Origin of the sequence: Actinomyces oris, from assembly GCF_006546825.1 — a bacterium.
Lineage (GTDB): Bacteria > Actinomycetota > Actinomycetes > Actinomycetales > Actinomycetaceae > Actinomyces > Actinomyces oris.
In genome coordinates, this window is record NZ_VICC01000001.1 from 581733 (window position 1) to 638840 (window position 57108).

Here is a 57108-nt window from a genome sequence, read left to right on the forward strand (position 1 = left end):
TGTCCCACTCGGGCTTGTGCCCCGCCCAGGCGCCGGGCAGCGTGGCCGCCTTGGCCAGGAGTTCGTCGCGCCGGGCAGCCACGGTGGCCTCCTCGACGCGCGTGGAGGACCCGTCGGGGCGAGGGCTGCGGCGGAGCGGTGCTGTCATCGACGTCGAGCCTACGTCCTCCCCATGGCTGGGGACATGGCGCGCGGCCGGGTGCAAAATCGTCCGGCCGGGGACATCCTGCGCGGCGGGGTGCGGAAACTTCCGGCCGGGGACATCCTGCGTGTGCGGGGACGGGATTGCTGTCCCCGACGGCGTCGAATGCCCCCGGCTGGAAGGAAAAGTCCCCGGCCGCGTGGAGCGTCTCCGGCTGTAGGGAATAGTCGCCCGACGGCGAGGACTGGCGGCGGGAGGGGCGCCGGTGACGCGTACTGGGCGGGTCAGTCCGACACGACCTCCAGGAGCTCGCCGACCGAGCACCCCAGGGCCTCGCAGATGGCGGAGAGTGTGGAGTAGCGAATGGCCTTGGCGCGGTCGTTCTTGAGCACGGAGAGGTTGACGGTGGTGACCCCGACCTTCTCGGAGAGCTCCACGAGCGTCATCCCGCGGGCGGCCAGCAGCTCATCGAGGTGGCAGACGACGTGACTCACACGAGCCCCTCGGTCTCCTCGCGCAGCACGCTGTTCTCCGCGGCCAGGGAGCGAGAGCGCTGGTAGACCCGGTGCAAAGCGAGCAGCAGATGCATGGCGAGGATGAGGATGATGATGCTCTTGAGGGTCGGAATGTCGTTGCCGGTGGGGATGAACCCGGTCAGCTCTCCGTCTGCTCGGGCGCCGGTGAGGTACTCGTCCGAGATCGCCATGCCTGAGATGTGCAGAGCCAAGGCGCTCAGCTGCTGTCCCAGGAGCAGCCAGAACAGGTGACCGCCCCGAGTGAAGAGGTGGTCGACGAATCCTGTTCGGTTCGGGCGGATCGCGGCGATGAACCGGACGAAGGCCACGGCGCAGGCCGCGATGAGGAGGAGGTGGATGACGATAACCAGGCCGACGAGGAACCGCGCGCCGCCGGACATCCCATGCAGAATCCCGTGGCTCACCGAGTAGCCACCGAGCATCTCCATCGTCGCGTGCTTGAAGGACAACTGATGGTCCAAGGTGGGGTCGCTGTCGGTGAACTCCAGCAGCAGTCCGCGGCCGTCGATGAGGCCCCACAGGTTAGAGCCGAGCATGTAGAAGGGGGACAGGCACAGCAGGAACACCAGGAATGAGGTGAAGGCCAGGCTGCCGGTGCCGACGCCGGCGTCGGCACCGGCACCGGGGGTGACTCCGGCGTCATCCGCTGGGGACTGGTCGGCGGTCATCCCGCCGTCGAGGTCGGCGTCGGGGGCGGTGTCCGAGTCGGCTTCAGTGCTGGTCGTCATGATGACACTCCATATCGATTATCGATGCATCGATAGTCGATATGGTGCGCTTGAGGTTCGCCCGTGTCAAGCATTCATCCGGGGTGGGGTTCTGTCATTCAGCCATTGCCGACGGCGTCAGGTGGAGGTTGTGCGTACCGCCGGGGACGTAGTGTGCGGTGGGGGACATTGCACGCGATGGGAGACGTTGCGCGCGGTCGGGTGCGGAAACTTCCGGCCGGGGACATCCTGCGTGTGCGGGGACGGGATTGCTGTCCCCGACGGCGTCGAATGCCCCCGGCCGCACGAGAAAGTCCCCGGACGGAGTGACACGCGCGGTGCTCAGTGGATCGTCTCGAGGATGGTTGTCTTCAGCTCGTCGATGGACTGACCGCTGGAACCGGCGTTGACGGAGATGATGGCGTACTTCCCCTTCTCTTTGGTGGGGGTTGCGATGAGGGCGCCGTTGATCGTCTGGCCCCCGATGTTCGCGGTGTAGTTGAGCACGGCCGCCTCGCCATTGGCGGTCTGCTCGGTGGAGTAGCCGGTTGAGGTCGCTCCGGGGATCGAGGTGAGGGCAGGGCTCAGCTCGGCCTCGGTCAAGGGCTTGCTGGCGGGAATGGTGGTCTTGGAGACGTTGGCGTTGCCGAGGTAAGGAGTGAAGCCGTCGTCGGGGGCCTTGTAGTAGATGTCGGATGTCTCGTCCAGGGGGGTGGCCTGCCAGCCCTCGGGCACCGCGAAGGTGATGCCGACGGTGGGGGCGGTGACCTCCTGATACCCCGCGGGTGTCGCCTTGGGCAGGTCGCTCTGCGTGGCGCTGGCGCTGGCGGAGGCCTTGTCGTCGCCCTTGTTGGTCTTGTCCGCCTCGGCATCCTTCTTGCTGTCCTTGGTGTCACTGTCCTTGTCGTCGCCCTTGTCCGATTCTGCCGAGCTGTCGGAGGCGGCCGACTTGGAGGAGTCGGAGCCCTCAGTGCTCTGAGAGCAGGCGGTCAGAACGGGGGCGGCTGTCAGGGCGAGGCCGGCCAGCAGGGTCGCAGCGGTGCGTACGGGTTTCATGATGCTCCAGTGTGTGAGTGCGAGTGTGCTCCCTAGGGCATCACGTTCTGGTGGGAACGCACGATGGGGATGCTTCCCCATCGTGGACTGAAGGAGGGCTCGCGGTCACTGCGCCGTGACAGGCTCGCTGTCGCCTCTGCCCGCTAGTGGGCCGTCGTGAGGATGGTGGACACGATGGTGTCGACCTCCTCGGCGCTGCCGGCCGTCACAGCGATGCGCACGTAGGTGCCCGACGACGTCGGAACGGCGATGACCGCGCCGGCCGTCTGGGTGCCCTGAACCTGCGCGGTGGAGGTGTCGACGGCGGCCTGCCCGTAGGTGGACGGCTTGGTGGAGTAGCCCGTCGGCGTGCCTCCCTGTCGGGTGATGATCTCATCCAGGCTCGCCTGGGACGGGGGTGTGGAGGAGGTCTCGGCCTCCTTGGCGACCGCGACGCTGTTGAAGGACAGGCCACCGCTCTGCGAGAACCGGCCGTAGAAGGCGTCGGTGCTGTTCAGGCGCTGGGTGAGAGTGGACGGATCCACCCCCTGGGCCCGGGCGAGCAGCGCCTTCTGCGCCTCGGGAAGAGCATTGAGGTCCTCCCAGTCCTCGGGAATCGCGAAGGTGAGGCCGGATGTCGGTGCGGTGACCGCCTGGTGGCCCGCCGGGATGGAGGGGGTCGTGCTGCCGGAGGCGCTCGCGCCGCCCCCGCTCGACGACGTCGCCGCGGCCGCGGGGCCCGATCCGGTCGCTGTCGCTGCGGCCGAGCCCGCCGACGAGGGGCTGGTCTGCGAGCAGCCCGCCAGAATGAGGATGGTGGCCAGGGCCAGGGTGGCGCGCGTGGTTCTCATGATGTCTCCGGGGTGAGGACGGGGTCGTGATGTGACGATAGCGGCGTCGTGGAACAACGGTGTTTCAAGTGGTTGGTTGGCATGTTGCAGGTCGGCGCGATGACCGGCGGAATGTCTCCGGCAGAACCCCAAGGAGTTGCCCACGTCACTGCCGGTCTCAGAAGTTGAGTGGAATAGACTCAACTCTGCGAAGGTTGTGGTGACCAGAAGACGCAACACGTCACTACCTCTGAAGGAGATCCGCATGGACACCAACTACACCACCAAGTCGCAGGAGGCGATCTCCGGGGCCATGCAGGCCGCCGCCGCGGCCGGCAACCCCCAGATCGAGCCCGCGCACCTGCTCGTTGAGCTCCTCTCCCAGCCCGACGGCGTCGCCGCCGGACTCCTGGCCGCGGTCTGCCCCGACGCGGCGGCCCGCCAGGCTGTCGGCGCCTCCGCGCGCCGCATCCTCACCCAGCTGCCCGCCTCCTCGGGCTCCTCCATGACCCAGCCTCAGCCCTCGCGCTCCCTGCTGGCCGCCCTCGAGGCCGCCTCGACGGTCGCCAAGGAGCTGTCTGACGAGTACATCTCCACCGAGCACCTGCTCATCGGCCTGGCCAAGGGCGACGCCTCCGGCTCCGCCCCCACCGTGGCCCGCATCCTGGCCGACGCCGGCGCCACCCCGGAGACCCTCATCGAGGCCCTGCCCCAGGTCCGCGGTTCGTCCCGCGTCACTTCCGCCAATCCCGAGGGCACTTACAAGACCCTCGAGAAGTACGGCACCGACCTCACCGAGGCCGCTCGGGAGGGCCGCCTCGACCCGGTCATCGGCCGCGACGCCGAGATCCGTCGCGTCGTGCAGGTCCTGTCCCGGCGCACCAAGAACAACCCCGTCCTCATCGGTGAGCCCGGCGTGGGCAAGACCGCCGTCGTCGAGGGCCTGGCCCAGCGCATCGTCGCCGGCGACGTCCCCGAGTCCCTGCGCGGCAAGCGCCTCATCTCCCTGGACCTGTCCGGGATGGTGGCCGGCGCCAAGTACCGCGGTGAGTTCGAGGAGCGCCTCAAGGCCGTCCTCAAGGAGATCAAGGACTCCGACGGCGAGGTCATCACCTTCATCGACGAGCTGCACACCGTCGTCGGCGCCGGCGGCGGCTCCGAGGGCGCCATGGACGCCGGCAACATGCTCAAGCCCATGCTGGCCCGCGGCGAGCTGCGCATGGTGGGCGCCACCACCCTGGACGAGTACCGCGAGAACATCGAGAAGGACCCCGCCCTGGAGCGCCGCTTCCAGCAGGTCTTCGTCGGTGAGCCCAGCGTCGAGGACACCGTGGCCATCCTGCGCGGCATCGCCCCCAAGTACGAGGCCCACCACCAGGTGACCATCTCCGACGGCGCCCTCGTGGCGGCCGCGACCCTCTCCGACCGCTACATCACCGGTCGCCAGCTGCCCGATAAGGCCATCGACCTGGTCGATGAGGCCGCCTCCCGGCTGCGCATGGAGCTCGACTCCAGCCCCGTCGAGATCGACGAGCTGCGCCGTCGCGTGGACCGCATGCGCATGGAGGAGGCCTACCTGGACGAGTCCATCGAGGACGTCTCCAAGGCCGACCCGGCTGACGTCGACCGCCTCGAGCGCCTGCGCGCCGAGCTGGCCGACGCCTCCGAGGAGCTGGCCTCGCTCAATGCCCGCTGGGAGGCCGAGAAGGCCGGCCACAACAAGGTCGGTGAGCTCCGCGCCGCCCTGGACGAGATGCGCACCCGCGCCGACCTGGCCGAGCGCGAGGGCAACTTCGAGGAGGCCGGCCGCCTGCGCTACGGCGACATGCCCGCCCTGGAGCGCCAGATCCGCGAGGCCGAGGCCGCCGACGACGCCGCCGAGCAGACCGCCGGCGAGCCGATGATCGCCGAGAAGGTCGGCGCCCCCGAGATCGCCGAGGTCGTGGGCTCCTGGACCGGCATCCCCGTGGGCAAGCTCCTCCAGGGGGAGACCGAGAAGCTCCTGACCATGGAGGACGTCATCGGTGAGCGCCTCATCGGGCAGAAGGCCGCCGTGGCCGCCGTGGCCGACGCGGTGCGCCGCTCGCGGGCCGGCATCTCCGACCCCGACCGCCCCACCGGCTCCTTCCTCTTCCTGGGCCCCACGGGCGTGGGCAAGACCGAGCTGGCCAAGGCCCTGGCCGAGTTCCTCTTCGACGACGAGCGCGCCATCGTGCGCATCGACATGTCCGAGTACTCCGAGAAGCACTCCGTGGCGCGCCTCGTGGGCGCCCCTCCCGGGTACGTCGGCTACGAGGAGGGCGGCCAGCTCACCGAGGCCGTGCGGCGTCGGCCCTACTCCGTGGTCCTGCTCGACGAGGTCGAGAAGGCCCACCCCGAGGTCTTCGACATCCTCCTGCAGGTGCTCGACGACGGCCGCCTCACTGACGGCCAGGGGCGCACGGTCGACTTCCGCAACGTCATCCTCGTGCTCACCTCGAACCTGGGCAGCCAGTTCCTCACCGACCCGCTCACCAGTCCCGAGGAGAAGCGCAACGAGGTCATGAGCGTGGTTCAGGCCTCCTTCAAGCCGGAGTTCCTCAACCGCCTCGACGACATCATCATCTTCGAGGCCCTCTCCAAGGAGGAGCTGGGTGAGATCGTCGAGATCCAGCTGGCGCGCATCGCCAAGCGCCTGACGGATCGGCGCCTGAGCCTGGAGGTCACCGACGCCGCCCGCAGCTGGCTGGCCGACGAGGGCTACGACCCCGCCTACGGGGCCCGGCCGCTGCGCCGCCTCGTCCAGCGCGAGATCGGCGACCGTCTGGCCCGCATGCTGCTGGCCGGGGAGGTCCTCGACGGGCAGAAGGTCGTCGTCGACAAGGTTGACGGCTCCGAGGGGCTCACGCTGCGGGCCGAGGGCGAGGCGCACCTGCCGTCGGCCTCCTCGGCGGCGTCGCCTGCCTGAGCCCGGAACCCGACCGAGCCGACCGCCTGAAGCGCAGGCTGTGACAAGCCAGTGACAGGCCAGTGATGAGGGGGCGGGCCCACCTGAGTGGTGGGTCCGCCCCCTTCGTGCTGCCGGTTCACGCTGCCGGCTCATGCTGCCGGCGGCGTCGCGCGCCTCAGCCGGGCTGGTTGTCCTGGGTGGGCCAGGCGTTGTACACGCAGCCGCCGGCCAGGTCGTGGCTCTGCTGAGCCATGAGCGGGGCCTTGAGACCGGCCCCGGCGCAGAACTCGTGCTCGTGGCCGAGGAAGTGGCCCACCTCGTGGTTGGTGACGTAGGTGCGGTAGGAGTCGACGTCGGGGTAGGTCACGGCGCCCCAGTTCCACCGGTCGGAGTTGATGACCACGTTGTTCCCGTTGCGGCAGCTCCACATGCCGCCGGTGTCCAGCGGTGAGCACAGGGCGTCGGCGCTGGGCGGCGTGGCGATGTTGAAGGTGAAGTCCGCGCTCGCGGGGTCGGCCACCGGCTGGAAGGAGGTGTTCTGCGCGGTGGGCCAGCCGCGCTCGTCATTGAGGATGCGCTCCACGATGGGGGCCGCGGCTGCGGCGTCGACATGCGTGCCGCCCTCGACCCGTAGCACGTAGCGGTAGACGGTGGCGGCTGCGGGCCGGGAGACGGGTACGGCCGGTGCGGTGGTCCAGCTGCCGTTGCCGACGGCGCCGGAGTGCGCGAAGCCCTCGGAGTCCAGCTGCGGGGACGGCAGCGCCGAGGCCGACGGCGTCGGTGAGGCGGAGGGGGTGGCCGAGGCCGACGGCGAGGCCGTGCGGGTGGCGGACGCCCGAGCGGAGGACTGGGCCGTGGCCTTGGCCGGGGTTGAGGGCTGGCGTGCGGAGGAGCCCAGCGGCAGGGCGAAACCGGGGTGGAGCCCCCAGACCCGCAGTCCGACGACGATCAGGGCCAGCGCCACGACGAAGGCCGTGCCGTACAGAAGCCGGCTGCGGGCGCGACGCCGACGTCGCTCCCGGCGGGCGATGGTGAGGGCTCGCCGGCTGGCGGGATCGGGTGCGTCCGACGAAGGGCGCTGCGAGGAAGGGCGGCCCTCAGGGCTGCGTCGATGACCGGCGGATGTTCGACGGCGTCCAGATGCCGACGACGAGGCGCGGCCGGGGCGGGAGGGGCGCCGCGGCGGCTGCGGGGTCGAGGGACGCATACGACCATCGTAGGGGCGCACGCCCGACCAACCCGCCGGGAGGCGCCCCTGCGCGCCCAAGGTCACACGCGGCGTCGGGGCAGGCTCAGACGATCTCGTAGCCGATGTCGGGGGCGAGCGCCTTCAGCAGGGCGTAGAGCGTGGCGTCAGCCAGCGGGGCGGTGTCCCGGGGCAGAGCCGGCAGGCTGTTGCGCGCGGGGGAGAACAGCACTGTCATCTCGCCCCCGGTCATCGTCGAGCGGGCGCGCAGACCATCGACGTCGGGCAGCTGAATCCGGATGGCGCGCGCCCAGGCCCGGCACGTCGAGCGCGGGGCGCTGTCGAGGCTGACCGAGGCACCGTTGCGCAGCGCCCAGGTGCTGGTGAGATCGAGCAGGCGCAGCGGACGAGTCGCCTCCCAGACCTGCAGAAGAGGCATATCGCTGCGCGTGTCGATGACGCGGGTATCGGCGAAGACCTCCGCGACGCACGTGAGCAGGTCACTGGCGGTGTACAGGACCCCGTGCTCCGGATGCTCCCCCGTCGGCAGCGGGTGTGGATCCCAGCGGCATCGCGGGTGCGGTCCCCAGGTCCGCAGCTCGCCCCACGGCAGGGGGTGAGGGCTGAGCGCGAAGGCGACGCGGGAGAGCTCGGCGTGCTCCACCGTCACGATGTCCTCCGGGCGGGTGTCGAGCGTCGACGGTGGCTGTGGGGGATTCTTCGGTCGGGGACTCACCGGTGGTCCGCATCCGAGAGCTGCTGGACGACCGCCGCCGGGTCCCCGCCGGCGATCAGCCACTGCGCGGGTGTCGCCCCGTCGAGCAGCTCGGGGTCCGACGTCGTCATCCGCGCCTCGATGGTGGCCGGCGTCAGTCCCTCGCGCAGGGCGGGCACCACCGTTGCCAGGCCCGGGATCGGGCGGCCCTCATGGAACTGCCACGTGGGGAATCTCAGCGACCGCCCCTCTCGGTAGGCGTAGAGGGTGCGCCCGGCCGCGCGGGTGATCGTCGTCGTTGTCCGGCTGAGCAGGGTGGCGACTTGGCGGGTGCTCAGCGAGCGCGCCAGCGTGCAGGCCGCCTGGACGGCCTCATGCTGGGCGGTGAGCTGCTCGGCGTACGTGCGATCGGACAGGATGCGCTCCACTGTGCGGGCTGTGGACCTGCTGCGGCCGCGAGGGGTGGTTCGGGCCAGGAAGTCGGTCATGCCGGCGGACACCGGGCCGACGCCGCCCTGCGACGTGCGGGCAGTGGCCTCGCGCATCGCGTCCGCGAGCTCCTCGTCGCTGAGGTCGAGCTGGTCGAGCAGGCCGGCAAGAACAGTCATGGAGTGAGTGTAATGCATTGAGTGTGCATGTGCATGCGTACACGATGCGTCTCGGTGGCCCCTGGCGGAGGTGGTGGCCGGCTGCCAGGGAGGTTCGCGGAATGTATTTGAACCGGAAACAAGAATCTCACAAGTGTTATGCAACTGTGACCATCGGGGTGCTGCACTGCGAACCTGGATGAAATCACAAAAGAGCCTGGGTGACGACGGGAGGTCGTGGTGGCCAGCAATCCCAGCAGCCCCAACAGACCGCGCGGTCGGGGAACTCTGTGCTGGTAGGAGCCGGTTAATTGTGTGAAAACCGAGACCAAGTCGTCACTCACGTCACGGGGAGGGCACGTGGAGGTCACACTTGAGCGGATTATTCCGATGAGGGCCTTTCTGCCTTGCAATTCCCTTACTGGAAGGTGCCATGATGCCGCCATGAACACTGTCAGTACCCCGACTTCGCCCCAAGCTGCCCCGGCTAGGCGGCGCGGACCCGGGCGCCCCCGAGCGGGCAGCGAGGACAAGCGAGCACGCATCCTCAATGAAGCCGTGGTTCTCTTCGGAGAGCACGGGTATGCCGGCACCTCCCTGGCCGACATCGCCAACGCGGCAGACATTTCCAAGGCCGGACTCCTGCACCACTTCTCCTCCAAGGACGAGCTCTTCTGCAAGGTGCTGGAGCGCCGTGACCGCGAGGACGCCCTGAGCATTCTCGTGGAGTCCCCGGCCGCCGAGGGCGACACCGCTGAGGCACCCGTCGACACCATCGGCAACCTGGACACCCTCGACGTCGCGGGTGCCTCCGACCTGGACGGCAACCCCTGGGCCCTGCTGGAGCGCTACATCGAGCTGCTCGAGCGCAACGTCGCCCACCGGGACCTCACGGCGATCTACACCGCGACGGCGGTCTCGGTCCTCGATGCCGAGCACCCGGCGCACCGGTGGATGGCCAACCACCTCAACAGCGCCGTCGAGCGCTTCGAGTCCAGCTTCGAGGCCGGCAAGACCGCCGGGCTCGTGGACCCGAAGATGCCCTCGCGCCTCGTGGCGCGCAGCCTGGTCGCCCTCATCGATGGCCTCCAGCTGCAGTGGCTGTGCTCGACGACGCCCGGGACGGCCGCTGCGGAGTCCCTGTCCACCGACCTGGTGGCGGAGATTCGCCTCTACGCCGACTGCCTGCGCAGCCAGTGGGAGGTCCAGGAGACCCCGGAGACCCCTCAGCGCCCCAAGGCCGCCTGACGGTCAGAGGCGCCGCGTCGCCCTGGGCTCGGCGCCTCCACGAATCCTCATCAGAATCCCTATCCATCCCATCCGGCTCGGGAACCTCGTGTTCCCGAGCCGGTCCTGTCCTCGGGCGCCGGTCGTGAGCGGGTGGCCCGCCTGATTCCGGACCGATTCAGCGGTCCGCCCACAGCAGCAGGTGCGGGGTGATCGAGGCCAGGTCCGGGACGACGACGAGGCCGGGGTCGGCCGGGAAGTGCTTGGTCGTCCCGATCTGCACGACGTGGATCCCGTTGCCCCGGGCCGAGGCCGCCCCCGTGGGGGAGTCCTCGACGACGACGCAGTCCTGAGGGCGCAGGTCGAGGCGCTCGACCGCCGTGGCGTAGGGCAGCGGATCGGGCTTGGCCCCGACGCCGTCGTCACCGGTGACCAGGACGGCGAAGACGTCGCCGAGCGCGGAGGCCACCTTCTCGACGATCCGGCGCGGAGAGGCCGAGACGATTCCCTGGGCCAGCCCCACCTCCGACAGTGCCGAGGTGATTCGCAGCGCTCCGGGCAGCAGGGGAGGGGCGGCGCTCACGGAGGCCTCGACGTCGTGCGCGATCGCCTCGAAGACCTCCTGCGTGGCCGGATCGTCCCAGGAGCGGGTGGCGCCGGTGGCGGCAATGAGCTCGCGGGCCTGACGGATCGAGGCTCCCGTCATCTGGGCGACGAGCTCGGGGTGCGGGTCGCCGCCCAGGGCCTGGCAGTGGTGGATGAATGCCTCGTCCCAGAAGGGCTGGGAGTCCATGAGGGTGCCGTCCATGTCCCACAGGACAGCGCGCACCGTGAAGTTGGGAGTGGGGGAGGTCGTCATGAGAAATAGCCTAACCGGAGGGTGGTGCGGCGCACAGGGGCCGGGCGCGCTGCCTCATGACCCGCCTGCCGGCGCTCGGGGTTATGCGCTGCGCCGTCGTCCTGGCAGACTGCCGTCAGGACGCCAGGTGGTGCACGTGCCGGAACCCAACGGGGTGTGCAGGTGGCGGCGCAGTCGGAGGGGCCGGGAGGAGAGCGGGTGGGCGACACCTACAGGACCACGATGGCGGACGTGGCCAAGGCGGCCGGCGTCTCGCGCACCACGGTGTCCTTCGTGCTCAACAACCGCGACGGGGCTCGTATCCCACCGCAGACCCGCGAGCGCGTCCAGCAGGTGGCTGCCGAGCTCGGCTACCGCCCGCACGGCGGGGCACGGGCCCTGGCCTCGCGCCGGTCCTCCCTCATCGGCCTGGTCTCTGAGATCGTCACCAGTCCCTTTGCCGCCGCCACGATCCGCGGGATCCAGGACAGCGTCCGGGCCGCCGGCTACACCCTGTTCATCGTGCCGACCTCGACGGAGGCCACCGTGGATGGCGAGGCCTTCGAGACGCTGCTGAAGTCCCGGGTCGAGGGGATCATCTACGCCACCGGCTGGAACTGTCGGGTTCGCATGCCGGCGCAGGCCCGCGAGATCCCCACCGTCCTGGTCCACTGCATCGACCCGGTCTCGGGCCTCCCCTGCGTGCGCCCTGACGAGGAGCAGATGGGGCGCCTGGCCGCGCAGGCGCTGTTAGAGGGCCACCACCGCGACATCGGCGTCATCGAGCTCGACCCCAACGACGGTGAGGCCGCTCCGGGGCGGCGCGTCGGCTGCCGGACCTACTTGGAGCAGGCCGGCATTCCTTGGAGCACCGTTCACGTGGCCGTCGGCCATGGCACCACTCGGGACGGGTACGCCGCCGCCTCCCGCCTCCTGACGGACCACCCCTGGCTGACCGGGCTGGTGTGCGGCAACGACCGCATGGCGATGGGGGCCTATGCCGCGATCCGTGAACAGGGGCTGAGGGTGCGTGAGGACGTGGCCGTCATCGGGATCGACGACCAGGAGCTCATCGCTGACCAGGTCCATCCGGCTCTGACGACGGTTGCGCTGCCCTTCGAGGAGATGGGGCAGGTGGCCGTCTCCCACTTGCTGGCCCTCATGGAGGGCGAGGAGGTGCCCGCTGAGACGCTCCTGCCGGGCACGATCATCCGTCGCTCCTCGGCCTGACGGTGCGTCTCACCGCCTCTGCGGCCGCGTACTGCCCGATGCAGCCGATCCAGTACCGCCTGACGTGGCCGGCCGGGTCCGCGGCCGGGGACATTGTGCGCGTACGGGTGCGGAACCTTCCCGGCGGGGACATGCTGCGCCGTCGGGGACAGGATTCCGGTCCCCGACGGCGTCGAACGTCCCCGACGGCGTCGAACGTCCCCGACCGCACCGAAATGTCCCCGACGGCGTTGAATGTCCCCGACCGCAGGGGAAGGTCCCCGGCCGTGAGGGAGGCCTTGCCGCTCAGGAGTGCCGACGGCGCAGGCGCAGCGTGTAGGCGCCGGTCGCGGCGGCGGCCGCACCCAGGGCGCCCAGGGTCAGGGAGGTGCCGGTGCGGGCCAGCGGGAACCGGGCGGAGGCACTCTTGCCTGCCGCAGCGGTGGTGGGGCTCGCCGACGCCGCAGCCGCCTTCGCCTGGCCACGGGCCGGCCCCTGGACGGCGGGCTTGCCGGCCCCGGGGGAGTCGGGGCCCTCGGCCGGGGCGCCGGCGTCCTGGACGGAACCCAGGTGCCACAGGCTCAGGGAACCCAGATGCGCCGTGCCGCCCTCGGCGTAGAGCGAGACCCCCGTGGCGTCCTGTTCGGGGTAGACGGTCTGGGTGATGACCGGAGTGCCGTCGGCCGCGAAGACCTCCACGGAGTGGGCGTCAACAATGATGCGCAGGTGGACCTGTCCCTTACTGTCCGGTGACAACGGCGCGGTGGACCGGGCCGGGAACTTCGGGGAGAAGTCGGTGACCCCGGAGTGGGTGCGGTCCACGACGAGCTGCTTGGCCTGGGAGTCGTAGCCGATGAGCGTGTACTGCTCGCCGTTGTCGAGCACCTTGATACCGGCGAAGGAGGAGGCGCCAGGGCTCAGGTCCACGCTGATGTCCAGGGAGGTGCCCTGAGCGGCCTGGCCGAGAGAGGTCTCGCCCGCAGGGATGTCGGTGTCCTTCCGGGTGAGCTCCTGGCCGGTGCGCAGGGACTCCAGGGCGGTGACGGGCTGAGCGGTCAGGCGCAGCTTGCCGTTCACCCGGGTCAGTCCCATCTCGCGCACCGTGGACATGGCGGTGCGCCAGGTGGTGGTGGGCAGGTCGCGCACGTAGGCCCAGTTGCTCATCCAGCCCACCTGGTAGCGCTTGCCGTTGGGGACGTTGTCCCAGGTGAAGGCCGCGTAGTAGTCCTTGCCGTAGTCCAGGCGCGGGACGACGTCGGCCCCGGAGAAGGCCTTCGTGTCCGACTGGAGGATCTGGTCGACCATGAGGTGGCCCCAGTCCTCGGCGTTGCCGTTGTGGTCCTCGATGACGAGCCGGGCCTTGCGGCCCTTGTAGGCCGCCACGTCCATGCTCGTCCACTCCAGGGTCCCGGAGTTGTTGCCGGTGGCGGAGGCGACGACCTTGCCGTCCACGACGAGGTTGACGGAGGTGTTGTCCGCGATGGGGGAGGCCTTCTTGTCCGAGGCGCGCACCTCGTCCAGGAGGATGTGTCCCCAGGGACCGGTGGCCGTGTCAGTGACGACGATCTGGGCGGACTTACCCTTGAGGTCGCTGACGTCCCAGCTCTGCCAGTTGAGCTCCTCCAGGTTGCGGCCGGTGGCCGAGCGCACCACCTTGCCGTCGACGACCAGCTCGACGACGCTCACCCCGGAGCCCCCGTCGGCGCCGCCCTCGGGGCGCGGGTTGTTGCCGCCGCCCATGAGGAGGTTGAGGTAGGGGGAATCGATGGTGAAGGTCGGCGAGGTCGCGGTGCCGGTGGTGGCGTCCGAGCCTTGCCCGGTGGCGGCGTCGAGATAGGTGTTGAGCAGCCCGGCGCTGGAGTGGTTGACCAGCGGCTGCTGGCCTGGGGTAGCGCCTTGAGGGGGCGTGGCCCCGAAGGCGTTGCCCTCCACGGTCCAGCCCTCCCAGGAGCCGTCGAAGCCGGCCAGGAGCCTGCCGCCGCCGTTGTCGCCGGTGGCCTGCGGGTTGTAGGGGTGCTTGCCGCCGGCGGTGCGCAGGTTGATGTAGGACGAGGAGACCGTGAACTCATCCGAGGTCAGCGTGCCGGTGTCGGCATCGCCACTGCCGAAGGAGTCCACGTAGGCCTTGCCCTGGTGGCCGGGCAGGTCCCCGGTGGCCGGGCCCGAGCCGAAGGCGGCGCCGTCGGCCTTCCAACCGGCGTAGCCGTTCTCGAAGTCGGCCAGGGTCGTGCCCTCATCGCCGGTGTAGTGGGGAATCTCGTCGGGGGTGAAGGTGGTGCCGTCCCAGCTGCCCACGAAGTACTGGGCGGAGTCGGCCACCGTGACCACCAGGACCCACTTGACCTCCTTGGAGCTGCCGTCGACCGGCAGCGGGAAGAAGTCCGGGCACTCCCACACGGCCGAGGTGATGCCCTCCCCGCCGAAGCTGGACTGCTCGGTCCAGTGGATGAGGTCGGGGGAGGAGTAGAAGGAGACGCGGTGCTCGGTGGCGTGGGAGACCACCATGGTCCAGCGCCCGGAGGTCTGGTCCCAGAAGACCTTCGGGTCGCGGAACTCGTTGGAGCCGATGTCCAGGACCGGGTCCCCGTTGTTGTACAGGTTCCAGGTGCGGCCCTTGTCCGTGGAGTAGGCCAGGGACTGGGACTGGTTGCCGCCGACGTCGGCCCGCGTCCACACCGCGACCATGGCCGGGTTGTCCGGGCTGCCCAGGCCGGAGGTGTTCTTGGTGTCGATGACCGCCGATCCGGAGAACACCCCGTACTGCGAGGTGTACGGGATTGCCACACCCAACTCCTGCCAGTGGACCAGGTCCTTGGAGACGGCGTGGCCCCAGGACATGTTGCCCCAGTCCGAGCCCTCGGGGTTGTACTGGTAGAACATGTGGTACTCGCCGTCGTAGTAGACGAGCCCGTTGGGGTCGTTCATCCAGTTCTTCTGGGGGGTGTAGTGGGTCTGCGGGCGCCACCGCTCACCGGGTTGGTCGGCCTTCGGCGCCGCCGGTGCGGCTGGTGCGTTCGGCGCGGTGGAGGCCGGTCGGGCCTGGCCGGAGGCGGCTGCGGGCATGGAGGTCAGCGTAGAGGCGGCTGCCAGCAGGCAGAAGGCGGTCAGGGCGCTCAGTGCTCGGGCGGTCCGACTCATGTGTTGTCCTCCGGGAAGCGGGCTCGGCGTGAACGAGGGCGGGCGCCGTTGCGGGTCGGAGCGGTGCTCAGGGGCTGTCGCCCCGTTTCCTACGCCGATCCGATAACGCGCGTTAGCGCCGGTATTAAACTACGCGGGCCCTCGACGTCGGGCAAGCACCCGGGGGTCATTCCCGATCAACATCGGGGACTTCTCAGGGTGCTCCCCGATAGTCGGTGGCGGGCCTCATCGTCCAGACTGTTGCCATGACGCAGCAGCAGTACCCCGGTCAGTTCAGCCAGTCCGCCCGCTCCGAGGGCGGGGGCTCCGCCTCCGGTCGGACGGGCGAGTTCTTCCGTTTCCGTGACTCCCTGCCCCGCCGTTCCCGTGAGCACCGCATTCTCGGTGGTGTCTGCGGGGGTCTGGCCGAGGCCTGGAACATGCCGGTGACCGCGGTGCGCGTCGGGGTGATCCTGGCCAGCTTCCTTCCCGGCCCCATGTTCCTGGTCTACGTCGGAGCCTGGTGCCTCATGCTCGACGAGCCCGCCCCCGCCCAGTACTGACTGTTCTCAGCCTGCCCGGGCGGGTCCGAGCCGACTGGCCCGGGCCGTGACAGTCCTCCGGAGACCTTTAGCGCTTCGGTAACACGACCCGTACCAGACTCACGACTACCGACATCGGCCGAGGACGTCGACGTCTTCGGCCTCGTAGAAAGAAAGGTGATGGCTGTCTCTTCGCTCTCCTCAATGCTTCTCTCCTGCCGTCTGTCCATCACTCGTTTTCTCCTGATGCATGCCCGTCCCTGCTGCCATCGGTTCCAGGCGGCGCCTCGGGTCCACGCGTGAGCGATGGGCTGCGCCCGCCTCGCACCCCCGGTTCCACGGGTGACGCGGCGGGCGCAGTGCGTGGCGGCGCCCATCGGCCGGAGCCTGGAGCAGGCAGCGTTCCCGGCCGTGACACGGGGGCGGCGGCTTCGCGGGAAGGCGCCGTCGATGGGAGGATCGAGCCGTGACAGACACCGTGAATGACGCCGCAACCGACGCCGTGACTGCTCCAGCGACTGACATCGAGTTCCTCTCCGCCTACGACCAGGGCTTCGCCCGTGTCGCCGCCGTCACCCTGCCGGTGGTGCCCGTCGACCCGGCCGCCAACGCCTCCGCCATCATCGAGCAGGCCCGTACCCTGGCCGAGGACGGCGTCTGCCTGGCCGCCTTCCCCGAGCTGTGCCTGACCGGCTACGCCATCGACGACCTCCTGCTGTCCGATGTCCTGCTGTCCGACGTGCTCGCCGCCATCGAGACCCTGCGCGCCGCCAGCGCCGACCTCCTGACCGCCCTCGTCGTCGGCGCCCCCCTGCGCCTGGGCGACCGCCTCTACAACTGCGCCCTGGTCATCCAGGGCGGGCGGGTGCGCGGCGTCGCCCCCAAGTCCTACCTCCCCACCTACCGGGAGTTCTACGAGAAGCGGCACTTCGCCCCCGGCGACGCCCTGCCCGCCGGGGTGGAGAGCATCGAGCTGCCCGGCGTGCACGGCGGTTCCGACGGCGCTGAGAGGACCGAGAGCGCCGACGGCTCTGGTTGTCCTGAAACGGCCGCCCGGGTCCCCTTCGGGGCGAACCTCCTGTTTGAGGTCGAGGACGTCCCCGGCCTGACCTTCCACGTCGAGGTCTGCGAGGACATGTGGGTGCCCGTCCCGCCGTCGTCACTGGCGGCGCTGGCCGGGGCGACGGTCCTGGTCAACCTCTCCGGCTCGCCCATCACGGTGGGGCGGGCCGAGGACCGTGAGCTGCTGGCCCGCTCCTCCTCGGCCCGGGGGCTGGCCGCCTACGTCTATGCCGCCGCCGGGCAGGGCGAGTCCTCCACGGACCTGGCCTGGGACGGCCAGACCCTCGTCTACGAGAACGGCGAGCTGCTCGGCTCCACCGAGCGCTTCCCCGACGGTCCGCGCGCCACCGTCGTCGACGTCGACATCGAGGGCCTGCGTGCCGAGCGCCTGCGCCAGGGGACCTTCGCCGACAACGCCCGCACCTTGAGCTCCCCGGTCGCCGGCTCCCCGACAGAGGCCACCACCTTCACCGATCCTGCGGCCTTCCGGCGCATCCGGATCGGCGCCGCCGACCTGGCCGCCCCGCGCACGGACATCGGCCTGCGCCGCCGCGTGGACCGCTTCCCCTTCGTGCCCGACGACCCGGCCCGACTCGCCCAGGACTGCTACGAGGCCTACAACATCCAGGTGGCCGCCCTCGTCCAGCGCCTGGGGGCCATCGGCAACCCCAAGATCGTCATCGGCGTCAGCGGCGGCCTGGACTCCACCCACGCCCTCATCGTGGCCGCCCGCGCCATGGACCGCCTGGGTCGGCCCCGCTCCGACATCCACGCCATCACCATGCCCGGCTTCGCCACGAGCGCCGGCACGCGCCGCAACGCCGAGGACCTCGCCGTCGGCCTGGGCTGCACCTTCGAGGAGCTCGACATCCGGGCCACCGCCACCCAGATGCTCACCGAGATGGGTCACCCCTACGGCGAGTACGCCCGCACCGGGGTCCTGCCCGAGGGCGTCAGCGAGCGGGACCTCTACGACGTCACCTTCGAGAACGTCCAGGCGGGCCTGCGCACCGACTTCCTCTTCCGCATCGCCAACCACCGCGGCGGCATCGTCCTGGGCACCGGGGACCTTTCCGAGCTCGCCCTGGGGTGGTGCACCTTCGGGGTGGGCGACCAGATGGCCCACTACGGGGTCAACGCCGGCATCCCCAAGACCCTCATCCAGCACCTCATCCGCTGGGTGGTCGCCGAGGAGCTGTTTGACGACGCCGTCGGGCGCACGCTGCTGTCCATCCTGGACACCGAGATCAGCCCCGAGCTGGTCCCGGCCGGGGCCGGCGGCGCCATCCAGTCCACCCAGGCCAAGATCGGCCCCTACGCCCTGCAGGACTTCACCCTGTGGCACGTGCTGCGCCGCGGCTCGCGCCCCAGCCGCATCGCCTTCCTGGCGCACAAGGCGTGGGCGGACGCGGATGCCGGGGACTGGCCCGAGGGGCTGCCGCCGGCCGAGAGGGTCGCCTACGACCTGCCCGAGATCCGGCGTTGGCTCGAGCTGTTCCACCGGCGCTTCTTCACCAACCAGTTCAAGCGCTCCACCCTGCCCAACGGGCCCAAGGTGGTGGCCGGCGGCTCGCTGTCGCCCCGTGGGGACTGGCGCATGCCCTCCGACGCCGCAGCGACCGCCTGGCTGGCCGAGCTCGAGCGCAACGTGCCGCGGGCGTGAGACCCCCGTGAAGAACCGGGACTATTGTCCTATGATGTGAGGCACAACACAATGTGGTTCCTGAGGCTTGCTTTGTTCGGGATTGATTTGAGCAAAACGCATATTTACAGCGAAAAGTTCCGGTGATGTGCTGGTAACGCGCGTTATCAGCGTTGGTTTTGTGCGCTTCTGTGTGAAAGTGGTGGGCAACTCAGTGGTGTCGATCACCCTGATCCTTTTTATCGTCGCCCTGTCACACACGTTGCTGTTGCCCAGGCCATACACACCTTCGGCGGCAGCCCGGATGGGAAAGGTCCCCGCCCATGGTCTGCCTGGTCGTAGCCGCGCACGGACACCTGGCTGAAGGTCTTGTCGCCTCCTCAGCGATGATCGTCGGTCCCAGTGACGACGTCGTCGCCGTCACCTTCGAGCCCTCCGAGGGCCCTGATGACCTGCTGGCGAAGTACGCCGCCGCGGTCGAGGCCTCCTCCAGCCAGGAGTACCTCATCCTCGTCGACCTCTTCGGCGGCAGCCCCTACAACGCCGCCGCCCGGTTCGCGGCGGGGCGTGACGATGCCGACGTCGTCACCGGTGTCAACCTGCCCATGGTCATCGAGGTCCTGTCCCGACGTCTGACCGGCGCCGGTCTCGCCGAGCTTGTGGAGGCCGCCCGCACCTCCGCCGTCGACGGCGTCAAGGTCCTCTCTGAAGTCTTCACCCCTGCCCCCACCACCACTTCCGACGATGAAGGAGACGAGCTCTGATGGACGTCAAGCTCCTGCGTATTGATTCCCGCCTGGTTCACGGACAGGTCGCCAACAACTGGGCCGGATCCCTGGGCGCCGAGGCCATCCTCGCCGTCTCCGACGGCGCCGCCAACGACGAGCTGCGCAAGACCCTCATGCTGCAGACCGGCGGCGGCAAGGTGAAGGTCCACGTGCTGGGAGTGGAGAAGGCCGCGCGCGTCTACAAGAACCCCAAGTACGAGACCCTCAAGGCCGTCATCGTCGTCGAGACCCCGGCCGACATCGTGCGCCTGCTCGACCTGGGCGTGGAGGCCAAGGAGGTCAACGTCGGCGGCATGACCTTCAAGCAGGGCACCAGCCAGGTCTCCCAGGCCGTCTACGCCAGCCCTGCCGACGTCGAGGCCTTCAAGGAGATCGACTCGCGCGGCATCAAGCAGTACATCCAGCAGGTGCCCTCCACCGCGAGCTCCGACCTCATGGGGGCCCTCAAGGAGAAGGGCCTGCTCTAAGGGCGCGGCCTTCGTCCCCACACCTCCCTCGCACACCTCCATCCCGTCACCCCTCGGTGGCGGGCTCAGCAGGAGTGTGCTGTCAACCCTCACATGAGAGAGACATACCGTGCATGACATCAATCTGATCCAGATCATTCTGGTCACGCTCGTGGCGTTCGTCGCGGGTATGGCCAGCGTCCTGGACGAGCGGCAGTTCCACCGCCCGCTCGTCGCCTGCACCCTGACCGGTATCGCCCTGGGCAACCCCGCCGTCGGCATCATGGTCGGTGGCTCCCTGGAGCTGCTCGCCCTGGGCTGGATGAACGTCGGTGCCGCCATGGCCCCCGACTCCGCCCTGGCGTCCACCGTCTCCACCATCATCGCCGTGGCCTCGGTCGGTGACGCCTCCTCCACCAAGAGCGCCATCGCGGCCGCCATCGGTGTGGCCGTCCCGCTGGCCGTCGCCGGCCAGGCCCTGACGATCTTCGTGCGAACGATCGCCATCTTCTTCGCCCATCAGGCCGACCGCTTCGCCGAGCAGGCCAACTACCGGGGCATCGCCATCATGCACTTCACGGCCCTGGGCCTGCAGGGACTGCGCGTCGCCATCCCGACCGCAGTGGTTGCCGCACTGGCCTCGGGTGACACGGTCAAGCACGCCCTCGACGCCATTCCGAAGGTCATCACCGAGGGCCTGGGCATCGCCGGAGGCTTCATCGTCGTCGTCGGTTACGCCATGGTCATCAACATGATGAAGGCGCGCAAGCTCATGCCCTTCTTCTTCCTGGGCTTCATCTTCGCCACCTTCGCCACCACCGTGGGCGGCTCGGCCTCGGTCAGTGACCACAGCAAGGGCATCGACAAGTGGGTCATCGACCTCGCTCCCAACGGCGCCACCCTCGTGGCGCTGGGCATTCTGGGGGCCTGCCTGGCCGTCATCTACGTCCAGCTCAACCCCGAGTTCCACGACTCCGTGCGTCTGCCCGCCGCCGCCTCCCCCGCAGCCAGCGGCGGCTCCAGCAGCGACCTGGATGACGACCTCGACGACGAGCTCGACTGAGCTGGAAGAAGGAAGACTCTCATGACTACTGAAACCGCTCCGGCCACCTCGGAGAAGATGCTCACCACTCGTGACCTGCGCCGGATGTACTGGCGCTCCACCTTCCTGCTCGGCTCCTTCAACTTCGAGCGCATGCAGGCCATGGGCTTCTGCTACACGCTCATGCCCGCCATCCGGAAGTTCTACCGCGACGACAAGAGCGCCCAGGCCGCCGCTCTCAAGCGGCACCTGGAGTTCTACAACACCCATCCCTGGGTCTCCTCGGTCGTCTTCGGCGTCACCGCCGCCATGGAGGAGCAGAAGGCCAAGGGCGAGGAGATCTCCGAGGAGACCATCACCTCGGTCAAGGTCGGCCTCATGGGGCCGCTGGCCGGCGTCGGCGACCCCATCTTCTGGGGGACCGCTCGCCCCGTCCTGGCGGCGCTGGGCGCCTCCCTGGCCCTCAACGGCTCGATCGTGGGCCCGCTGCTGTTCTTCGTCGGCATCAACCTCCTGCGCGTGCTCACCCGCTGGTACGGCCTGAAGTTCGGCTACGAGCGCGGGACCGAGATGGTCACCGAGGTCGGCGGTGGGCAGCTCAAGAAGATCACCCAGATGGCCGCCATCATGGGTCTGTTCGTCATGGGCGCCCTGGTCTCCAAGTGGACCACCATCAAGTTCCCGACCGTGGTCTCCAAGGTCGCCGACCCCGACACCCAGATCGTCAAGGTGACGACCGTCCAGAGCATCCTCGACCAGCTGCTGCCCGGCCTGGCGGCGCTGGGCCTGACCTTCCTGTGCATGTGGCTGCTCAATAAGAAGGTCAACGCCCTGTGGATCATCCTGGGCATGTTCGCCTTCGGCATCCTGGGGCGCTGGACCGGCTTCCTGGGAGTCTGACGACGGCATCCGCATCCCGTCTCTGAGCGGGGAGGGGGCGTAGGACTTGCTTCTAGCCCCCTCCCCGTTCCGTGTGTTCGGTAGAATGCGCGGGGCCGGCGCCAGTTCTCCCGGCGCGCCATCAGTGCTCCACCGGGGCCGTCCGACGCCTCCTCCCGGCTCTCCTCCTCCCGCCCCGCTCCGACGTCGTCCCCGTCCTCCGCCCCCTCAAGCAAGGAACCCGCGTGACCCGACTTCTCGTCACTGACCTGGACGCCACTATCGTCTTCGACCGCTCCGTCTCCCCGGCCGACCGCGAGGCCATGGCCCGCTGGCGGGCCGCCGGCAACCTCCTAGCCGTGGACACCGGCAAGTCCTCCTTCGCCACCCGCGACGTCCTTGAGCCCCTGGGCGTCGTCTTCGACTACGGCATCGTCTTCACCGGGGCGGTCCTCGTCGACAGCAGCTACCAGGTGCTCTCCGCCCGCTACCTGCCCGATGGCGTCGCCCGAGACGTGGCGACCCGCACCGTCGACCTGCCGGGGGTGACCACCTACGCCACCACCATCGAGACCGACTACATCCTGGCTGACAACAACGACGAGATCTCCTCCATCCTCGCGGTCTTCGAGCACCTGAGCCTGGAGGAGATGGACGCCCACCGCTTCATCGGCGTGCCCCTGCGCGTCACCGACGACGCCCTGCGCGAGCGCCTCCAGCACGACCTCACCGGGCGCTGGGAGGGCGTCCTGGACTGCCACCGCAACCAGGAGTTCCTCGACCTCGTGCCCGCCGGCGCCACCAAGGGCGCGGGCCTGCGCGCCCTCCTGGACGGGCCCCTGGTGGGGCAGGACATCGAGGTCTGGACCATCGGCGACTCCTGGAACGACCTGGACATGCACGCCGTCGCCGACCACGCCGTTGCCCTGCCCTGGTCCCCGCCGGAGGTGACGGCCGCGTGCGAGACCACCGTGGGCTCCATGGCCGAGCTCATCACCACGATCCTGGAAGGCGACCGGCATGAGTGAGAACAGCAAGACCGATGGTGCGCGGACCCTGGGCACCCGGGTGCGCGACTGGTTCAACGGCGGGGATCCCGACGGGCGCGCCAAGCTGCGCGCCTGGGCCACTGGGGAGGACGGCCGCTGGCGCGGCTACACCCACTCCATGGGCAAGTACGTCACCTGGCTCATGGTCATCGCCTGCATCCTCTACCCCTTCACGCGGGGCATCGGCTCGATCCTGGCCCTGCTCGTGGCGATCTTCCTCATGGGCGGGCGCGCCATGATCGAGCGGCAGGTGCGCCGCGACGTCTCCGACCTGGAGGAGGCCAAGCGCCAGTGGGGGCTCACCCGCAACCCCGAGTACCTGCGGTTCATGACCCTGCGCGCCGAGGGGCTGCTCGAGGACAACAAGATCCTCACCCCCGACTCGCGCAGCCTCCTGCAGGGCTACGCCCAGTGGGCCCACGAGCGCCTGGAGCGCGAGGACAAGAAACAGGCCAAGAAGGCCCGCAAGGCCGAGAAGAAGGCCCGCCGGGAGGGAACGGGGCACGAGTCCGACGAGTCCGCTGACGCTGCGGCGAAGAATGAGGAGAATAAGGCTGCTGACGGCTCCTAGCGATCCTGGGCGGTTCGCGGGTCGCCTGCAGGCCGCTCTGAGGCGGCTGGAGACCGGCAGGACCGGAACGGAAAGGACTCCCATGCCACGCAGGCTCATCTCCACCGACCTGGACGGCACCATCGTCTTCAACGGGACGATCTCGCTGCGTGACCGCGAGGCCATGGCCCGGTGGCGGGCGGCCGGCAACCTCCTGGTCATCAACACCGGCCGCTCGGTCTCGGCGTTGGAGCACGTCGTGGTGCCCATGGGCCTGGAGTTCGACAACGCCATCCTCTACACGGGGGCCGCCATCGTGGATGAGGACATCCGGGTGCAGTGCTCCACGGCGCTGCCGGCCGGCGTCGTCGAGGACATCCTCGACTTCGTCGAAGGGGCGCCGGGCGTCACCGTCTTCACCACCGGGCTGGACGAGGACCTGCTCATCTACGACACGATCGGCTCCGGCTCCGAGCTGCTGACCCTGTTCCGGCCGGCCACCCGGCGCGAGCTCGACGGGCGCGAGGTCATCGGGGTGCCGATGCGCTTCACCGACCCGGAGATGGCCGCACGCACCGAGACCTACCTGCACCGGCGCTGGGAGGGGCAGGCGGTGGGCTTCCGCAACCAGGACTTCATCGACGTCGTGCCCGCCTCGGCCTCCAAGGGGGAGGGCCTCAGGCGGCTGGTGGCGAGCCTGGCCGAGCCGCCCGCCGGCGAGACGGACGGCAGGACCGGGGAGGGTGCGTCCGGGACGGGAATGGCCGGGGAGGCGACGGCCGGCGGCTCGGCGGGGCTCGACGTCGGTCCGTGGACGGCGGAGCCGGTAGAGACCTGGTCCATCGGGGACTCCTGGAACGACATCTCCATGCACGCCGCCGCCGACCACTCCTACGCCCTGCCCTGGTCGCCGCCGGAGGTGGTGGCCCAGTGCGACGGCACGGTCTCCAGCCTGGCTGACCTCATCGACTCCCTCATGGGGCGACCGGCTTTCTAGTCCCCGCACACTTCGACAGAAACTTCAGAATCGACGCGGCTCCGGGTCTTTTTTGAAGATTCGGTCGAAGTGTTGCGGCGTTGCGGCGTTGATGCGCCGGTGGGCTGGGGTGTCGCGGCGCGCGGCGGGAGCGGGCGGCGCGGGCTATGCTCGCCGGCATGCGTTTGCTCGCCACGGATCTCGACGGCACCCTCGTCTTCCACCACGCCGTCAGGCAGGCCGACGCCGAGGCTCTCGTGCGCTGGCGGGCCGCCGGCAACCTCCTCGTGCTGGCCACGGGGCGCTCGGTGCGGCTGGTGCAGCACGCCGTCGAGGTGGCCCGGGCCTCGACATCCATCGGCCTGGACTACGACTACGCCGTGTGCGCCACGGGCACGACCGTCATCGACGCCGCCGGTCGGGTCCATCGCACCCGGAGGCTTGAGGCTGACCAGGTGCGGGCGGTCGTGCAGGCGATCGGCGACGTCGTCCAGGCCCCCGTCTCCGTGTTCGCCTCAACCCTCGAGCGCGACTACGTGCTGGACGACCCGATCGGCCTGTCCACCGACCAGCGCACGCCCCCGGACCGCTTCACCGCGGCGCCCCTGTCGCAGGTTGCGGGCCTGGGAGTGACCTCCATGCCGCTGCACATCCCCGACGTTCGGACCGCCGCGGCGCTGGCCAGCGGCCTGGAGGAGACAGTGGACGGCATCAGCTGCACCCGCTCGACCGGCTTCGTGGACGTCACGGCCGCAGGCGAGTCCAAGGGGATGGGCCTGGGCCGGCTCGCCGAGCTGCTGGACGACCAGGGCATGGAGGTCAGTGAGGTGGCCGCCGTGGGCGACTCCTGGAATGACATCTCGATGTTCGAGCAGGCCGACGTCTCCTGCGCGATGGCCGGTGCCCCGGGCGAGGTCGTTGAGGCCGCCGGCGGGCGCACCACCCCGAGCGTGGCCGCCTTCATCGACGCCCTGCTGGCCTGAGGGCACGTGGAGGCCGGGCCCGCGTGCCGTCGGCGCCTCTCGCCCGGCTGCTGAGCACCGACTGGCTCAGCGCGCCCACACACTTCGACAGAATCTTCAAAATAGACGCGGCTCCGGGTCGTTTTTGAAGATTCTGTCGAAGTGATCGTGGCGGTGGTAGGAAGGGGCCCGCGGGGGCGTGCCTCTCAGGCCTGGGCGTAGCGGTAGACGTTGGTCTCCCGCAGCTCGAAGCCGGCGCGGCGGTAGAGGCGGTTGGCGGCCTCGCGCGTGGGGCGGGAGGTGAGGTCCACGGTGCGCGCGCCCAGCTTCCCGGCGTGCTCGACGGCGGCCTCCACGAGGGCCTGCCCGGCGCCCTCACCGCGGGCTTCACCGTCGACGACGACGTCCTCCACCCAGGCGCGCAGGCCCGTGGGGATCGTGAAGGTCGCCAGGGTGAGCATGCCCAGGATCGGTGCGCTCTGGCCGGCTTCGGCCTCAGGCCGGAAGACGAAGAGGAAGACCCCCTCCTGAGCGATGAGGGCCTCGCACTGCTCGGCGCTCAGCGCCGGGGCGCTGCGGGAGAGCTGCGGGATGAGGCGCTCCATGGCCTCGACGATCTCCGGGCTGGAGGTGGTGACGAGCTCAACGGTCATGAGGAGTTCTCCTGCTGGTTGAAAAGAGGCGGCGGGCCGAGACGGGCTGGTCCCGCGACGGCTTCCTGTCAGCCCTGGAGCCTACCGCCTGGGAGCGCTCCGAGCGCCGAGATGCCCCACCGACCGGAAGAATCTGGTGGAGAGTCTTGGTCGGTGAGGTGGAGCGCCGCGACCGATAGGGTGCCTCGGCCCGTGGGGTGGCTCGGCCGGGGGAGCCTGACCGATAGGGCACCTCGGCTGTTGGAATGGTTGGGCTGGGGCTCCTGGGCTCGTGGGGTGGCTCGGCCGACGGGCCACCTTGGTTTGCGGAGCCACGTCCGAGGCCACCCCGGCCGGCCGCCGGCGGGCCCGGTCAGGCCGAGCCGCTGATCTCCTTGACGGTGGGATCCATGATGGCGGCCTCGAGCAGGGCGGTGCCGCTGGTCAGGTCCCGCAGTCGCAGCACGTAGGGGTGGTCCACCGTGAACTCGACTGGCTTGGTCTGCTCCGCTGGCGCCGCCATCGCCGCTGCCTGGCCCTCGCTCAGAGCGGCTGCGACGGTGCCCTCCTCATCCAGGATGAGGCGTATCTGCTGGACCACCTGGGTCAGTGCCAGCTCGGGCGCGATCTTGTCCAGGCCCTCGGGCTTGAGCCCCTGCTCCTTGAGGAAGTCGAGGAGCTCCTTGGGCTCGGAGGTGAGGTCCAGCTTGGGCAGGGCCAGCTCCACCTCTCGGGGGCGCACCTTGTCCAGAGCCGTGGATGCCTCCGCCCATGTCCCGGCAGCCATGGCACTCGGCAGGGTTCCGGCGTCGGGCAGGACAACGTCGAGAGCGAGGTCGGCGTCCCTCCCGTCCTGCCCGCCGGCGTAGGCCAGGCGCACTGCCGCCCAGCCCTTCCCTGTGGTGTGGGGGATGGAGCGCGTGTCGTGCATGAGGTCGGCCTTGACGGTCTTGCCCCCGGCGAGCGTGAAGTTTTTCTGCGAGGTGCTCCCGGCCTCGAAGGGGGATTCCCACTGGGCCGCGAAGAGCAGCGCGTTCTGCACCACCAGGCGGGTGTCCTGGGTGACATCGATGCCGCTTTCCGGGATGAGGCCGGCCGTGTTGCGCGAGGCCCAGGCATCGAGGTTCTCCTTCATGGAGCTCACACCGACCTGCTCGATCTCAGTGGAGAACCAGCGCAGCACCGCATCGAGGTAGGTCTGCTTGACCTTGAACTTCTTGTCGTCGGAGATGAGGACGTGGTTGGCCAGGTGAACGAGCGGCTTGTCGGGGGCCTTGTCCGGGTCGAAGCCCTTGAGATCACTGTCGTAGCGGTTCAGGGAGTTCTGGATGGCCGACCAGGCCCGGTCGCGGTCCTCACCCGAGAGCCCCAGGAGCGCGTCATAGCCCTGGGCCGCGGCGTCCGTGGCGCCGTCGGCCAGGATCGCCAGGACGAAGGCGAGACTGAGAGGGGAGGCCATCGCCGTCGCGGCCGAGTCCTCCTTGAGGTAGTGGGTCAGGAGCTTGCTCCCGAGCTGGTCGCAGGCGGTGGCGGCCTTGGTCACCTGGGAGGCGACGTCGGAGAGGCTGACCTTCTCGTGGGTGACCTTGGAGGTCAGCTGCGTGCCTGAGGCCAGGGAGCAGCCGCCCAGCAGCGCCACTGCTGCGGGAACCAGGGTGCCCAGTGCCAGCACCTGACGGCGGGCCAAGCCGCAGTGGTCGGAGGCGGACAGGCTCATCAGAGGATCACTCGGGGTCATGGCGTCAGGTTAGGGAGCCCGCCCGGCCCTGTCAGCGCCTTGGTGAACTCCCACCATGGGGAATCATCCCCGGGCCGGTGGCGGGTGGGCCGCAGCAGCTTGCGTCCGCGACCACTCGATCGGCAGAAAACGGCCCCATTGCGCCGTGACCACGGTGACGCGCTCTCCTGCTGGGAACGGCCGCCTCGAAGGCCGGTCAAGAGTAGGCTTCCGACCAAGGTCCCACAACGCCCCGCAGGCCTCGCGGCTCCGACGCCGCGCGCCTGCGCCGCCCCAGGAAGGTCACTAGGAAGGTCACTCATGGTCGAGTCCGCCGCTCACGTCGAGCACGTCTTCGCCGCCGACGAGCTCTTCTTCTCCACCACGGACTCCCACGGGCGCATCCGCCGTGCCAACTCCACCTTCATGCGCCTGTCCGGCTACCCGCGCGGCGCCCTGGTGGGGCGGGCTCACAACGTGGTGCGGCACGCGGACATGCCCGCCGGCCTGTTCCGCTCCATCTGGGACGCCATCGAGGAGGGCCGGGCCGCCAGCGCCTACATCACCAACCGCTCCTCCGACGACGGCCACTACCGCGTCTTCGCTACCATCGTGCCCTCCGGCTCCGGCTACCTGTCCGTGCGCACCCTGCCGATGCTCACCGACCTGCGTGACGACATCGAGGCTGCCTACGCCCGGGTCCGCGACGTCGAGGAGGCCTCCGCCGCGGCCGGCTCCACCCGCCGGGAGGTGGCCGCCGCCGGGCAGGCCGCCCTCCAGGCCGAGCTGCAGGCCCTGGGTTACGCCGACGCCATCGACTTCACCCGCAGGGTCCTGGTCGCAGAGGTCGGCGAGCTGCTGGCCCACGGCGTCGGTATCCCCGACAGCCCGCAGACCGAGGGCCCCGTGGCCCGCATCCTGGGGGCCATGGGCCGGATCGAGGCGGAGACCGCCGGGCTGGTCGGCATCCTCCAGGAGGGGCAGCGGCTCGCCGACCTCCTGGGCGAGAGGGCCGGCGAGATCGAGGCCCTCTCGACCCGCCTGGGCACCCTGCGCGAGGCCATGCGCGCCGTCGGCACCGACGTCGAGGTCCTGGGCCACGGAGAGCAGGCCGACGACGTCGCCGCGCGCTGCCAGCAGGTCGACGCCCTGGTCCTGGAGTGCTCCGAGCAGCTCCACCCGCTGAGCAGCCAGATCGAGGCGCTGCGCGGCGACCTGGACTCGGTGAGCTTCCGCATTGCCCTGGCCCGCCTGCACAACCTGGCCGCCGGGCTCTTCGCCCTGCAGATCCTCCAGGGCCAGGACGAGGTTGACGCCAACGACGCCGTCGGCAGCCTCACCGAGCTGTGCTCGGCGCTGAGCGACGGCGCCGACAACCTGACCCAGCGCGTCGGCCTGCTCGACGCGCGCCGCGAGCTGGTGGGTGGTGAGCTGGATGTCGTGGCCGAGGACCTCGGCGTCATCCAGGGCCCGATCCTGGAGGTTCTCGATGCGGCCGCGGCCGCCGGCGCGGGGCAGGCCGACTCCGTGACCACCGCCCGCACCCTGGCCGAGCAGGGCTTCGGCGAGGCCCGGGACCTGGCCGACCTGGCCGTGCGCCTGCGCGACCTCGAGGTCCCCTTCGAGGCTGAGGCCATCAACAGCGCCCTGGCCGACGTGCGCGCCGCCCTGGCCGAGCTCGGCTAGCCGCAGGCTCAGTCCCGTACCAGCTCCACGAGCACCTCGGCGTGCTCGGTGTGCGGGAACATGTCGAACAGGCGGGAGCGCACCACCCGCATCGAGGGCAGGTGTGCCAGGTCCGCCGCCAGCGTGCGCGGGTTGCAGGAGGAGTAGAGCACCCGCTCCACGCCGGAGGCCTCGATCCGAGTGGCCAGCTGCTCCCCGATCCCGCGCCGGGGCGGGTTGACCACGAGCAGGTCCGGGCGCTGCGCCCCGCCGGCGCGCTCCCCGGCGGCCGGGTCCAGGACGCGGGCGTCACCGGCCTCGAAGCGCACCAGGGCCGGGTCCAGGCCCATGAGGTCGGCCGCCGCGCGCGCCCCGTCAATGGCCGACGCCGAGACCTCCACGCCCAGCACCTGCCGGCCGGGAGCCTCCAGGGCCAGGGCGAAGCCGCCGACGCCGCAGAACAGGTCCCACACCCGGGCCGGCTCGGCCTCCTCGGCCCAGTCGCGGGCGGTGGCGTAGAGCGCCTCGGCCACGGCCGTGTTGGTCTGGAAGAAGGAACGGGTGGGTAGGTAGAGGGGCAGCTCGACGCTCTCGGCGCGCCGGCCTGCCTGGCCGCCGCCATCCGGTGACGGCAGGCTCAGGCGCATGAGGAGGCGGTCCTCCTCGGTCAGGACGATCTCCTCGGGTCCCTCGATGACGGCCTGGTGGACGCTCTGGATGTTGACGGCGGCCACCGCCAGCTGGGGCAGGCGCCGGTGCAGATCCGGCACGGCGGCGCGCAGCCGCTCCAGGTAGCGGCGGGAGCGCAGGACGAAGCGCACCATGAGGTCGTCGTCGGGCGAGGCGGTCACGAGGACGTACTTGAGCTCGCCGCGGCGCGTGGGCACGTCGTAGGGGCGAAGGCCCAGCTCGGTGATGAGGTCGGCCAGCACTGGCAGGGCCGCCTCGATGGCAGGCACGTGCAGCGGGCAGGCGCGCAGGTCGACGCCGCATCCGGCGCCGTCGAGGATCCCCAGCGTGGGGTGGGCGGCGGTCCCGGCCACCGCCATCTTCGCCTTGTTGCGGAAGCCGGTGGGGGCGCTTGCCGCTGGTGCCTGCCACAGCTCGGCCGGGACGTGCTCGGCCAGAAGGGCGGCGACATGGGATTGCTTGGCGGCCAGCTGGTCGGGAATGGGCAGGGCCAGGTTGGGGCAGGAGCGGCAGGTGCCGGCGTCGTGGAGGGCGCAGGACGCCGCTGGTGCTGCGGTCACCGACATGTCCCCTCCCGGTGGTGCGCTCGTGGCCGGGCCGTGGGGTGGGGCCGTGACAGGAGTGGCCGGGCCCCGGACGGCTGCGGGCAATGAATGGAGCCGCTTGTCGGACTCGAACCGACGACCTGCTGTTTACAAGACAGCTGCTCTACCAACTGAGCTAAAGCGGCGCGCGGCCGGCCAGGCGGCCGCAGGTGCGTGGGACAGTCTGTCACAGACCGCCCCACGGCGGGAAACCGTGGGAGGCGGTGCTGCGCCCGTCGCCACCCGGGCCGGCGCGACGGGCCCCGGTCAGCCCTGCTGAGTCGGCTGCGGGCTGGGCTGCTGAGAGGCCTGCTGGCTGGGCTGCGCCGTCGGGGTGGCAGCGGCGACGAGCTCGGTCAGAGAGGTCGGAGTCTGAAGCTTGTTCAGGTCGACCTTCTCGCCCTTGAAGAAGACGGTGGGGGTTCCCTCCAGCTCCCGGGCCTTGAAGGCCTCATCGCCGAGCTTGACCCACTTGCCGTACTTGTCGGAGTCGACGGCCGCCTTGAACTTGCCGGAGACGTCCTTGGGGACGTTCACCTTGGTGGCGGCAGCGACCAGGCCCTCCACCGTCATGTTGCTCTGGTTCTTGGTCTGAATGACCTGGGAGAAGATCTCGAAGGCGGCGTTGTGGAAGCTCAGGGACTGGGCCGGGGCCTCATCAAGCACCACACCCATCGCGTTCATGACGACGCTGGTCCACTCCTGCTCGAGGAGCTTGCAGGGGTGGAGGGCCAGGGTGATCTTCTTCTCGCTCAGGAGCTGGTTGATCTCCTGGGTGTGGAGGCCCTCGAACTGGGCGCAGTGAGAGCAGGAGTAGTCGAAGTAGATGTCCAGGACGGGGGCCGAGGCGGCGACGGTGTCGAGGGCGGGGCCCTCACCGTAGGTCCAGGAGGCATCGGAGAGGACCTGCTTGGGGATACCACTCTGGTTCGCCTTCGCGGTGGCCAGGCCCTCGCTCGGTGCGGGGAACTTCGACGACGCCTTGTTGTCCTTGGTGCCGTTCTTGGCCTCGACGCCGCGGTAGACGAGGTAGCCGAGTCCGCCGGTCACTCCCAGGCCCGCGACCCCGATGAAGCTGCGGCGGGCGATCATGTTGCGGCGCTCGCGGCGGGCTGAGGCCTCGCGCAGCTCCTTGGCCTTGAGGCGCGCGGCCTCACGGCGCTGGGCCTTGGTCTGGCGGGGCTGGTTACTGGACACGCGGTGCTCCTTGTGGTGCGGTGACGAGCGGACGACCAGGAAGACGAATAGTCAACGAGTGATGGTTGTCGTGACGACATTCTGCCCGAGGATCCTGGAGGAAACCACGCCTGGTGTCTGCCGGTGGCGGATTGTGACGCATCGGTCGTCGTTGGCGCGAAGCGTGCAGTCGGGGTCGGGCAGAATCGGGGGAATCAGACCGAGCGGTCCAGGAGTGACCGGGTGAAGGGGATTGTGACCATGATGGATGGGCCTATGGGTGGCCAGATGGAGGAGCAGATGGTCCTGCTCCAGAACATGTCGACTGAGTGGGGCAACTGGATGCAGTCCGTGGGTGCCCAGGAGGTCGTGGTGGAGGTCGAGGGGGTGGGGACGCGCGCCGCCGTGACGAGTCGCGTGCTCAGGCCCCGCGGCATTCTGCGCCGCGCCCAGTGGGCCGAGAACGAGATGCCCGTTGAGCTGGTCCGTGAGGCCGTGCGCCTGCGGGCGCTCATGGCCCACCCCCGTGGTGGAACCTGGACCTGGGCGGCGCTGTCCATGAAGAGCAGCGAGGGCTACAAGCTCATTTCCGACTTCGACTACGACCGCGAGCCGGTCCTCGACCCGCCCTACACGGCGGAGGACTGCGCCAAGGAGCTGGAGGTCTTCCCCCGTGACCCCGGCGCGATCCCCGACTGGATGAAGATCGGGGTCTGAAGGCAGAAGAACTGGCTCGGAGGGATGCAGCAGGGGCAAAAGGTTCGTGGCTGCATCAAGACGTGCCGCAGTAAGAGTGCGGGAGAGTGAGTTGACGTCAAGTACTCAGAGGGATCGGGGAAACCCTGTCGTCGCGAAGTGCGAGGCATTGTTGCGTGACTGGCTGACTGAGGGCAATGGCGATGATGATGCTGATTCGGGTGGGGTCGGCCGCTCTGATTTGGAGTGCGTGGGGAGAATTGCGTGAGTGAGACGCGGGATCCAGAGGTCGTAGCGTCCTCGGGTGGTTACTACACGGTGCAGGAGTCGGCGCCGGAGGTCGACCCGGCAAGGCGGTCTGTGGCGGGCTACGGTGCCTTCCCTGCGCCTGGGGATCCGGGTGCGCCGGCCCCTGGGGTGGTGCCTGAGCCGATGATGGCTCCGGTACCTGTGAAGGTGCCTGCTCCGTCGGGTGCTGAGGCGTGGAGTGCGGGGCTGTTCGGGCTGCTGGCGCCTCTGCCAATCCTCGACGTGCTGTTCGCCATGGTGGCGATGATCGTGGTCGGCCTGTGGAACAAGAAGGACCTGCGTGAACCGGCCCGGACGAATCGCCGCCTGGCGGCGAGCTGGGGACTGACGCTGCTGCTGGTGGAGCTGGCTCTGGTAGCGATCCAGATCGCCGTATTCACCATCGCGGGTCGCTACCTGGATTCGGTGCCTTTCATCCCGTGGGGCACCCCGATCATCATGGCGCTGGCCATGGTCGGGGTCCACGTGCTGGTGTGCACCGTCCAAATGATCCGGGCCTACCGCGGCAAGACCCTCCGCTTCGGAGGCTTCCCCTTCTTCCGCTGACCATGCCCGCGCGGGGCAGCATTGAGCCCAGCGCGCCGCGGGCCCCGGAGGTGGAAGTCGCCGGGCAACCATGGCGCCCGCCGCCGAGGCGGCATCTCAGGTCCCGTAAGGGCTCATCCTCGGAATCGGCATCAGCCCAGCAAAGGACAGAATCAATATCACGGCCCCAATACCCAACATGGCCATGACCAGGTTCCTTCGGGCATTGTCACTGGGGGCGACGGAATTGAGGATATGCGCGCCACCGCGTCGCGTCGCCGCACCCCATGGCGCCAGCCACAGGATGAGAAGGTCCAGGGCGACCCCCAAGAGGAAGATGGTGTAGAAACGAACAGGTAGCGGGATCGATCCAAAAGTCTCGGATTTTTCCTGACCCAGATCCGATGAGAAAATAGCCATGAGGAAGAGGAACGCAGTCCCCGAGGCCAGAAGAAAAGCGAAGCCAACAGAGATTGCCGAACGCACCAGGTACCACGGGGTCATGGCCCACATGCGGGAGTCGTCCGACGGCGAGGTGCCGCCCCTCTGAAGCCGGTTCCAACGCCGAGCGTCCTGGGCCCGGCCCACAGCGCCGGCCACCACCGTCAGAATCGCCGCGATGATCGCCATCCAAACCGGTCTGAAGATCCCGGCCGCGGACAGCATGAACCACAGGGCCAGCATCGCTATCGGGTGACGCACCGGCTCCTGCGCCCACTGGGGCAGCTCCCCGGGACGTCTGGGAGCGTTGCCGCGGCTGATCTGCGCTCCCCGGGCGCCGGCTGCCATCGGTCCCGCCATCGCTCCCACCGAAGGTGCAGCTGTCGGACCGGCGACGGCCTGGGAGTAACCGGGCTGATACGCCGTCGGATGCTGACCCGAATAGGGGAACATCGGCACCTGCCCCGACGGCGCCGGCCGCGGGTACGCCCCCGAGGTGGCCGCAGGTGCAGGAGCACCCACGCCGTACTGCATCGACTGCGCCCCCCGTAAGGGCATCGCCGAACTGTTCTGGTACCACTGGCGAGGCGGGATGGCCGGTGGGGGCTGAGTGGAAGCGCCGGACGCGGCCGACGGCGCCGAGTACCCGTACCCTCCCTCCGCGCCGGAGGGCGCGGAGACGGGGCTGCCGTAAGCGGCCGGGGAGGCCGAGGTCGCGCTGCGAGCATCCCGAGGCGACCCCGGGGTCGAGCCGTAACCAGGGGTGAATGTACTGGTGCTCCGCTCCAGCTCGCTGAACTCCGGCTCCTCGTCCTCGGGTCCCAGGAGCCGGTCGACCGCCTCCTGTCCGGTCCCGCCCTCGGCGATCTCATCGAGCACCTCCAGCAGGCCGTCCGGGGTCAGGCGGTTCTCCGCCTCAGGGGCGAGCGCCGCCGTGAAGGCCCGCGCCAGCGCCGGGCACTCCTCCTCCAGGTTCCCCAGCTCCGGGGTGCCCGCGTAGACGCGCCGGAAGACCACCTGCCAGGCGCCCGAACCGAAGGGCGCCAGCCCGGTGACGGTGAACAGAAGCACGCCCGCACAGGCGTACCAGTCGACGTCGGCGTTCGGCTCACCGCCGTCGAGCATCTCCGGAGGGATGAACCCCGGCGTACCCGTGACCTGGCCGGTCTGCGTGAGACGGACGTCGTCGGCCACCTGGGCGATGCCGAAGTCGATGAGAACCGGCCCCTGCGCACCGAGCATGACGTTGGAGGGCTTGAGGTCGCGGTGGATGACGCCGGCGGCGTGCACCGCGCGCAGTGAGTCGACCAGGCCGTGGGCCAGGTCGGCCAGGTCGCGGGCGTCAGTGGTCAGGTCGTAGACGCCCTCGTGCTCCACCTCGTGCTGCAGGGTGGGGCCCTCGATGAGCTCGGTGATGACGAAGGTGATGCCCTGGGAGCCGTCCCCGGTCTCGATGTCCAGGATGCGCGCCACGCGCGTGTCCCTCACCCGGGCCAGGACGCTGGCCTCCCGGTCCAGGCGGCGCCGAGCGGTGGGGTCCGCGGCGATCTGCGGGTGGAGGATCTTCATGGCCACGTGGCGCCCACCCTCATCGGTGGCCTCCCACACCACGCCCATGCCGCCGGCGCCCAGGCGACGCAGAAGCCGGTATCCCCCCACTGAGGTGCCGGCGCGCAGTTTGCTCAGGGTGACCGGCTCGCCCGGGTGCGCGTCGAAGTTCTGCGTCATGCCCCCCACAGTACCGGCCCGGATTCGCTCGTGGGCGCCCCGAACCTGTGGGGCTCTTCGCCCGACTGTGGGCCATGTCGCGGGAGTAAAGCCAGTGGTGGAGCCGGATTGCCGGTATCGGGTCGGGCGGATTCCGACGGCGGGGATGGGGAGGTCTCCACCGTCCGCCATCGCCGTCGAGGACCGCGCTGACTGATTGCTGAGAATCTCTGGTCAAAGCGGGAAACCTGTGTCAAGATGAGCCCGTCCGCGGTCGAACGGCTGATCGCGGCACGTGTCAATGCGGACACGCATCGGCACCTTTCACGACGGATCGTCCGGCACGTACCTGCCGGTGAAGGGATAGCACCACTCATGGCAACTGTGACTTTCGAGAACGCCACACGTATCTACCCGGGCAATGACCGCCCCAGCGTTGACTCTCTCAACCTCGAGATCGCCGATGGCGAGTTCCTCGTACTCGTTGGCCCCTCCGGCTGCGGTAAGTCCACCTCCCTGCGCATGCTCGCGGGCCTGGAGGACGTCAACGCCGGTCGCATCCTCATCGGTGACCGCGACGTCACCGACGTTCAGCCCAAGGACCGTGACATCGCCATGGTCTTCCAGAACTACGCGCTCTACCCGCACATGACCGTGCACGACAACATGGGCTTCGCCCTGAAGATCGCCGGCACCCCCAAGGCCGAGATCGACAAGCGCGTGCGCGAGGCCGCCAAGATCCTCGGCCTGACCGAGTACCTGGACCGCAAGCCCAAGGCCCTCTCCGGTGGTCAGCGTCAGCGTGTGGCCATGGGTCGCGCCATCGTGCGTAAGCCCAAGGTCTTCCTCATGGACGAGCCGCTGTCCAACCTGGACGCCAAGCTCCGTGTGCAGACCCGCACCCAGATCGCCTCGCTCCAGCGTTCGCTGGGCGTCACCACGGTCTACGTCACCCACGACCAGACCGAGGCTCTCACCATGGGTGACCGCATCGCGGTCCTCAAGGACGGCGTGCTCCAGCAGGTCGGCACCCCGCGCGAGATGTACGACCACCCCGCCAACGATTTCGTCGCAGGCTTCATCGGCTCGCCGGCTATGAACCTGGGACAGTTCACGGTCAAGGGGGACGTCGCCACCGTCGGCGCCGCCAAGATCCAGCTGTCCAAGGCGACCCTGGACGCCATCACCCCCGAGGACGGCGGCAAGGTGACCATCGGGTTCCGGCCCGAGTCGCTCGACGTCGTCTCCGCCCAGGACGAGCACTCCATCCCGGTGCGCCTGTCCTTCGTGGAGGAGCTGGGCTCCGACGCCTACATCTACGGTGAGCTCGTCGGCGCCGAGGAATCCGAGGCCAAGCTCGGTTCCGGTGAGGACTCCAGCCAGATCATCGTGCGCGTGCCTCCGCGCACCGCCCCCGAGCCGGGTGAGACCGTCTACGTGCGGATCCGCCCCGGTCAGGAGCACATCTTCTCCGCCTCCACCGGCAAGCGCCTGCCCGCCTGAGGATGCTGAGCACGACGGCGCCGTTCCCCTGTCCCGGGGCGGCGCCGTCGTCGCACTCACCGAGGGGACCGGTGGCGGAAGGCCAACCGGCGGGGGAGGTTCAGCGGCCGGCACGGGAAGAAGTGTGGTCGGCGGCTCATGTCTCGAAAAGCAAATTGGGTTCCTGCCTGAAAGAATGACGTCATGTCCCAGTCCATGAAGATCACGGCGGCGACCATTGACCCGGCGCTGCTCGACCTCCCCTGGGAGACGGCGCTGGAGGAGTGGCCCACCGAGGTCCTCGCTGCGCTGCCCCGTGGTCTGTCCCGCCACATCGTGCGCTTCGTCAACCTCTCCGAGCGCGTCATCGCGGTCAAGGAGATCGGCGAGTCCGTGGCCCACCGCGAGTACGAGCTCCTGCGCGACCTGGTGCGACTGGGGGCGCCCTGCGTGCATCCGACGGCGGTCATCACCGGCCGCCGCAGCGTCACCGGTGAGGAGCTCAACTCGGTGCTCATCACCGAGCACCTGTCCTACTCCCTGCCCTACCGGGCGCTGTTCAGCCAGTACATGCGGCCCGAGACCGCCACCCGACTCATTGACGCGCTCGCCGTGCTCCTGGTGCGCCTGCACCTGCTGGGCTTCTACTGGGGGGACGTGTCCCTGTCCAACACGCTCTTCCGTCGCGACGCCGGGGCCTTCGCCGCCTACCTGGTGGACGCCGAGACCGGGGAGCTCCACCCCGAGGGCCTCACGGACGGCAAGCGCCTCTACGACATCGACGTGGCCCGCACCAACATTATCGGCGAGCTCATGGACCTCCAGGCCGGCGCCCTGCTGGAGCCGAGCGTGGACACCATTGAGGTGGGGGACCGGATCGTCAGCCGCTACACCGAGCTGTGGGACGTGCTTACTGCCAAGGAGTCCTTCTCCATGGATGAGCGCTGGCGTCTGCGCCGCCGGGTCGAGAAGCTCAACGAGATGGGCTACGACGTCGCCGAGCTCACCATGAACACCGACTCCGACGGCAACCACATCACCATTCAACCCAAGGTCGTCGACGCCGGCCACTACCACCGCCAGGTGATGCGACTGACCGGCCTGGACGTCCAGGAGCGTCAGGGCCAGCGCATGCTCAACGACCTGGAGGCCTACCGGGCCATCACCGGCCGCAGCGAGGACCCCATCGAGCTGGTGGCCCACTCGTGGCTGGCGGAGGTCTTCGAGCCCACCATTCACTCCGTCCCCGTCGAGATGCGCCGCAAGCTGGAGCCCGCGGAGATCTTCCACGAGATTCTCGAGCACCGCTGGTACATGTCCGAGGCCCAGGACCGCTACGTCACCACCCAGGAGGCGGTGGAGGACTATGTGGCCACGGTGCTGCCCCAGCACCGTGACGAGCGGGCCTACCTGGGGGTCGGTGACACCCAGGAGATGGAGGCGATCGTCGTCGACGACGACACCGATGAGGCGATGCCCGAGGACGACGCCGAGTTCGCCGCCCGCGACGAGCAGACCCTGGCCGACTACGCCGCCAACCCCTATGGCTTCACCGCCGGCATGAAGTTCAAGGGGGAGTAGGGCGCGCCCAGCAGGCCGGCTGGTGCGTCGTCGTTCGCGCCCGGTAACGCCTGGCCGGTTGATAGTCTGGCCTCGATCAGCTGAGGTGATGAGAAGGGCCGTGACGGGGATATGAGCCAGGACGTGCCCGCATTTCAGGCCCTGCCTGGGGCGACGCCGGACAACAGTGCCTTCATCGACCTGTACTTCGACCCGTCCGTCAAGGGATACCCCAGAAGGTCGAGGGTGTCGCTCGTCATCAATGGTTACCAGCTGTGGCTGGGCTTCGGTCAGTCCGTCGCGTTGGCGGTTCCGGCCGGGCCGGTGTCGATTGTTGTGCAGCAGATCAACCAGCTCCTCTACAGTTCGACGGCACGGCTTGACTTTTCTGTGCATGTCGGTCAGAGGGTGCCGGTGTTCTATCGGGCTTCCCATTTCGAGCGCAACCCGGGATCACTGACGTTCCAGAGGTTCGAGGGGCTCTCGCCCTCCGAGCGGAACGATCTCAACTCCATGAAGATCATGTTCGCCGTCATTCTCGGCTCGATGGCCGTGTTCGCCATTTTCATGGGGCTGGTGTTCTGGTTTCTCAACAGCCTGGGCGCGTCCTAGCCGGCGTTGCGTATCGAGTGAAGACTGAGGGAGAGCTGGGATGAGTGCGTACAGTCAAGGTTTTCAGGCCCTGCCCGGGGCCACGCCGGACAACAGCGCATTCATCGACCTGTACTTCGACCCGTCCGTCTCACTGCCGGGCAGGAGCACCGTGTCCATCACGATCAACGGCTGGTCGATGCGCCTGTCCGCGGGCCAGCTCGTGAGGGTGGCGGTGCCGCCGGGGCCGGTGAGTGTCGTCTCCTTCCGTTTCGCAGCCTTCCTCAGTCCCAAGCCGCGTCTTGAGTTCGTCGTGCAGCCCGGCCAGGTGGTCCCGGTGTTCTACCGCGCCTCGATCCTGAACGGCGACCCGGGGGCGCTGAGCATAGGGAAGCACCACGGCATGTCTCGAACCGAGAAGGGGTCGCTGATCTTCGTGCTGGTGGTGCTGTTGTCTATTCTCGTCATTGGCGCGACTGCCGTGGTGCCGTTGCTGATCCTCTTGAGCCGGGGGATGCCTGAATAGTCCGCCGGCGCACCTGCGGCTTACCGGTGCGGCTTACGGGCGGGGACATTGCGCGCGGTCGGGTGCATTCCGCCCCGGAGGGGGACACCTCGCGCGTCCGGGGACAGGGGTCCTGTCCCCGACGGCGTCGAATGTCCCCGGACGCGTGGAAGGCCCCCGGTGGGTGGTGCCAGATGTCCCCTGCAGCGTGACGCTTCTAGGCGCCGAGCTCCTCGGCGACCAGGGCCATCTCCTCGTCGGCGCGGCGGCGCAGCTCGCGGTGACGCGTCCAGGAGGCCAGCGAGACCTCGGTGATGGCGTCCACCAGCAGGAAGGCCCCCACGGCCGCCATCCCGCCCGGGATGCTGCCGGTCGAGCGACGACGGCGCACGGCGGCCCCCACGAGGGCCCCGCCCAGACCCGCCTCGAGCAGCGCGGCGCCCCGCACCGCCCACGGCTTGTCCGTCACCGTGCGCACATAGCCCTGCCAGAAGGCCGAGCCCGGGGTGGAGGGGTCGGCCAGCAGCAGGCCCACGCTGCGGCCCACCGCGTTGGACAGCCCGCGCGGCTCGTGCACGACGACGCCGGGAACCTCCACCGGCGCCAGGCGGCCGGTGAGGACCTCCAGCACCCAGTCGGGCAGGCCCAGGGCCTCAAGCATGGCCGCGAATCCGTCGATGCCGGGCTTGACGATGGCGGCGGCCGCGGCCTCCAGGTCCGCGCCAGGTACGGCGTCAACGATCCCCGACGCATCGGTCAGGTCCGCCAGCAGCTCATCCACCAGGGACCTCAGGGCCGGGCCGGGCTCCTTGACCCCGCCCCACACGTAGCGCGACGTCATGCCCCAGGAGAAGACGGCGTCATCCTCCGGGTCCCCAGTGGGGATGGCGCGGATGGACATGTCCTCGGAGTCGGAGGTCAGCACCAGGGCCGGCAGGGACTCATCGTCCCAGCCAAAGGTTCCCAGCTCCGTGCCCTCACCGGAGTACATGACGATGCGGCGGTCCAGGCTCGGCGTCGAGGCCACCGCCAGGGGGCGCTCCAGCAGGGTGGCCTGCAGCGGCACCATGTAGGCGCTCATCGGGGAGATCACCACGGTGCGGGCACTGGCCGAGCCGTGGTGGGAGATCGAGGGCAGCTCGACGTCGTCGGGCAGGGCGTTGAAGGTCGCCGGGCCCACGGCGACATCGGCCGTGAACTGCCGGGCCAGGGACTCCACGAGCTCACTGACGCTCGGGCCGGGCACAACGCCCCCGCGCGAGGGCGGCGTCACCGCGACCCGGCCCTCGACGTCGGTCATGAGGGTCAGGCTCAGCAAGTGGGTAGTGGCCGGGAACCACTCCAGGCGCACGACCACCCCGCGCTCGGCGAAGGCGTCGGCGACGGCCTCCGGCGTGGTGCCCGGCGCGATGAGCACGCCGTCGGTGCGGTTCCAGCGCTGCGAAGCGTCCTGGGCCATGGGGACCTCCTGTGGATCGGATGCGGCCCATTGTGTCAGCAACGGGGCCGTCATGGGGAAGTGTAAACCGGGCGCATTTCCTGCCGGGGGCGGCCGGAACCGTCGGATCCGGTGGATCGGCCGGCTCGGCCGCCTCCGTCGGGGGACGGCCGGCTCTGAGCGGCGGGGGTCAGCTGCCGGCGTCGGTGGCCCGACGCCGCAGACGGTCGACCTCGTAGAGGCTGATACCCGTGGCCACGGCCGCGTTGAGGGACTCCACGCTGCGGCTGATCGGCACCGAGGCCAGCACGTCGCAGGTCTCGCGCACCAGGCGGGATAGACCCGCGCCTTCCGCGCCGGTGACCAGCACCAGGGGTGAGTCGGCCAGGGTGAGGTCCTCGATGACCGTGCTGCCCGAGCCGTCCAGGCCGACGACGAAGCAGCCCTCCTTCTTCAGCTGCTCCAGGGTGCGCACGAGGTTCGTCTCGCGGGCCACGCGCACCCGGGCGGCGGCGCCGGCCGACACCTTCCACACGGTGGCGTTGACGCCCACCGAGCGGCGCTCGGGGATGATGACGCCGTCGGCCCCGAAGGCCCCGGCGCTGCGCAGGACCGCGCCGAGGTTGTGGGGGTCGGTCACCTGGTCCAGGGCCACGAGCAGTGGCGTGTGGCCCAGGGCGCGGGCGCGCTCGAGCAGGTCGCGGGCCGTGGTGTACTCGTAGGCGGGCACCTCGATGGCGACGCCCTGGTGGGCGGCGGAGTCGGTCAGGGCGTCCAGGTCCAGCTTGGTGGTCTCCAGCACCGGGGCGCCCAGCAGGGCGGCGCGGCGCACCACGGCGCCCAGGCGCTCGTCGGACTGGGCGGAGACCGCCATGAAGACCCGGGTGATGGGCACCGAGGCGTAGGCGGCCTCGGCCACGGCGTTGCGCCCGCACAGGATCTCGTGGCCCTCGGGCACGTCGAAGCGGCGCTTGATCTTCTCCAGCTGCTTGGCGCGAGTGGGCTGGGCGGCCCGGGACTCGGCGCGGGCCTTCGCCCGGGCCTTGGGGTGGCCGACGCGGTTCTCCGCGCGCGGGGTGGGGCCCTTGCCCTCCAGGCCCTTGCGGCGCTGGCCGCCCGAGCCCTTCGTGGGTCCCTTCTTCGAGCCGGGGCGGCGCTTGGCGCCGGGGTACTGCTCGTTGCCGGGCATCCGGCCTCCTGTTCGTGACGGTACGAGTTGGTGCGAAAGAGTCGTAGGTGGTGGGTGGGCCGCTCAGGCCAGGTGCCAGCGGGCGCCCGAGGGGGAGTCCTCGACGATGACGCCGGCCCCGGTCAGCTTGTCGCGCAGGGCGTCGGCGCGCGCCCAGTCCTTGGCGGCGCGGGCCTGGGCCCGCTCGTCGAGGTCGTGGCGGATGAGACGGTCGAGGGCCTCCATGGCGGCACCGCCCTGGGAGGAGCCGGCGCCGTCGAGGACCCGGGTGCGCCAGGGCTCGGACAGCGGGTCCAGGCCCAGGACGTCGAGCTGGGAGCGCAGGTCCAGGGCGAGGCCGGTCACCGAGGCGCGCAGGGCGTCGTCGGCCCCCTGGCCGCCGCTCGGGGCGGCCTGGGTGAGGGCTACGTTGAGGGCCTTGAGGGTGGCGTGGATGACCGCCATGGCGCCGGCCAGGTTGAGGTCCTCATCCATGGCGGCGGTGAACTCGGCCGGCAGGGCCCGGGCGCGCACCTGCTCGGCGGAGGCGTCGACGGGGTTGGCGTCCCCGCCGTCGCAGAACTCGTAGGCCCGCAGGATCGCGCCGGACAGTCGCTCCCACAGGGCGGCGGCGTCGGCCAGGGTCTCCTCGGAGAACTCCACGGTGGAGCGGTGGTGGACGGTGCCCAGGGCCAGGCGCAGCACGGCGGCGTCGTAGCGCTTGAGCAGCTCGGCCACCACCAGGGAGTTGCCCAGCGACTTGCTCATTTTCTCGCCCTTGATGGTCACCCAGGCGTTGTGGACCCAGTGGCGCGCGAAGCCCCAGCCGGCTCCGTGGGACTGGGCCTGCTCGTTCTCGTGGTGGGGGAAGCGCAGGTCGATGCCGCCGCCGTGGATGTCGAAGGTCTCGCCCAGGTAGCGGCGTGACATGGCCGAGCACTCCAGGTGCCAGCCGGGCCGGCCCCGACCCCAGGGGGCTTCCCAGGCGGCGTCGGCCGGCTCGGTGGGCTTGGCGGCCTTCCACAGGGCGAAGTCGCGTGGGTCGCGCTTGTCGGCCTCGACGTCGTCATCGAGCTGGGACTCGTCCTCGGTGGTGGCCAGGTCCTCCAGGCGCTGGTTGGTGAGGGAGCCGTAGCCCGGCAGCGAGCGCACGTCGTAGTAGACGTTGCCGGACTCGCCGACGTAGGCGTGGCCGGCGTCCAGCAGGCGCTGGACCAGGTCGATCATCTCGGGGATGTGTCCGGTGGCGCGCGGCTCGTAGGTGGGGGCGTCCACGCCCAGGGCGCGGTAGGCGGCGTCGAACTCCCGCTCGAAGCGCTGGGCCCAGGCCCACCACGGCACCGGCGGCTCGGCGGCAGCGGACTTGCTGAGGATCTTGTCGTCAATGTCCGTGACGTTGCGGATGAGGCGGACCTCCTGGCCGCAGCGCTCCAACCAGCGGCGCAGAACGTCGAAGGCGATCCCGCTGCGCATGTGGCCGATGTGGGGCGAGCCCTGGACGGTGGCACCACACAGGTAGATCGTCACCAGGCCGGGGGTAGCAGTGGGGGCCAGCGGCACGATCGCGCGGGCGGCGGAGTCGTACAGACGCAGGGCCGGCGCGTCCGCTTGGGCGGCGGAGGCGGCGGAGTCGGCGGGGCCCGCGGACTCAGGGGGCTCAGTGGGGGTGATGCTCACAGGCACAGGCTACCTGGCCGCCCGCCACCGGTGTCTACCAGGACCAGGACTTTTTCCCGAGGTGCTCGACGTCGCGGTCGTACCTTAGTCCTCGCAGTCGAGGGTTCAGGGTACGACCTCGAGGACTAAGGTACGACCGGGTGAACGGCGTCGGGGACCGGGTAGACCAGGGCGGTGGCGACGGCGAGCAGGCCCTCGGTGCGGCCCAGGAAACCCAGGTGGTCGGTAGTGGTGGCGGAGAAGGAGATCCGGGCGGAGGCGGCCTCGGACAGCGCGCGGGAGGCCTCCGCGGAGCGGGCGGCCACGCGCGGGCGCTCGCCCACGAGCTGGACGGCGATGTTGCCGATCTCGAAGCCGGCCTCGCGCACCCGGCGGGCGGCCTCGCTCAGGAGCGCCGTCCCGGAGGCCCCCTTCCACTGGGGCTCGGCGGTGCCGAAGTTCGAGCCCAGGTCGCCCAGTCCGGCGGCCGAGAACAGGGCGTCGCAGCAGGCGTGGGCGACGACGTCGCCGTCGGAGTGACCGGCCAGGCCCACCTCGCCGGGCCACTCCAGGCAGGCCAGATGCATGGGGGTGCCCGAGTCGGGGGCGGCGAAGGCATGCACGTCGGTGCCGATGCCGGTGCGCGGCAGGAACTGGGCGATCTGGTTCAGGTCGATCGTGGCTGGGCCGGCGGCGTGGCGGGCCCGGGACGGTGCCGGGGCCTGCGAGTCGGGGGCGGCGTCCATGGGCTGAGCAGCGTGGGATGACTGGTCTGACTGGCGTGCGGACATGGGGCCGTGTCTACCAGATGGTCCCCGGCCGCGTTCCGAGCGGGGCGGCCCGGCCGTCGTCGGCCCGGTCTGGTAGTGGACCGGAAGGACGAGCGCTATGCGGTGGCGGCCTGCCGGCCAAGGTCACAGTCTCTCCGGCACTCGGTGAAGGCGGAAGCATTTATATTGCCTCCATGATTATTTGGCGTGGCTGGGGAATTCTGGGTCTGTTTGTCACTCTGGCGGGAGTATTCGGCTCTCTGACAGTCGTGGAGGCGCTGCTGGGGACCAGCGAGTCGGCGTTAGCACTGGGCGGCGGAATAGGGTTTCTGCTGGCAGGGGTGGCCAACTTCTTCCTTGGTCGGTGGCTCAACATCATTCGCCCGGCTCAGAATGCTGAGGACTTCCGCAATCAGCTGCGGGCCGATCTGTGGGAGCGAGTGGCCAACGATGCCTTCCAGATGGCTCCCGGTGCCCCGGAGCCGTCTTCCGAGGCGGAGGCTGCTCAGCAGATCGAGCAGGTCGTGGCCGGCGAGAGTCGCAATGCGGAACGGGCGGGACGTAACATCCACACCTTCTTCTTCATCCCTCTTCAGTGGCTTGGTGCGCTTGAGTGCATCGGAGGTCTCGTGTTCTCCTTCTACTCGCCCTTCGCCGGCTGAGCAGCCCTCACGGGCGCGATTCCACCAAGGGGGCTGGTCGGCGCTGAGCGGGCCGGCCCTCGACGTTCAGGGCAGGCGCCAGTCGACGGGCGCGGCCCCCATCTCGGTGAGGATCGTGTTGGCGCGGCTGAAGGGGCGTGAGCCGAAGAACCCGCGCGAGGCCGACAGCGGGGACGGGTGCGGTGAGGCGATGATGGGGGTCTGCCCCAGCATCGGGGTCAGCGACTGCGCCGGCCGCCCCCACAGGATCGCCACGAGCGGGCCGCCGCGCTCCACCAGGGCCTCGATCGCCCGCTGCGTCACCTTCTCCCAGCCCCAGCCCTTGTGCGAGGCCGGTGCCCCCGGGCGAACGGTGAGTACCCGGTTGAGCAGCATGACGCCCTGCTGGCACCACGGCGTCAGGTCCCCCGACGTCGGCCTGGGCACACCCAGGTCACTGACCAGCTCGCGGAAGATGTTCTCCAGGCTGCGCGGGGGCTTGACGCCGGGCGCCACCGAGAAGCTCAGCCCCATGGGGTGACCCGGGGTGGGGTAGGGGTCCTGGCCGACGATGAGGACGCGCACGTCCTCCATCGGGTAGGTGAAGGCGCGCAGCACGTCGGTCCCCGCCGGGAGGTACCCGACGCCGGAGGCCACCTCCTGGCGCAGCCGCTCCCCGATCTCATGGACCGTGGGCTCCACGGGGGCCAGGGCGCGCGCCCAGGAGGGATCGATGATCTCGGACAGGGGCTTGGCGGATGTCACGCTGCGAGCCTAACGGCCCACCTGTCACACCGCAGGAATCTGCCGGGCCCGATGTCACCGCCTTGTGAGCCGGACGTGGTGAGCAATACCCGACGAATGACGCTCGGACCGGTATCTTGTGAGCGTGAGCAACTATGACTACCCCGAGGACGAGTTCGACGTCGGCGATGATGACGGCCCGGTTCCTGTGGGCGTGCACCGTGCCCAGGTGCCCAGGTGGCGCAGCTGGGTGCCGCTGCTGGCGATCATCATCATTGTCCCGGCGCTCGCCTGGGGCGCGGTGACGCTGTTCCTCAACGGCTCAGGAGGCTCCGGCTCGTCGGACGCGGTCTCCTCCTCTCAGCCCGCCCAGGGCGGACAGGCCGGTGGCAACAAGAACGCGGACAGCAAGGGCGACAAGGGCGACAAGGGCGGCGCCGCCTCGGCCAAACCCAGTGCCTCGGCCAGCGCCTCCGGCAACGTGGACTTCAACACCGGGGTCTCGGTGGCCAACGGGACGAACACCGACGGCCTGGCCAAGGGGGCCAGCGAGAAGCTCACCAACGGCGGCTTCACCGCAGTGGAGGTCATCCCCGGGATCTACGAGAACGCGGAGCCGGCCCAGTCGACGGTCTACTTCAGCTCCCCGCAGGCCCGGCCCGCGGCCGAGGAGGTCGGCAAGCGTCTCGGGATCAGCAACGTGGTGGAGGGCACCGCGGAGAACACCCAGGGCGCCTCGATCGCCGTCATCCTGCGTGACGACTACAAGCCTCAGTAAAGGGGCATGAGGCCACTGGCGCTTCCCGGGCGTCGTCGGTTCCTGACTCTCGCCGCGGCGGTCCCGCTCACCGCCGCCGCGGTCCTCTGGGGCGGCTCGCGCCTGGTGGGCCTCGGCCGCCGCGCCCCGACGCTGCTGAGCGGCGGGCTCGTCGTGGGCGGGGGAGGGGTCCTGTACCCCATGGCCCCGGATGACACTGTTGCCTGCGTCCCGGGGACCCGCCTGCCTCGGGCCCCCGAACCGTGGGGCCTGACGACCTCGCAGCAGAGCGCCCTGGCCCGTCAGGCGCTCGCCCGCCGCCAGGCTGCCCGCCTTCCTCAAGGCCGGTGGGCGGACCTGGCCGACGGTGCCCTGACCGACCTGCTGGCCCTGACCGGACCGGCACTCATGCCCGGTCCGATGATCCCCGCCGGCCCTGCTGACCCGTCTGCCGAACCTTCCGTCGGGTCGACGCCGCCCCCGACTCCCACCTCCGCCGGGGGCGCCGGGCGGGAGGGGCGCGACTCGCGCGAAGCCCTGCCGCCGGGGGCCGAGGTCTTCCCCCCGGGTGCGGTCGTGGCGGCGCCCATGAGCATCTGGCGCTACGTCTGGCCCCGGGACGCCGCCTTCGCCGCGGCCGCCCTCAGTGCCGTGAACCTGGCCGATGAGGCGCTGGGCGTTCTGGGCAACCTGGCCTCCTGGCAGCGGGCCGACGGCGGCTTCGAGGCCCGCTACACCAGCAGCGGCCGCGTGCCGGACAACCGCCCCGCCCAGGCCGACGGCGCCGGATGGTTCCTGTGGGCCGCGGGCCGGCTCCTGGCCGACGGTGTTCCCGCCGCCGACCTGCGTGACCGCCTGGGCGTGCCCCTGGCGCGCGCCGCCTCCCGGCTCCTGGGGATCACGGACACGCCCTCCCGCCTGCCGGCGGCCTCGCCCGACTACTGGGAGGTCGCCGAGACGGTCCTCACCCTGGGGACGGCCGCTCCGGTGCTCCTGGGGCTGGAGGCGGCGACGGCGCTGACCCGGGCCGGGATCGACCTCGGCGGCCCCGCTCAGGCCCTGGCCGAGCGGGTGACAGCGGTGCGCAGCGCCATGGAGCGCAACTTCGCCCCCGCCTGGGGCCGCCACCTGCAGCGCGACGACGTCGACGCCGCCATCGCCCTGGTCCTGCCTCCCTTCACCCGGCCGCTGGCCGGGGCTCGAACAGTGCGGCAGACGGCGGCCGCACGCATGCACCGTCCCGCCGGGGGCCTCGCCCCGGGAGCGGGCTGGCGCGATGACGGTATCTCCTGGACACCGGAGACCGCCCTCATGGCCTGGTCGGCCCTGGCGCTTGGAATGGAGGAGGAAGGGACCCGGCTGCTGGCGTGGCTCGAGGCGCACCGCACCGCTGCCGGCGCCCTGCCGGAGAAGGTCCTGGCCGACGGCGCCCCGGCGGGGCCCGCGCCCCTGGCCTGGACCTGCGCACTCATCCTGCTGGCCACCGCCTCACGGGCCGAGGAGCCGCCCTCCTGACTCAGGCAGCGGCCCCTAGGCAGGACCGGCTGCGGGACCTCCCGCTGGCCCACCCGCGGGCCCGGCGGGATTCCCTGCTTCGCCGTCGGAGGATTCAGTGCCGATGAGAACTGAGCTCCTTGCACTCAAGGGCTGAGAGTGCCAGCATTGCGGTTAGCACTCGGGCACCTCGAGTGACAAAGCATCCTTGAATGCACCAAGTTCATCCAGGCTGGAACGTGAGGGCCGGCGTCGGGCGTGACGTGAACGCCCGGGACCGATCCGTCCGTCGCGGGCACGAACCGGCCGCCCCTACCACGCAGTGGAGGAAACTCAATGTCCAAGATCATCGCCTTCGACGAGGAGGCCCGCCGCGGCATGGAGCGCGGCCTCAACACCCTCGCCGACACCGTCAAGGTCACCCTGGGCCCCAAGGGCCGTAACGTCGTGCTCGACAAGAAGTGGGGCGCCCCCACGATCACCAACGACGGCGTGACCATCGCCAAGGAGATCGAGCTCGAGGAGCCCTACGAGAAGATCGGCGCCGAGCTCGTCAAGGAGGTCGCCAAGAAGACCGACGACGTCGCGGGCGACGGCACCACCACCGCCACCGTCCTGGCCCAGGCCCTGGTGCGTGAGGGCCTGCGCAACGTCGCTGCCGGCGCCAACCCGATCGCCGTTCGCCGCGGTATCGAGAAGGCCGTCGCGGCCGTCGTCGAGCGCCTGCTGGCCGACGCCAAGGAGGTCGAGACCCAGGAGGAGATCGCGGCCACCGCCTCCATCTCCGCCGCCGACGAGCAGATCGGTGCCTTCATCGCCGAGGCCCTGGAGAAGGTCGGCCACGAGGGCGTCGTCACCGTCGAGGAGTCCAACACCTTCGGCCTCGAGCTCGAGGTCACCGAGGGTATGCGCTTCGACAAGGGCTTCATCTCCCCCTACTTCGTCACCGACCCCGACCGCCAGGAGGCCGTCCTGGAGGACGCCTACGTCCTGCTGGTCGAGTCCAAGATCTCCAACGTCAAGGACCTGCTCCCGCTGCTGGAGAAGGTCATGCAGACCGGCAAGCCACTGGCCATCATCGCCGAGGACGTCGAGGCCGAGGCCCTGGCCACCCTCGTCGTCAACCGCATCCGCGGTACCTTCAAGTCCGTGGCCGTCAAGGCCCCCGGCTTCGGTGACCGCCGCAAGGCGATGCTGCAGGACATGGCCATCCTCACCGGCGGTACGGTCATCTCCGAGACCGTCGGCCTCAAGCTCGAGAACGCCACCCTGGAGGACCTGGGTCAGGCCCGCAAGGTCGTCGTCACCAAGGATGACACCACCCTGGTCGAGGGCGCCGGCGACAAGGAGGCCATCGAGGCCCGCACCGCACAGATCCGCCTGGAGATCGAGAACTCCGACTCCGACTACGACCGCGAGAAGCTCTCCGAGCGTCTGGCCAAGCTGGCCGGCGGCGTGGCCGTCCTCAAGTCCGGTGCCGCCACCGAGGTGGAGCTCAAGGAGCGCAAGCACCGCATTGAGGACGCCGTGCGCAACGCCAAGGCCGCCGTCGAGGAGGGCATCGTCGCCGGTGGTGGCGTCGCCCTGCTCCAGGCCGCCGAGGTCCTCGACACCCTCAAGCTCGAGGGCGACGAGGCCACCGGCGCCGCGATCGTCAAGGTCGCCGTGGAGGCCCCGCTCAAGCAGATCGCTGCCAACGCCGGCCTCGAGGGCGGCGTGGTCGTGGACCGCGTGCGCAACCTGCCCACCGGTGAGGGCCTCAACGCCGCCACCGGCGAGTACGTCAACCTGCTGGCCGCCGGCATCGCCGACCCGGTCAAGGTGACCCGCTCCGCCCTGCAGAACGCCGGTTCCATCGCCGGTCTGTTCCTGACCACCGAGGCCGTCGTGGCCGACAAGCCTGAGCCCCCGGCCGCCCCGGCCGACGGCGGCGCCGGCGACATGGGTGGCATGTACTGATCGACGCGACTGCCGACGAGCCAGTCATCACCCGGTAGCTCGGCCGCGACGTCGGCCGGTCCCGGAACCACGGCGGGCCGTCTCTCACACATGTGAGGGGCGGCCCGCCGCCGTATCCGTACCTGTCCGTACTGGGCGGGTCGGCTGGCCTGTGCGGGCAGGACCGGGTGGCGCTCACGCTGAGATGAGAGGCGGCTGAGAGGCGGCACAGCCTTGAGCGGAGCCTCGCCGTCGGCGCCTCCTACCAGGCGCCCAAGGGCGCCGAGCCGGCGGCCGGTGCGGGAGCCGGTGCGGGAGCGGGAGCCGGCGTTGAGCCGGCGAAACGGCCCTGGTTGGAGGTCTCGGCGTCGTCGTAGCAGACGGCGGCGTTGTCCAGGGCCAGGCTGATCTGATCGAGGTTGGACTGCACCTGGATCTGGGTGAGGTGCCAGTCGGCCGCGCAGGCGGCCATGGAGTCCGACGCCGTCCCGGTCCAGCAGGACTGGAGCAGGCCGATGTCTCCCCGCATGCCATCGACCTCGGTCTGGATCGTCGCGATGCGGGTACGGGTCCGGGCGGCGGTGTCAGCCACCGCGGCAGTATCGACGGAGTAGGTGGGCATGAGGGGCGTCCTTTCGTGAGAGGCGGCCCGAGGGCCGTGCGCGGTGTGCTGGTGGTGCACCGAGGTGCGCGCTGTGCCTCTCACGGTAGGGGCCCGGCCGGTGGCGTACCGGGCGAGGATCCGGCCCTGTGGAGTGGGCCTGCAGATCGTGGCCTGTGGCCCCGCAGACGGCGGGCCGTCCCTGAGGGAAGGGGAGGCCGGAGCCTTAGAGGTCCCCGGCGCCGTCGTCGATGATCTCTTCGGTGATGGGGGCGATCTCGCCGGTGCGGGCCTCGCGCAGCTCCTTGGCCTCCTGGGTCTTGGCCCGAAGCTTCTCGGTGAGCTTGTCCCGCTCGGCCTGGACCCGGGCGCGGCGGTCCTCGCCGTCGTCGGAGCGGTTGCGTGAGCACATGAGCAGGTCCAGGTCCGCGATGCACGACTCCATGGAGGCTGTGTGCGTCATCGCCTCCTCGCCGTCCTTGTCGTCGCGCCCCTCGCCGCGCTCAGCGGGCGCCTCGACGGGGCGGCGTGCCGAGGCCACGGCCGGGATCCCGCGGGCGGGGGTGCGCGGCGAGGAAGCGCTCGACGGGGAGGAGGATGATGCCGGAGCCGCCGGCGATCCTGAGGACGCCGTGGTGGCCGGGGCGGCGGGTGTCGTTGCGCTCGACGGAGGGACCGTGGCCCTCAGGGCCCTGAGCTCGGTGGGATTCAGACGCAGGGTGTCGCCGTCCTGGGCGGGGCCGGCCAGGGGGTCCTCGGCGGGCAGCGCCTGGAGGCCCAGCGGAGGGGTGCGAGGGGCGCGTTCGGCGGCCTCGCCCAGCTGCCCGGGAACGGGGGCGGCGGCGCCGGCAGGATCGCCCACGGGGGCGGCCGGTGCGGGACGCGCCGGTTCCTGAGCGGTCCCGGCCTCCAGGGCTGCCGTATCGGTCTGCGCTCCCTGCTCCTGGGCGAGCTTGGCGAGCTTCTCGTGGAGACGTCGCTGCTCGGCCGCCAGGTTCTCGCGGGCCGGGTGCTCCCAGCGCTGGCCCAGCGGGGAGTGGAAGAGATGATCGCGGTCCAGGAGCCGGGAGACGATCGTCAGGCGGCCGCGCAGGTACTCCTTCATCGGGATGTGGGAGTACTCCTCGCGCAGAAGCCGCACGTACTCGGCGTAGGTCTGGGGGTCCACGGCCAGGGTGCCCAGGTCGGCGTCGATGAGGGCCTGGGCGTCGATGTCGTCCTCGGCGAGCATGTGTCGCTTGAGGTTGACGATGAGGCAGCACACCCGCTTAACCGTCTCCATCGGGACACCCAGGTGGCGCAGGTCGGCCTCAGCGAAGGCCGCCGAGGCGGTCTCGTCCTCGCCGCCGTTGCCGCGGGTGACCTCTTCGACGTCGGAGGAGAAGACGCAGCCGTGGTACCAGCAGGCGACCCGCATGATGTCCGGGTTGTGCGACTCCTCGGCCAGCTCATCGACCCGCGCGAGCATGTCGATGAGGTGGCGAAGGTTGTGGAAGCGACGGTCCGGTGTGGACCAGCGCTCAATGAGGAGCTCGCCGGCGGAGCCGATCGCCTCTGGGGGCTGCGTGGCGCCGATCGCCTTCACCGAGCGGGTAAAGGCGGGCAGAAGCCATTGCGGTGCTTCGATAACACCCATGGGTCAGTCTCCGTGTTGGAAATGGAACGCATGCCATCGTAGGACTGTCCTCGTCGTGACGTCGACGTGACACAGTGTCTGGCGTGCCACTCTTATCGTGATCGAGGCCCGCCGGCGCTGCCTGAGGTGCGGCGGCGGGGCCTACCAGGCCGGCGCGGGCGGCAGCTCGATGTGGACGGTGGCGCCGCCGCCGGGGGTCTGGAGCATCTGGACGGTGCCCTTGTGAGCGGCCACGATCCCCAGCACGATCGCCAGGCCCAGGCCGGAGCCTCCGGTCTCCCGGTTGCGGGAGGTGTCCGAGCGGTAGAAGCGCTGGAAGACCTTCTCGGCCGCCTCCGGTGGCACGCCGTGGCCGTGGTCGCGGACCTCGACGACGACGACCGGCTGCGCCGTCGGGTTGGCCCGCGGGGGCGCCATGCCGATGGCGATCTCCACCGGCGTCCCGGAGGGGGTGTGGCGCACCACGTTGCCCAGCAGGTTGGTGAGGATCTGGGAGAGGCGGTCGCGGTCACCGATGACCTGGAGCGAGGGGGCCTCCTTGCCGGCGGCCTCGTCGCGGGGGTCGAGGGGGATGAGGCCGCAGTCGCGCTCGGGGGCCAGCACCATCATGTCGCTGAGGGCCCCGGCGGCCAGGTCGGTGAGGTTGACCGGCTCCATCGACATCTCCCGGCCCTCGTCGATCCGAGCCAGCTGGAGGAGATCGTCGACGAGGCGCCCCATCCGGTTGGACTCGGTCTCGATGCGCCCCATGACCTCACCGGTCTTGTTCGCGGGCACCCCGCCCATCCGGTAGAGCTCGCCGTAGCCGCGGATGGCGGCCAGGGGGGTGCGCAGCTCGTGGGAGGCATCGGAGACGAAGCGCGTCATCCGCTCCTGGGCCACGACCTGGGCGGCGAAGGAGCTCTCGTTCTGGGTGAGCATCGTGTTGATCGCCCGCTGCAGCGAGCCCACCTCCGTGGTGCGCGGCTCGGTGACCAGGATGCGGGCGGACAGGTCGCCGTGGGCGATCCGGGCGGCCACGCCCTCGATCTGGCGCAGGGAGCGGAACGAGCGGTGGACCAGGTAGGTGGCGAAGAGGGCGCCCACCGAGATGATCGAGACGTCGGCCAGGGCCACCACGAGGCGGGTGCGCTCGACGGTCTCCATGACGTCGCTCAGCGGGAGGGCCAGGGCCACCGCGCCGGTGTACTCGCCGGTGTTCTGGTCCCGGATGAGTAGGGTAATCATCCGCCACTGGTGGCCTGGCTGATCGGAGTTGACCGTCGTGATCGGGAAGTCGTTCTTGTCCGCGTGGGCCAGGGCGCGCCGGTAGTCCAGGCCCTTGATCTGGGGCCGGCCGTACGTGGCGGCGGTGTCCGGCGAGATCCACTCCCCGTTGCGGGTGGGGTCGAGGTACTCGGCCTTGACGTAGTAGTTCGAGGGGAAGGTGGTGCTGCTGGTCCCGCCCTCGCGGATCTGGGCCAGTCCCTGGCTTCCGATGGCCACGGAGGTGGTGCGCAGCTGGCTGTCGATCTGGCCCATCATGTGGCTGTAGAGCAGCGAGGTCACCACGAAGGAGACGACGATGAGCCCGATGGCGAGCAGACCAGTGGTCATGAGGGTCAGGCGCGTGCGCAGCGGCATTGCCTGCCAGGGCCGCTGAATCGCGGTGATCGGGTGCCATCGGCCCCGTTTGATCGGGCGGTGCTGCTTACCGGACGACTTGGCCGGGCGCGTGCTCCCCCCACGCGCCGCCGCCATCACTCGGCCTTGGGTTCGCGGAGCATGTAGCCGACTCCGCGACGAGTCTGGATGAGCGGGGTGACGGGCTGGCCGTCGGCTCCCTGGATCTGGTCCACCTTGCGGCGCAGGTAGGAGATGTAGGACTCCACGATCGCGGCGTCGCCGTTCCAGTCGTACTCCCAGACGTGATCGAGGATCTGGGCCTTGGACACGACGCGCCCGGCGTTGAGCATGAGGTAGCGCAGGAGCTTGAACTCGGTGGGGGACAGATCCACCTCGACATCGGCGCGGTACACCTCGTGGGCGTCCTCGTCCAGGACCAGGTCGGCCACGCGCACGACGCCGTCGTCCTGGTTCTCAATGGCGTGGGTGCGGCGCAGGATGGCGCGGATGCGGGCGATGACCTCCTCCAGCCCGAAGGGCTTGGTGACGTAGTCGTCGCCGCCGACGGTCAGGCCCTGGACCTTGTCCGCCATGTCATCGCGGGCGGTCAGGAAGAGGATCGGGGTGGTCACGTCACGCTCGCGCAGGCGCCGGGCCACGGTGAAGCCGTCCATATCGGGCAGCATGACATCGAGGACCACCAGGTCGGGGGATGTCTTCTCCACCGTCTTCAGCGCGCCGTTGCCGTCGCCTGCGATCGAGACCTCGAAGCCTGCGAAGCGCAGGGACGAGGCCAGCAGGTCGCGGATGTTGGGTTCATCGTCGACGACAAGGAGGTGAGCTTCGGTGCGGGACTGCTGGGAACGCTCCATGAGTCTCACCATTCCTTCAGTTTCTGGTCGTTTCCTGAATGACTTCCGAACGGTCGCTGTTGATAGGACAAGTGGTTCGTGTGACCTCACACCAATTGTAGACCCAGGAAGTCTTGGAATTCCCACAAAACGGGGGAGCTGTGTGGTTGCTGCTTGAACCGAGGTGATTGCCTGCGACTCTCCGGTGAGTCGGGCTGTGACATGAGGCGGGGCGGCGACACCTGTCGCCGCCCCGCCATCGGGTCAGAGGAAGGCGAGAGGGTCGAAGTCCTCCAGCGGGATGATGCACACGCGCGGCAGCGGGATGGTGAAGGCCTTGACGTCACTCTCCAGGTCGTAGATCGTCAGGCCCTCGCCCTCCAGGGCGGCCAGCTGGGCGTTGAGGAACTCGCGGAAGCACAGGATCCCCACCGTGGCGCCGGCCTGCAGGAGCCGCTCGATGTGGGGGATGTAGTCGCCGTCGTGGCTGCCCAGCAGAACGTGGGCATCCTGACCGGACTCGACCCGCTCGGCCAGCGCCTCCAGGGTGCGCTGAATACCGATGTCGACGACCTTCTCGTCATTGCTTCCGGACCCGGCCAGCGGCACGGGGCGGTAGTCCATGGCCAGCAGGGCCTGGATGAAGCTCATGGGCATGTGGCCGCTGGTGGCGTTGAGGAAGAACAGGGCACGGGCCTCGTTCCCCTCGCCCTCGGCGGTGCCGGCGGAGGACAGTTCATCGCAGTATGCGAGGACTCGGTCCCAGCGGGGCCGCTCCTCAGGTTCGGGACGCCGCCCCAGCACACTCATGCCGAGAGTGGCGTCAATGTTCTCGCCATCGACGAGAAGATAAGTCGGTACGCTCATGAGGCTCATGCTACCGGTCACGGCGTCCACTAGCCTCCGGCGACGCTCGATGACACCGCACCGATACCGGCCTCCTGATGCCCGTGACACCGATGGGTGCGGTCTGCGCGGTCGGGGACAAAGCCTGCCCGGTGGGGACATTCGACGTCGTCGGGTGCGGTCTGCGCGGTCGGGGACAAAACCTTCCCGGCGGGGACGATCGACGCCGTCGGGTGCGGAAATCCTGTCCCCGCAGGCGTGAGATGTCCCCGGCCGGAGTGGAGTGTCCCCGGGCGCGTGAGATGTCCCCGGGCCGGATTGGCTGACATCGAGGCGCACGAAGCCGCCCGGTGCTCATCGGGATGATGAGCACCGGGCGGCTTGCGTGGCTGAGGCGCCTGGGTGGCGCGGTGAGGTCAACTCATATCAGTAGGAGGAGGTCTCCTCGCCGGCCGGCTGCCCCTGGTTCTTCAGGGCCGCGAAGGCGGCGTTGATCGCGTCGTCGTCACCGTCGGTGATCTGGGCGGGGACCTGCTGCTGGGCGCCCGGAAGGGTCGGGTTCTGCCCGGACTTCAGGGCCGCAAGACGGGCCTCGGCCTCCAGACTGGTGCCGGAGGCCTCGAGCTCGGCGAACTGGGACTCCAGGGAGGAGCCGGCCAGCTCCATCTGCCCGGCGGCCTGGGCCTCGACCCGACGCACCTGGTCCTCGTAGCGGGACAGCTCGCTGGTGGGGTCCAGGACGTTGATGGAGCGGATGGCGCCCTGCACCTTGACCTGGGCCTCGGCGGTCTTCTGACGAGCGATGAGCTGGTCGCGCTTGGAGCGCAGCTCGCCGAGCTTGACCTCCATCTGCTGCAGGCCGGTCTTGAGCTGCTCGACGACCTGGCGCTGGGAGGCGATCATCGGCTCGGCGGCCTTGGCCTCGTTCTCCGCCGTGATCTGCTTGGTCAGCGCGATCTTGGCCAGCGAGTCCCACTTGTCCGCGCCGGCCGTGTCACCGCCGGAGCGCAGCTGGTCGGCCTTGCGGGAGGCGGCCAGGGCCTTGTTGCCCCAGTCCTTGGCCTCGGCGACGTCGGCGTCGTGGTCCTTCTCGGCCAGACGCAGGTTGCCGATCGTCTGGGCGACGGCGTCACGGGCCTCGGCGATGGATGCCGTGTAGTCCCGCACCAGCTGGTTGAGCATCTTCTCCGGGTCCTCGGCGCGGTCCAGGAGCGCGTTGATGTTGGCGCGGGTGAGCTGGGCGATGCGCCCCAGGATCGACTGCTTCTCAGCCATGGTTGTTCGTCCTTCCGTCGAGCTGCGACGTCGGTGTGGGCAGATTGTGGGCAGGTATAGACCCGGCGCTCGCCGGGTGGTCGCCAGGTGGTGGCCGGTGGGCCAGGCGGATCAGGCGTCATGATCGCAGGTCCCAGCGCTCGGCGTCATGCGGGCGGGGGTCGCATCGCTCAGGGCATGACTGGAGTGCGACCGGGGTCGGACGCCGGCAGGACGCGGCTCAGAAGTCGCCGCCGCCGTCGAAGAAGCCGCCGCCTCCACCTGAGAAGTCCCCACCGCCGGAGAAGAAGCCGCCGCCTCCGCCCCAGTCGCTGTCGTGGTGGTGGGAGCTCCAGCCGCCGTAGTTGTGGCCGCCGCCCAGCAGCAGCCCGCCCAGCAGGAGCGAGCCCAGGTCGAGCCCGCCGCCTGAGCG

The 57108-nt window shown here is 69.9% G+C and carries 51 protein-coding genes and 1 tRNA gene (2 of these 52 running past the window's edge); 24 read left to right on the plus strand and 28 right to left on the minus strand.

The features are described from left to right. The 5 genes from FK267_RS02430 to FK267_RS02450 form a co-directional block, all read right to left on the minus strand. Positions 1 to 148 carry the start of an MmcQ/YjbR family DNA-binding protein gene (locus FK267_RS02430; RefSeq protein WP_141406116.1) on the minus strand. It extends 326 nt beyond the left edge of the window, so 148 of the gene's 474 nt are visible here — the first part of the coding sequence; it begins with the start codon at positions 146 to 148; its stop codon lies off the left edge, out of view. A gap of 278 nt (positions 149 to 426) precedes the next feature. Then, complete coding sequence (locus FK267_RS02435) at positions 427 to 636, minus strand: helix-turn-helix domain-containing protein (RefSeq protein WP_141406118.1); 210 nt, start codon at positions 634 to 636, stop codon at positions 427 to 429. Then, entirely contained in the window at positions 633 to 1406 is a 774-nt protein-coding gene (locus FK267_RS02440; protein WP_141406120.1) for a hypothetical protein, read from the minus strand. Before FK267_RS02440 ends, FK267_RS02435 begins: the two co-directional genes overlap by 4 nt. Before the next feature lie 321 nt (positions 1407 to 1727). Next, positions 1728 to 2441: a hypothetical protein gene (locus FK267_RS02445; protein ID WP_141406121.1), complete on the minus strand. Its 714-nt coding sequence runs from the start codon at positions 2439 to 2441 to the stop codon at positions 1728 to 1730. 143 nt (positions 2442 to 2584) lie between these two features. Next, complete coding sequence (locus tag FK267_RS02450; protein ID WP_170198567.1) at positions 2585 to 3271, minus strand: hypothetical protein; 687 nt, start codon at positions 3269 to 3271, stop codon at positions 2585 to 2587. A gap of 244 nt (positions 3272 to 3515) precedes the next feature. Here FK267_RS02450 and clpB point away from each other — a divergent pair, with 244 nt between their 5' ends. Next, positions 3516 to 6197: an ATP-dependent chaperone ClpB gene (clpB, locus tag FK267_RS02455; RefSeq protein ID WP_141406125.1), complete on the plus strand. Its 2682-nt coding sequence runs from the start codon at positions 3516 to 3518 to the stop codon at positions 6195 to 6197. Positions 6198 to 6354: 157 nt separating this feature from the next. On the opposite strand, the gene FK267_RS02460 is transcribed toward clpB, so the two are convergent. The 3 genes from FK267_RS02460 to FK267_RS02470 all read right to left on the minus strand — a co-directional run bounded on the left by FK267_RS02460 (position 6355) and on the right by FK267_RS02470 (position 8688). Beyond that, on the minus strand, positions 6355 to 7386 hold the full coding sequence (locus FK267_RS02460; RefSeq protein WP_141406127.1) for a DUF3152 domain-containing protein: 1032 nt from the start codon (positions 7384 to 7386) through the stop codon (positions 6355 to 6357). A gap of 85 nt (positions 7387 to 7471) precedes the next feature. Beyond that, positions 7472 to 8101 carry an RES family NAD+ phosphorylase gene (locus tag FK267_RS02465; protein WP_232622494.1) on the minus strand — a complete coding sequence of 210 codons (630 nt, stop codon included), beginning with the start codon at positions 8099 to 8101 and terminating at the stop codon, positions 7472 to 7474. Next, complete coding sequence (locus FK267_RS02470) at positions 8098 to 8688, minus strand: hypothetical protein (RefSeq protein ID WP_141406128.1); 591 nt, start codon at positions 8686 to 8688, stop codon at positions 8098 to 8100. The genes FK267_RS02465 and FK267_RS02470 overlap by 4 nt, the downstream gene beginning before the upstream one ends. A gap of 423 nt (positions 8689 to 9111) precedes the next feature. Between FK267_RS02470 and FK267_RS02475 the strand changes: the two genes are divergently transcribed. Next, entirely contained in the window at positions 9112 to 9915 is an 804-nt protein-coding gene (locus FK267_RS02475) for a TetR/AcrR family transcriptional regulator (RefSeq protein ID WP_232211375.1), read from the plus strand. 157 nt (positions 9916 to 10072) lie between these two features. Here the strand turns inward: FK267_RS02475 and FK267_RS02480 are convergent, their stop codons facing one another. Then, positions 10073 to 10753 carry an HAD family hydrolase gene (locus tag FK267_RS02480; RefSeq protein WP_141406130.1) on the minus strand — a complete coding sequence of 227 codons (681 nt, stop codon included), beginning with the start codon at positions 10751 to 10753 and terminating at the stop codon, positions 10073 to 10075. Between the two features lie 198 nt (positions 10754 to 10951). On the opposite strand from FK267_RS02480, the gene FK267_RS02485 reads away from it, so the two are divergent. Further along, positions 10952 to 11962 (plus strand): LacI family DNA-binding transcriptional regulator, encoded by a 1011-nt coding sequence (locus FK267_RS02485; protein ID WP_141406131.1) that lies wholly within the window; start codon positions 10952 to 10954, stop codon positions 11960 to 11962. A gap of 285 nt (positions 11963 to 12247) precedes the next feature. On the opposite strand, the gene FK267_RS02490 is transcribed toward FK267_RS02485, so the two are convergent. Next, the gene (locus FK267_RS02490) at positions 12248 to 15079 is read right to left on the minus strand and encodes a GH32 C-terminal domain-containing protein (protein ID WP_141406133.1); all 2832 of its coding nucleotides are present in this window, start codon (positions 15077 to 15079) and stop codon (positions 12248 to 12250) included. A 245-nt stretch (positions 15080 to 15324) separates the two neighbouring features. Here FK267_RS02490 and FK267_RS02495 point away from each other — a divergent pair, with 245 nt between their 5' ends. The 10 genes from FK267_RS02495 to FK267_RS02540 all read left to right on the plus strand — a co-directional run bounded on the left by FK267_RS02495 (position 15325) and on the right by FK267_RS02540 (position 25017). Next, the gene (locus FK267_RS02495; protein WP_075414517.1) at positions 15325 to 15621 is read left to right on the plus strand and encodes a PspC domain-containing protein; all 297 of its coding nucleotides are present in this window, start codon (positions 15325 to 15327) and stop codon (positions 15619 to 15621) included. A gap of 445 nt (positions 15622 to 16066) precedes the next feature. Beyond that, positions 16067 to 18325, plus strand: a complete 2259-nt coding sequence (locus FK267_RS02500) for an NAD(+) synthase (protein ID WP_198498126.1) — start codon at positions 16067 to 16069, stop codon at positions 18323 to 18325. Between the two features lie 302 nt (positions 18326 to 18627). After that, entirely contained in the window at positions 18628 to 19068 is a 441-nt protein-coding gene (locus FK267_RS02505) for a PTS sugar transporter subunit IIA (protein ID WP_009407652.1), read from the plus strand. Continuing rightward, entirely contained in the window at positions 19068 to 19559 is a 492-nt protein-coding gene (locus FK267_RS02510; RefSeq protein WP_009407462.1) for a PTS sugar transporter subunit IIB, read from the plus strand. The genes FK267_RS02505 and FK267_RS02510 overlap by 1 nt, the downstream gene beginning before the upstream one ends. Positions 19560 to 19668: 109 nt before the next feature. After that, positions 19669 to 20601: a PTS mannose/fructose/sorbose transporter subunit IIC gene (locus FK267_RS02515; protein WP_003788909.1), complete on the plus strand. Its 933-nt coding sequence runs from the start codon at positions 19669 to 19671 to the stop codon at positions 20599 to 20601. A 21-nt stretch (positions 20602 to 20622) separates the two neighbouring features. Then, positions 20623 to 21480 (plus strand): PTS system mannose/fructose/sorbose family transporter subunit IID, encoded by an 858-nt coding sequence (locus FK267_RS02520; protein ID WP_009407764.1) that lies wholly within the window; start codon positions 20623 to 20625, stop codon positions 21478 to 21480. A 224-nt stretch (positions 21481 to 21704) separates the two neighbouring features. Then, positions 21705 to 22487, plus strand: a complete 783-nt coding sequence (locus tag FK267_RS02525) for an HAD-IIB family hydrolase (protein WP_141406135.1) — start codon at positions 21705 to 21707, stop codon at positions 22485 to 22487. Then, a complete protein-coding gene (locus FK267_RS02530) occupies positions 22480 to 23079 on the plus strand; it encodes a hypothetical protein (RefSeq protein ID WP_141406137.1) in 600 nt (199 codons plus the stop codon). Before FK267_RS02525 ends, FK267_RS02530 begins: the two co-directional genes overlap by 8 nt. A gap of 82 nt (positions 23080 to 23161) precedes the next feature. Continuing rightward, entirely contained in the window at positions 23162 to 24055 is an 894-nt protein-coding gene (locus tag FK267_RS02535) for an HAD family hydrolase (RefSeq protein ID WP_141406138.1), read from the plus strand. Positions 24056 to 24213: 158 nt separating this feature from the next. Next, entirely contained in the window at positions 24214 to 25017 is an 804-nt protein-coding gene (locus tag FK267_RS02540) for an HAD family hydrolase (protein ID WP_232622495.1), read from the plus strand. A gap of 185 nt (positions 25018 to 25202) precedes the next feature. Here the strand turns inward: FK267_RS02540 and FK267_RS02545 are convergent, their stop codons facing one another. Next, positions 25203 to 25649 (minus strand): GNAT family N-acetyltransferase, encoded by a 447-nt coding sequence (locus FK267_RS02545; RefSeq protein WP_141406142.1) that lies wholly within the window; start codon positions 25647 to 25649, stop codon positions 25203 to 25205. Between the two features lie 352 nt (positions 25650 to 26001). Beyond that, entirely contained in the window at positions 26002 to 27345 is a 1344-nt protein-coding gene (locus FK267_RS02550; RefSeq protein ID WP_141406272.1) for a serpin family protein, read from the minus strand. Positions 27346 to 27666: 321 nt separating this feature from the next. Here FK267_RS02550 and FK267_RS02555 point away from each other — a divergent pair, with 321 nt between their 5' ends. Then, the gene (locus tag FK267_RS02555; protein WP_141406143.1) at positions 27667 to 29031 is read left to right on the plus strand and encodes a PAS domain-containing protein; all 1365 of its coding nucleotides are present in this window, start codon (positions 27667 to 27669) and stop codon (positions 29029 to 29031) included. 8 nt (positions 29032 to 29039) lie between these two features. Here FK267_RS02555 and FK267_RS02560 read toward each other — a convergent pair whose 3' ends face one another. From FK267_RS02560 to FK267_RS02570, 3 genes are all read right to left on the minus strand, one after another. Beyond that, positions 29040 to 30266, minus strand: coding sequence for a methyltransferase domain-containing protein (locus FK267_RS02560; RefSeq protein ID WP_141406145.1), 1227 nt, complete (start codon positions 30264 to 30266; stop codon positions 29040 to 29042). Between the two features lie 88 nt (positions 30267 to 30354). Next, a tRNA-Thr gene (locus FK267_RS02565) sits at positions 30355 to 30430 on the minus strand. A gap of 121 nt (positions 30431 to 30551) precedes the next feature. Further along, on the minus strand, positions 30552 to 31481 hold the full coding sequence (locus FK267_RS02570; RefSeq protein ID WP_141406146.1) for a DsbA family protein: 930 nt from the start codon (positions 31479 to 31481) through the stop codon (positions 30552 to 30554). A 255-nt stretch (positions 31482 to 31736) separates the two neighbouring features. Between FK267_RS02570 and FK267_RS02575 the strand changes: the two genes are divergently transcribed. After that, entirely contained in the window at positions 31737 to 32177 is a 441-nt protein-coding gene (locus tag FK267_RS02575; protein WP_232622497.1) for a hypothetical protein, read from the plus strand. A gap of 429 nt (positions 32178 to 32606) precedes the next feature. Next, a complete protein-coding gene (locus FK267_RS02580) occupies positions 32607 to 33011 on the plus strand; it encodes a hypothetical protein (protein ID WP_232622498.1) in 405 nt (134 codons plus the stop codon). Between the two features lie 96 nt (positions 33012 to 33107). Here the strand turns inward: FK267_RS02580 and FK267_RS02585 are convergent, their stop codons facing one another. Then, entirely contained in the window at positions 33108 to 35159 is a 2052-nt protein-coding gene (locus tag FK267_RS02585; RefSeq protein ID WP_141406148.1) for a serine/threonine protein kinase, read from the minus strand. Between the two features lie 354 nt (positions 35160 to 35513). Here FK267_RS02585 and FK267_RS02590 point away from each other — a divergent pair, with 354 nt between their 5' ends. The 4 genes from FK267_RS02590 (at position 35514) to FK267_RS02605 (ending at position 39297) form a co-directional block, all read left to right on the plus strand. Beyond that, positions 35514 to 36641, plus strand: a complete 1128-nt coding sequence (locus FK267_RS02590) for an ABC transporter ATP-binding protein (protein ID WP_141406149.1) — start codon at positions 35514 to 35516, stop codon at positions 36639 to 36641. Positions 36642 to 36824: 183 nt separating this feature from the next. Next, complete coding sequence (locus FK267_RS02595) at positions 36825 to 38201, plus strand: DUF4032 domain-containing protein (RefSeq protein ID WP_141406151.1); 1377 nt, start codon at positions 36825 to 36827, stop codon at positions 38199 to 38201. 111 nt (positions 38202 to 38312) lie between these two features. Then, a complete protein-coding gene (locus FK267_RS02600) occupies positions 38313 to 38792 on the plus strand; it encodes a hypothetical protein (protein WP_141406153.1) in 480 nt (159 codons plus the stop codon). Between the two features lie 151 nt (positions 38793 to 38943). After that, a complete protein-coding gene (locus FK267_RS02605) occupies positions 38944 to 39297 on the plus strand; it encodes a hypothetical protein (protein ID WP_249039331.1) in 354 nt (117 codons plus the stop codon). A gap of 196 nt (positions 39298 to 39493) precedes the next feature. Here FK267_RS02605 and FK267_RS02610 read toward each other — a convergent pair whose 3' ends face one another. The 4 genes from FK267_RS02610 to ispF all read right to left on the minus strand — a co-directional run bounded on the left by FK267_RS02610 (position 39494) and on the right by ispF (position 44329). Continuing rightward, a complete protein-coding gene (locus FK267_RS02610) occupies positions 39494 to 40735 on the minus strand; it encodes a hypothetical protein (RefSeq protein WP_141406156.1) in 1242 nt (413 codons plus the stop codon). Between the two features lie 169 nt (positions 40736 to 40904). Next, a complete protein-coding gene (gene rlmB / locus FK267_RS02615; protein WP_141406158.1) occupies positions 40905 to 41903 on the minus strand; it encodes a 23S rRNA (guanosine(2251)-2'-O)-methyltransferase RlmB in 999 nt (332 codons plus the stop codon). Between the two features lie 63 nt (positions 41904 to 41966). After that, positions 41967 to 43559, minus strand: a complete 1593-nt coding sequence (cysS, locus tag FK267_RS02620; RefSeq protein ID WP_141406160.1) for a cysteine--tRNA ligase — start codon at positions 43557 to 43559, stop codon at positions 41967 to 41969. A gap of 125 nt (positions 43560 to 43684) precedes the next feature. Next, positions 43685 to 44329 (minus strand): 2-C-methyl-D-erythritol 2,4-cyclodiphosphate synthase, encoded by a 645-nt coding sequence (gene ispF, locus FK267_RS02625; protein ID WP_232622499.1) that lies wholly within the window; start codon positions 44327 to 44329, stop codon positions 43685 to 43687. Between the two features lie 173 nt (positions 44330 to 44502). Between ispF and FK267_RS02630 the strand changes: the two genes are divergently transcribed. After that, positions 44503 to 44970, plus strand: coding sequence for a hypothetical protein (locus FK267_RS02630; protein WP_009407550.1), 468 nt, complete (start codon positions 44503 to 44505; stop codon positions 44968 to 44970). 66 nt (positions 44971 to 45036) lie between these two features. Here the strand turns inward: FK267_RS02630 and FK267_RS02635 are convergent, their stop codons facing one another. Beyond that, positions 45037 to 45714, minus strand: coding sequence for a uracil-DNA glycosylase (locus FK267_RS02635; protein ID WP_075377902.1), 678 nt, complete (start codon positions 45712 to 45714; stop codon positions 45037 to 45039). A gap of 118 nt (positions 45715 to 45832) precedes the next feature. On the opposite strand from FK267_RS02635, the gene FK267_RS02640 reads away from it, so the two are divergent. The 3 genes from FK267_RS02640 (at position 45833) to groL (ending at position 49903) form a co-directional block, all read left to right on the plus strand. Beyond that, entirely contained in the window at positions 45833 to 46471 is a 639-nt protein-coding gene (locus FK267_RS02640) for a LytR C-terminal domain-containing protein (protein WP_101587766.1), read from the plus strand. Between the two features lie 6 nt (positions 46472 to 46477). After that, entirely contained in the window at positions 46478 to 47965 is a 1488-nt protein-coding gene (locus tag FK267_RS02645; RefSeq protein ID WP_141406161.1) for a glycoside hydrolase family 15, read from the plus strand. A gap of 315 nt (positions 47966 to 48280) precedes the next feature. After that, the gene (groL, locus tag FK267_RS02650) at positions 48281 to 49903 is read left to right on the plus strand and encodes a chaperonin GroEL (protein WP_003788944.1); all 1623 of its coding nucleotides are present in this window, start codon (positions 48281 to 48283) and stop codon (positions 49901 to 49903) included. Positions 49904 to 50144: 241 nt separating this feature from the next. On the opposite strand, the gene FK267_RS02655 is transcribed toward groL, so the two are convergent. The 7 genes from FK267_RS02655 to FK267_RS02685 all read right to left on the minus strand — a co-directional run. Beyond that, complete coding sequence (locus FK267_RS02655) at positions 50145 to 50504, minus strand: WXG100 family type VII secretion target (protein ID WP_020992166.1); 360 nt, start codon at positions 50502 to 50504, stop codon at positions 50145 to 50147. 205 nt (positions 50505 to 50709) lie between these two features. Next, positions 50710 to 52119, minus strand: coding sequence for an HD domain-containing protein (locus FK267_RS02660; RefSeq protein WP_141406163.1), 1410 nt, complete (start codon positions 52117 to 52119; stop codon positions 50710 to 50712). A gap of 141 nt (positions 52120 to 52260) precedes the next feature. Continuing rightward, positions 52261 to 53859, minus strand: a complete 1599-nt coding sequence (locus FK267_RS02665) for a sensor histidine kinase (RefSeq protein ID WP_020992167.1) — start codon at positions 53857 to 53859, stop codon at positions 52261 to 52263. After that, a complete protein-coding gene (locus FK267_RS02670; protein ID WP_075377905.1) occupies positions 53859 to 54596 on the minus strand; it encodes a response regulator transcription factor in 738 nt (245 codons plus the stop codon). Before FK267_RS02670 ends, FK267_RS02665 begins: the two co-directional genes overlap by 1 nt. A gap of 243 nt (positions 54597 to 54839) precedes the next feature. Next, the gene (locus FK267_RS02675; RefSeq protein WP_075377906.1) at positions 54840 to 55442 is read right to left on the minus strand and encodes an NYN domain-containing protein; all 603 of its coding nucleotides are present in this window, start codon (positions 55440 to 55442) and stop codon (positions 54840 to 54842) included. A gap of 405 nt (positions 55443 to 55847) precedes the next feature. Beyond that, positions 55848 to 56696, minus strand: coding sequence for a PspA/IM30 family protein (locus FK267_RS02680; RefSeq protein ID WP_075377907.1), 849 nt, complete (start codon positions 56694 to 56696; stop codon positions 55848 to 55850). A 220-nt stretch (positions 56697 to 56916) separates the two neighbouring features. After that, on the minus strand, positions 56917 to 57108 hold the 3' portion of the coding sequence (locus FK267_RS02685) for a TPM domain-containing protein (RefSeq protein WP_141406165.1). 1986 nt of this gene lie beyond the right edge of the window; 192 of the gene's 2178 nt are visible here — the last part of the coding sequence; its start codon lies off the right edge, out of view; its stop codon occupies positions 56917 to 56919.

Coding starts and splice junctions, on each gene's coding strand:
- FK267_RS02575 (WP_232622497.1), top strand. CDS start 31,737: ATGGGTGGCCAGATGGAGGAGCAGATGGTCCTGCTCCAGAACATGTCG.
- ispF (WP_232622499.1), bottom strand. CDS start 44,329: ATGTCCGCACGCCAGTCAGACCAGTCATCCCACGCTGCTCAGCCCATG.
- FK267_RS02520 (WP_009407764.1), top strand. CDS start 20,623: ATGACTACTGAAACCGCTCCGGCCACCTCGGAGAAGATGCTCACCACT.
- FK267_RS02530 (WP_141406137.1), top strand. CDS start 22,480: ATGAGTGAGAACAGCAAGACCGATGGTGCGCGGACCCTGGGCACCCGG.
- FK267_RS02490 (WP_141406133.1), bottom strand. CDS start 15,079: ATGAGTCGGACCGCCCGAGCACTGAGCGCCCTGACCGCCTTCTGCCTG.
- FK267_RS02545 (WP_141406142.1), bottom strand. CDS start 25,649: ATGACCGTTGAGCTCGTCACCACCTCCAGCCCGGAGATCGTCGAGGCC.
- FK267_RS02460 (WP_141406127.1), bottom strand. CDS start 7,386: ATGCGTCCCTCGACCCCGCAGCCGCCGCGGCGCCCCTCCCGCCCCGGC.
- FK267_RS02560 (WP_141406145.1), bottom strand. CDS start 30,266: ATGTCGGTGACCGCAGCACCAGCGGCGTCCTGCGCCCTCCACGACGCC.
- FK267_RS02510 (WP_009407462.1), top strand. CDS start 19,068: ATGGACGTCAAGCTCCTGCGTATTGATTCCCGCCTGGTTCACGGACAG.
- FK267_RS02540 (WP_232622495.1), top strand. CDS start 24,214: ATGCGTTTGCTCGCCACGGATCTCGACGGCACCCTCGTCTTCCACCAC.
- clpB (WP_141406125.1), top strand. CDS start 3,516: ATGGACACCAACTACACCACCAAGTCGCAGGAGGCGATCTCCGGGGCC.
- FK267_RS02595 (WP_141406151.1), top strand. CDS start 36,825: ATGTCCCAGTCCATGAAGATCACGGCGGCGACCATTGACCCGGCGCTG.
- FK267_RS02610 (WP_141406156.1), bottom strand. CDS start 40,735: ATGGCCCAGGACGCTTCGCAGCGCTGGAACCGCACCGACGGCGTGCTC.
- FK267_RS02470 (WP_141406128.1), bottom strand. CDS start 8,688: ATGACTGTTCTTGCCGGCCTGCTCGACCAGCTCGACCTCAGCGACGAG.
- rlmB (WP_141406158.1), bottom strand. CDS start 41,903: ATGCCCGGCAACGAGCAGTACCCCGGCGCCAAGCGCCGCCCCGGCTCG.
- FK267_RS02660 (WP_141406163.1), bottom strand. CDS start 52,119: ATGGGTGTTATCGAAGCACCGCAATGGCTTCTGCCCGCCTTTACCCGC.
- FK267_RS02440 (WP_141406120.1), bottom strand. CDS start 1,406: ATGACGACCAGCACTGAAGCCGACTCGGACACCGCCCCCGACGCCGAC.
- FK267_RS02600 (WP_141406153.1), top strand. CDS start 38,313: ATGAGCCAGGACGTGCCCGCATTTCAGGCCCTGCCTGGGGCGACGCCG.
- FK267_RS02555 (WP_141406143.1), top strand. CDS start 27,667: ATGGTCGAGTCCGCCGCTCACGTCGAGCACGTCTTCGCCGCCGACGAG.
- FK267_RS02675 (WP_075377906.1), bottom strand. CDS start 55,442: ATGAGCGTACCGACTTATCTTCTCGTCGATGGCGAGAACATTGACGCC.
- FK267_RS02670 (WP_075377905.1), bottom strand. CDS start 54,596: ATGGAGCGTTCCCAGCAGTCCCGCACCGAAGCTCACCTCCTTGTCGTC.
- FK267_RS02480 (WP_141406130.1), bottom strand. CDS start 10,753: ATGACGACCTCCCCCACTCCCAACTTCACGGTGCGCGCTGTCCTGTGG.
- groL (WP_003788944.1), top strand. CDS start 48,281: ATGTCCAAGATCATCGCCTTCGACGAGGAGGCCCGCCGCGGCATGGAG.
- FK267_RS02645 (WP_141406161.1), top strand. CDS start 46,478: ATGAGGCCACTGGCGCTTCCCGGGCGTCGTCGGTTCCTGACTCTCGCC.
- FK267_RS02495 (WP_075414517.1), top strand. CDS start 15,325: ATGACGCAGCAGCAGTACCCCGGTCAGTTCAGCCAGTCCGCCCGCTCC.
- FK267_RS02630 (WP_009407550.1), top strand. CDS start 44,503: ATGATTATTTGGCGTGGCTGGGGAATTCTGGGTCTGTTTGTCACTCTG.
- FK267_RS02475 (WP_232211375.1), top strand. CDS start 9,112: ATGAACACTGTCAGTACCCCGACTTCGCCCCAAGCTGCCCCGGCTAGG.
- FK267_RS02665 (WP_020992167.1), bottom strand. CDS start 53,859: ATGGCGGCGGCGCGTGGGGGGAGCACGCGCCCGGCCAAGTCGTCCGGT.
- FK267_RS02445 (WP_141406121.1), bottom strand. CDS start 2,441: ATGAAACCCGTACGCACCGCTGCGACCCTGCTGGCCGGCCTCGCCCTG.
- FK267_RS02550 (WP_141406272.1), bottom strand. CDS start 27,345: ATGAGCCTGTCCGCCTCCGACCACTGCGGCTTGGCCCGCCGTCAGGTG.
- FK267_RS02505 (WP_009407652.1), top strand. CDS start 18,628: ATGGTCTGCCTGGTCGTAGCCGCGCACGGACACCTGGCTGAAGGTCTT.
- FK267_RS02585 (WP_141406148.1), bottom strand. CDS start 35,159: ATGACGCAGAACTTCGACGCGCACCCGGGCGAGCCGGTCACCCTGAGC.
- FK267_RS02590 (WP_141406149.1), top strand. CDS start 35,514: ATGGCAACTGTGACTTTCGAGAACGCCACACGTATCTACCCGGGCAAT.
- FK267_RS02450 (WP_170198567.1), bottom strand. CDS start 3,271: ATGAGAACCACGCGCGCCACCCTGGCCCTGGCCACCATCCTCATTCTG.
- FK267_RS02535 (WP_141406138.1), top strand. CDS start 23,162: ATGCCACGCAGGCTCATCTCCACCGACCTGGACGGCACCATCGTCTTC.
- FK267_RS02655 (WP_020992166.1), bottom strand. CDS start 50,504: ATGCCCACCTACTCCGTCGATACTGCCGCGGTGGCTGACACCGCCGCC.
- FK267_RS02680 (WP_075377907.1), bottom strand. CDS start 56,696: ATGGCTGAGAAGCAGTCGATCCTGGGGCGCATCGCCCAGCTCACCCGC.